This is a genomic window from Paraburkholderia bannensis NBRC 103871 (genome assembly GCF_000685015.1).
GTDB lineage: Bacteria > Pseudomonadota > Gammaproteobacteria > Burkholderiales > Burkholderiaceae > Paraburkholderia > Paraburkholderia bannensis.
The window spans coordinates 1-45,267 of sequence record NZ_BAYA01000047.1 but is presented as its reverse complement, the minus strand read 5'-3'; the positions used below and the strand labels follow the sequence as shown (position 1 = coordinate 45,267).

44 protein-coding genes and 4 pseudogenes are annotated in these 45,267 nt (G+C 60.2%); 27 read left to right on the top strand and 21 right to left on the bottom strand.

What is annotated here, in order from left to right:
* From BBA01S_RS46380 to dctA, 3 genes and pseudogenes are all read left to right on the top strand, one after another.
* Positions 1–225, top strand: a pseudogene (locus tag BBA01S_RS46380) (IS110 family transposase); the annotation flags it as partial.
* 327 nt (positions 226–552) lie between these two features.
* Entirely contained in the window at positions 553–1,521 is a 969-nt protein-coding gene (locus tag BBA01S_RS36625; RefSeq protein WP_027820755.1) for a LysR family transcriptional regulator, read from the top strand.
* Complete coding sequence (gene dctA, locus BBA01S_RS36620; RefSeq protein ID WP_027820754.1) at positions 1,518–2,819, top strand: C4-dicarboxylate transporter DctA; 1,302 nt, start codon at positions 1,518–1,520, stop codon at positions 2,817–2,819. The genes BBA01S_RS36625 and dctA overlap by 4 nt, the downstream gene beginning before the upstream one ends.
* Before the next feature lie 24 nt (positions 2,820–2,843).
* Here the strand turns inward: dctA and BBA01S_RS36615 are convergent, their stop codons facing one another.
* The 3 genes and pseudogenes from BBA01S_RS36615 to BBA01S_RS36605 form a co-directional block, all read right to left on the bottom strand.
* Positions 2,844–3,626, bottom strand: a complete 783-nt coding sequence (locus BBA01S_RS36615) for a substrate-binding domain-containing protein (protein WP_027820753.1) — start codon at positions 3,624–3,626, stop codon at positions 2,844–2,846.
* 54 nt (positions 3,627–3,680) lie between these two features.
* The gene (tcuC, locus tag BBA01S_RS36610) at positions 3,681–4,979 is read right to left on the bottom strand and encodes an MFS transporter (RefSeq protein WP_027820752.1); all 1,299 of its coding nucleotides are present in this window, start codon (positions 4,977–4,979) and stop codon (positions 3,681–3,683) included.
* Positions 4,980–5,174: 195 nt separating this feature from the next.
* Positions 5,175–5,663 (bottom strand): annotated as a pseudogene (locus BBA01S_RS36605) (CoA-binding protein); the annotation flags it as partial.
* Between BBA01S_RS36605 and BBA01S_RS47345 the strand changes: the two are divergent.
* Positions 5,592–6,257, top strand: a complete 666-nt coding sequence (locus tag BBA01S_RS47345) for a hypothetical protein (protein ID WP_156966225.1) — start codon at positions 5,592–5,594, stop codon at positions 6,255–6,257. The pseudogene BBA01S_RS36605 and the gene BBA01S_RS47345 overlap by 72 nt on opposite strands.
* Positions 6,258–6,317: 60 nt before the next feature.
* On the opposite strand, the gene BBA01S_RS44435 is transcribed toward BBA01S_RS47345, so the two are convergent.
* Positions 6,318–6,683 carry a hypothetical protein gene (locus BBA01S_RS44435; protein ID WP_052392057.1) on the bottom strand — a complete coding sequence of 122 codons (366 nt, stop codon included), beginning with the start codon at positions 6,681–6,683 and terminating at the stop codon, positions 6,318–6,320.
* A 345-nt stretch (positions 6,684–7,028) separates the two neighbouring features.
* On the opposite strand from BBA01S_RS44435, the gene BBA01S_RS36590 reads away from it, so the two are divergent.
* From BBA01S_RS36590 to BBA01S_RS44425, 6 genes are all read left to right on the top strand, one after another.
* Positions 7,029–7,997, top strand: a complete 969-nt coding sequence (locus BBA01S_RS36590; protein ID WP_027820749.1) for an ABC transporter substrate-binding protein — start codon at positions 7,029–7,031, stop codon at positions 7,995–7,997.
* Positions 7,998–8,105: 108 nt separating this feature from the next.
* The gene (locus BBA01S_RS36580; RefSeq protein WP_027820748.1) at positions 8,106–9,620 is read left to right on the top strand and encodes a sugar ABC transporter ATP-binding protein; all 1,515 of its coding nucleotides are present in this window, start codon (positions 8,106–8,108) and stop codon (positions 9,618–9,620) included.
* Positions 9,617–10,657 (top strand): ABC transporter permease, encoded by a 1,041-nt coding sequence (locus BBA01S_RS36575; protein WP_027820747.1) that lies wholly within the window; start codon positions 9,617–9,619, stop codon positions 10,655–10,657. The genes BBA01S_RS36580 and BBA01S_RS36575 overlap by 4 nt, the downstream gene beginning before the upstream one ends.
* A complete protein-coding gene (gene yjfF / locus BBA01S_RS44430; RefSeq protein ID WP_042298485.1) occupies positions 10,654–11,733 on the top strand; it encodes a galactofuranose ABC transporter, permease protein YjfF in 1,080 nt (359 codons plus the stop codon). The genes BBA01S_RS36575 and yjfF overlap by 4 nt, the downstream gene beginning before the upstream one ends.
* A gap of 621 nt (positions 11,734–12,354) precedes the next feature.
* Positions 12,355–13,077 (top strand): IS6 family transposase, encoded by a 723-nt coding sequence (locus tag BBA01S_RS36560; RefSeq protein WP_156966224.1) that lies wholly within the window; start codon positions 12,355–12,357, stop codon positions 13,075–13,077.
* A gap of 72 nt (positions 13,078–13,149) precedes the next feature.
* Positions 13,150–14,286: a sensor domain-containing diguanylate cyclase gene (locus tag BBA01S_RS44425; protein ID WP_084162765.1), complete on the top strand. Its 1,137-nt coding sequence runs from the start codon at positions 13,150–13,152 to the stop codon at positions 14,284–14,286.
* A 220-nt stretch (positions 14,287–14,506) separates the two neighbouring features.
* On the opposite strand, the gene BBA01S_RS36550 is transcribed toward BBA01S_RS44425, so the two are convergent.
* Positions 14,507–14,977, bottom strand: a complete 471-nt coding sequence (locus BBA01S_RS36550; protein WP_027820744.1) for a universal stress protein — start codon at positions 14,975–14,977, stop codon at positions 14,507–14,509.
* A gap of 68 nt (positions 14,978–15,045) precedes the next feature.
* Positions 15,046–15,891 (bottom strand): universal stress protein, encoded by an 846-nt coding sequence (locus BBA01S_RS36545; RefSeq protein ID WP_027820743.1) that lies wholly within the window; start codon positions 15,889–15,891, stop codon positions 15,046–15,048.
* A gap of 288 nt (positions 15,892–16,179) precedes the next feature.
* On the opposite strand from BBA01S_RS36545, the pseudogene BBA01S_RS44420 reads away from it, so the two are divergent.
* Positions 16,180–16,616 (top strand): annotated as a pseudogene (locus tag BBA01S_RS44420) (Hsp20/alpha crystallin family protein).
* 120 nt (positions 16,617–16,736) lie between these two features.
* Positions 16,737–17,024: a hypothetical protein gene (locus BBA01S_RS36535; RefSeq protein ID WP_027820742.1), complete on the top strand. Its 288-nt coding sequence runs from the start codon at positions 16,737–16,739 to the stop codon at positions 17,022–17,024.
* Between the two features lie 146 nt (positions 17,025–17,170).
* Here BBA01S_RS36535 and BBA01S_RS36530 read toward each other — a convergent pair whose 3' ends face one another.
* From BBA01S_RS36530 to BBA01S_RS44415, 4 genes are all read right to left on the bottom strand, one after another.
* Positions 17,171–17,959, bottom strand: coding sequence for a helix-turn-helix domain-containing protein (locus BBA01S_RS36530; protein ID WP_027820741.1), 789 nt, complete (start codon positions 17,957–17,959; stop codon positions 17,171–17,173).
* 242 nt (positions 17,960–18,201) lie between these two features.
* Positions 18,202–18,849, bottom strand: coding sequence for a response regulator (locus BBA01S_RS36525; RefSeq protein WP_027820740.1), 648 nt, complete (start codon positions 18,847–18,849; stop codon positions 18,202–18,204).
* Entirely contained in the window at positions 18,846–20,849 is a 2,004-nt protein-coding gene (locus BBA01S_RS36520; RefSeq protein WP_027820739.1) for a PAS domain-containing sensor histidine kinase, read from the bottom strand. Before BBA01S_RS36520 ends, BBA01S_RS36525 begins: the two co-directional genes overlap by 4 nt.
* A 158-nt stretch (positions 20,850–21,007) precedes the next feature.
* A complete protein-coding gene (locus BBA01S_RS44415) occupies positions 21,008–22,432 on the bottom strand; it encodes an MBL fold metallo-hydrolase RNA specificity domain-containing protein (protein ID WP_042298489.1) in 1,425 nt (474 codons plus the stop codon).
* Positions 22,433–22,730: 298 nt separating this feature from the next.
* On the opposite strand from BBA01S_RS44415, the gene BBA01S_RS36510 reads away from it, so the two are divergent.
* Positions 22,731–23,102 (top strand): hypothetical protein, encoded by a 372-nt coding sequence (locus tag BBA01S_RS36510; protein ID WP_245641707.1) that lies wholly within the window; start codon positions 22,731–22,733, stop codon positions 23,100–23,102.
* A gap of 114 nt (positions 23,103–23,216) precedes the next feature.
* Positions 23,217–24,452, top strand: coding sequence for a chromate efflux transporter (chrA, locus tag BBA01S_RS36505; RefSeq protein ID WP_027820737.1), 1,236 nt, complete (start codon positions 23,217–23,219; stop codon positions 24,450–24,452).
* Between the two features lie 45 nt (positions 24,453–24,497).
* On the opposite strand, the gene BBA01S_RS36500 is transcribed toward chrA, so the two are convergent.
* The 4 genes from BBA01S_RS36500 to BBA01S_RS36485 all read right to left on the bottom strand — a co-directional run bounded on the left by BBA01S_RS36500 (position 24,498) and on the right by BBA01S_RS36485 (position 28,062).
* Positions 24,498–25,028 carry a cytochrome b gene (locus BBA01S_RS36500; protein ID WP_027820736.1) on the bottom strand — a complete coding sequence of 177 codons (531 nt, stop codon included), beginning with the start codon at positions 25,026–25,028 and terminating at the stop codon, positions 24,498–24,500.
* Positions 25,029–25,111: 83 nt separating this feature from the next.
* A complete protein-coding gene (locus BBA01S_RS36495; protein WP_027820735.1) occupies positions 25,112–26,236 on the bottom strand; it encodes a PAS domain-containing sensor histidine kinase in 1,125 nt (374 codons plus the stop codon).
* Positions 26,237–26,378: 142 nt separating this feature from the next.
* Positions 26,379–27,185 (bottom strand): universal stress protein, encoded by an 807-nt coding sequence (locus tag BBA01S_RS36490; protein WP_027820734.1) that lies wholly within the window; start codon positions 27,183–27,185, stop codon positions 26,379–26,381.
* Positions 27,186–27,228: 43 nt separating this feature from the next.
* On the bottom strand, positions 27,229–28,062 hold the full coding sequence (locus BBA01S_RS36485) for a universal stress protein (RefSeq protein ID WP_027820733.1): 834 nt from the start codon (positions 28,060–28,062) through the stop codon (positions 27,229–27,231).
* 239 nt (positions 28,063–28,301) lie between these two features.
* Between BBA01S_RS36485 and BBA01S_RS36480 the strand changes: the two genes are divergently transcribed.
* From BBA01S_RS36480 to BBA01S_RS47335, 8 genes and pseudogenes are all read left to right on the top strand, one after another.
* Positions 28,302–28,952 carry a BON domain-containing protein gene (locus tag BBA01S_RS36480; protein WP_027820732.1) on the top strand — a complete coding sequence of 217 codons (651 nt, stop codon included), beginning with the start codon at positions 28,302–28,304 and terminating at the stop codon, positions 28,950–28,952.
* Positions 28,953–28,972: 20 nt separating this feature from the next.
* Positions 28,973–30,123: pseudogene (locus BBA01S_RS44410) on the top strand (NRAMP family divalent metal transporter).
* A gap of 101 nt (positions 30,124–30,224) precedes the next feature.
* The gene (locus BBA01S_RS36470) at positions 30,225–30,914 is read left to right on the top strand and encodes a CBS domain-containing protein (RefSeq protein ID WP_027820731.1); all 690 of its coding nucleotides are present in this window, start codon (positions 30,225–30,227) and stop codon (positions 30,912–30,914) included.
* A gap of 409 nt (positions 30,915–31,323) precedes the next feature.
* Positions 31,324–31,974 (top strand): BON domain-containing protein, encoded by a 651-nt coding sequence (locus BBA01S_RS36465; RefSeq protein ID WP_027820730.1) that lies wholly within the window; start codon positions 31,324–31,326, stop codon positions 31,972–31,974.
* Positions 31,975–31,990: 16 nt separating this feature from the next.
* Entirely contained in the window at positions 31,991–32,218 is a 228-nt protein-coding gene (locus BBA01S_RS47340) for a hypothetical protein (protein ID WP_156966223.1), read from the top strand.
* A 135-nt stretch (positions 32,219–32,353) separates the two neighbouring features.
* Complete coding sequence (locus BBA01S_RS44405) at positions 32,354–33,238, top strand: potassium channel family protein (protein WP_245641706.1); 885 nt, start codon at positions 32,354–32,356, stop codon at positions 33,236–33,238.
* A gap of 197 nt (positions 33,239–33,435) precedes the next feature.
* On the top strand, positions 33,436–34,473 hold the full coding sequence (locus BBA01S_RS36450) for a zinc-dependent alcohol dehydrogenase family protein (RefSeq protein WP_027820728.1): 1,038 nt from the start codon (positions 33,436–33,438) through the stop codon (positions 34,471–34,473).
* 43 nt (positions 34,474–34,516) lie between these two features.
* The gene (locus BBA01S_RS47335) at positions 34,517–34,756 is read left to right on the top strand and encodes a UDP-glucose 4-epimerase (RefSeq protein ID WP_156966222.1); all 240 of its coding nucleotides are present in this window, start codon (positions 34,517–34,519) and stop codon (positions 34,754–34,756) included.
* 148 nt (positions 34,757–34,904) lie between these two features.
* On the opposite strand, the gene BBA01S_RS36440 is transcribed toward BBA01S_RS47335, so the two are convergent.
* Complete coding sequence (locus tag BBA01S_RS36440; protein WP_245641705.1) at positions 34,905–35,300, bottom strand: c-type cytochrome; 396 nt, start codon at positions 35,298–35,300, stop codon at positions 34,905–34,907.
* A 303-nt stretch (positions 35,301–35,603) separates the two neighbouring features.
* The gene (locus BBA01S_RS44400) at positions 35,604–36,626 is read right to left on the bottom strand and encodes an Acg family FMN-binding oxidoreductase (RefSeq protein WP_042298482.1); all 1,023 of its coding nucleotides are present in this window, start codon (positions 36,624–36,626) and stop codon (positions 35,604–35,606) included.
* 287 nt (positions 36,627–36,913) lie between these two features.
* Between BBA01S_RS44400 and phbB the strand changes: the two genes are divergently transcribed.
* Positions 36,914–37,660 carry an acetoacetyl-CoA reductase gene (gene phbB / locus BBA01S_RS36430; RefSeq protein WP_027820726.1) on the top strand — a complete coding sequence of 249 codons (747 nt, stop codon included), beginning with the start codon at positions 36,914–36,916 and terminating at the stop codon, positions 37,658–37,660.
* 30 nt (positions 37,661–37,690) lie between these two features.
* Here the strand turns inward: phbB and BBA01S_RS44395 are convergent, their stop codons facing one another.
* Positions 37,691–37,903, bottom strand: coding sequence for a hypothetical protein (locus tag BBA01S_RS44395; protein WP_156966221.1), 213 nt, complete (start codon positions 37,901–37,903; stop codon positions 37,691–37,693).
* Between the two features lie 174 nt (positions 37,904–38,077).
* Between BBA01S_RS44395 and BBA01S_RS36420 the strand changes: the two genes are divergently transcribed.
* Both BBA01S_RS36420 and BBA01S_RS36415 read left to right on the top strand, forming a co-directional pair.
* Complete coding sequence (locus BBA01S_RS36420) at positions 38,078–39,040, top strand: 1-phosphofructokinase family hexose kinase (protein WP_027820725.1); 963 nt, start codon at positions 38,078–38,080, stop codon at positions 39,038–39,040.
* A gap of 58 nt (positions 39,041–39,098) precedes the next feature.
* Positions 39,099–39,557: a universal stress protein gene (locus BBA01S_RS36415; RefSeq protein WP_027820724.1), complete on the top strand. Its 459-nt coding sequence runs from the start codon at positions 39,099–39,101 to the stop codon at positions 39,555–39,557.
* A gap of 48 nt (positions 39,558–39,605) precedes the next feature.
* On the opposite strand, the gene BBA01S_RS44390 is transcribed toward BBA01S_RS36415, so the two are convergent.
* Positions 39,606–39,986, bottom strand: coding sequence for a hypothetical protein (locus tag BBA01S_RS44390; RefSeq protein ID WP_042298480.1), 381 nt, complete (start codon positions 39,984–39,986; stop codon positions 39,606–39,608).
* A 102-nt stretch (positions 39,987–40,088) separates the two neighbouring features.
* The gene (locus BBA01S_RS36405; RefSeq protein ID WP_027820723.1) at positions 40,089–40,529 is read right to left on the bottom strand and encodes a hypothetical protein; all 441 of its coding nucleotides are present in this window, start codon (positions 40,527–40,529) and stop codon (positions 40,089–40,091) included.
* Positions 40,530–40,817: 288 nt separating this feature from the next.
* Between BBA01S_RS36405 and BBA01S_RS36400 the strand changes: the two genes are divergently transcribed.
* Together BBA01S_RS36400 and BBA01S_RS36395 are read left to right on the top strand one after the other, a co-directional pair.
* Positions 40,818–41,273, top strand: coding sequence for a universal stress protein (locus BBA01S_RS36400; RefSeq protein ID WP_027820722.1), 456 nt, complete (start codon positions 40,818–40,820; stop codon positions 41,271–41,273).
* 30 nt (positions 41,274–41,303) lie between these two features.
* On the top strand, positions 41,304–42,290 hold the full coding sequence (locus BBA01S_RS36395) for a zinc-dependent alcohol dehydrogenase family protein (protein ID WP_027820721.1): 987 nt from the start codon (positions 41,304–41,306) through the stop codon (positions 42,288–42,290).
* A 66-nt stretch (positions 42,291–42,356) separates the two neighbouring features.
* Here the strand turns inward: BBA01S_RS36395 and BBA01S_RS36390 are convergent, their stop codons facing one another.
* Both BBA01S_RS36390 and BBA01S_RS46375 read right to left on the bottom strand, forming a co-directional pair.
* Positions 42,357–43,598: an MgtC/SapB family protein gene (locus BBA01S_RS36390; protein ID WP_027820720.1), complete on the bottom strand. Its 1,242-nt coding sequence runs from the start codon at positions 43,596–43,598 to the stop codon at positions 42,357–42,359.
* 27 nt (positions 43,599–43,625) lie between these two features.
* Positions 43,626–44,582 carry a universal stress protein gene (locus tag BBA01S_RS46375; RefSeq protein ID WP_084162764.1) on the bottom strand — a complete coding sequence of 319 codons (957 nt, stop codon included), beginning with the start codon at positions 44,580–44,582 and terminating at the stop codon, positions 43,626–43,628.
* Between the last annotated feature and the right edge of the window lie 685 nt (positions 44,583–45,267).

Here is a 45,267-nt window from a genome sequence, read left to right as displayed (position 1 = left end):
GATCAGCCTGCCACCATCGGCGCGCTGCCTGTTGCAGTTGCACGCGCTGAAGGCGTTCTGGTCGCTTATCTACCGGGTCTGGCTATGCGCCGCATCGCCGACCTGCACGCCGGTGAAGCTAAGACTGATGCTCGCGATGTCGCCATCATTGCCGAGGCCGCGCGCTCCATGCCGCATACGCTGCGCTCACTTCGGCTGGCCGACGAACCACTCGCCGAACTCACATGCTGTGCGGCTTGGGGTAGTCGTCCCTTTTGTGCTAAATCTGGTGCTTCGATTCTGAAAGCCTTTCCCGTTCAATGACTTGGGCAATCGTGATTCGCTCGACAGGCGCCGACACGCAGGGGCTTGCTGCGACCGACTTTGCGCGATGGTACCGTCAGATTCGGCACAAAAGAGATGATTACCCCGATTTCGATTTTTTCTGAAGTCTCGGCGCCGCGCAAGTAGTTATGTGCTGCCATTTGGACGCGCCGCAGAAATTTAGATCTCCTCGAAGGGCGCGGCACAGTATCGTGCAAAATACGGCATCCAGAATGCGGAGGGTGGCCCGTGGGCATCAACTTCGACTTGAACGACTTGCAAGCATTTAGAGCTGTAGTGGAACTGGGAAGCTTCCGCAAGGCCGCCGAGGCAGTAAACATTTCGCAACCAGCCTTGAGCCGCCGGATCGACAAGCTCGAAGAGGAGCTCGGCGTGCGTCTCTTCGAGCGCACCACGCGCAGTGTTACGCTCACCACCGTCGGTCGCGTCTTCGCACCGAGTGCCGAACAGCTGCTCGATGACCTCGACGTCGCATTGCTCGGCATACGAGATGTGTCTTCGAGCAGATTGGGCCATGTGACCATCGCGTGCGTACCTTCGGTTGCCTACTACTTCCTTCCAAGCGCCATCGCGAGCTATCATCGCCGCTTTCCGCGCATCAGGGTCAAGATTCTGGATTCAAGCGCCAACGAAGTCCTTGGAGCGGTCATCAGCGGAGAGGCTGACTTTGGTGTGAGCTTTATGGGTAGCCAGGAACCCGACGTCGAGTTCAAGCTGCTGTTGCAGGAGCGATTCGTCGCCGCTTGCCGCCGCGATCACCCGCTCGCACGCAAGAAACGCGTGACCTGGAACGAGCTTTACGAGCACGAATATGTTTCGGTGGACAAGACTTCCGGCAACCGGCTGCTGCTCGACCAGGCGCTCGGGGCTGTCTCGCCGCGTACGCCGAGCATCTGTGAGACGCGGCACGTCACAACTATGCTTGGTCTCGTCGAGGCGGGCCTCGGTGTCGCGGCAGTGCCGTCGATGGCCATGCCGGGACGTAATCATCACATCCTCACGAGCGTCCCGCTGGTCGAACCGGTTGTGAAGCGGCGCGTCGGAATCGTCAAGCGTCGCGGGCGCCCGCTGACACCGGCCGCCCAGGAGTTCCACAAAACAATCGTCGAGATGCGGCACGGCGTTGCCGCAAATGGTGATACATCGGACAATGATGCCTCGCTGAAAAAGCGGCCAGGCAGGAAGACTCCATCGTGAAGTTGGCAAAACCGCTTCGCATGCTCTACGTGCAGGTTGTGCTGGCCATGGTGCTCGGTATGGCGCTCGGTCACTTCTTGCCGCAAGCGGGCCCGCTGCTCAAGCTCTTGAGCGATGGGTTCATTCGTCTCGTGAGAATGATGATTGGGCCGATCGTCTTCTGCACGATCGTCTCGGGGATCGCATCGCTCGCCAGCGCAAAGGCGATCGGCCGGACGATTTTTCAGGCGCTTACGCTGTTTTGTCTTCTGACAGCCGTGGCGCTCGGGCTCGGACTCGTCACGGCCTTCGTGTTGCGACCCGGTGCGGGTATGCATATCGACGCCAGCCATCTGGACGTGACTATCCTCGCGCAATATGTGAAGGACCCGCATCCGCACGGCTTCGTCGCGTTCGCGATGAGTCTCATCCCCGAGACGATGCCTGGCGCCTTCGACAAGGGCGATGTGCTGCCAGTGTTGCTGCTCTCGTTGCTGTTCGGCTTTGCGCTAAATGCCTATCCGAAGGAGGGCAGGCCGGTGCTCGCATTCATCGACGGCATCGCGCAGATCCTGTTCCGCATCCTCGCGATGATCATGCGACTTGCTCCGCTTGGCGCATTCGGCGCGATGGCTTTCACGGTGGGTCGCTTCGGGATCCGCTCGGTCGGCTCGCTCGGAATGTTGATGGTGTCCTTCTACGTGGCATGCGCGCTGTTCATCGCGTTCATTCTCGCTCCGCTTGCGCGCCTGCACGGTTTCGCGCTTTGGCGGCTCTTGCGCTACATGCGCGAAGAGTTGCTCATCGTTCTGGCGACGTCATCGACGGAGCCGGTCCTGCCGCGCCTGATCGCAAAGCTGGAGGCGCTCGGCTGCGACAAAGGAGTAGTGGGGCTCGTGTTGCCCGCAGGCTATTCGTTCAATCTCGACGGGACTGCGATCTATCTGACGCTCGCCTCGATGTTCATTGCCCGGGCATGCGACGTGCCGCTTTCCGCGCTGCAGATCGCCACAATGCTCGCGGTCATGCTGCTTACGTCGAAGGGCGCGGCCGGCGTATCTGGCAGCGGGCTCGTCGCGCTCGTAGCGACCCTGACGGTGATTCCCGATCTCCCCGTCGCCGGGGTGACGCTGCTGGTGGGCATCGACCGCTTCATGTCCGAGGCACGCGCCCTGACGAGCGTCATCAGCAACGCCTGCGCAGTGATCTTCGTTTCGATGTGGGAAGGTGCCTGCGATCGTACGCGTCTCGCGCGGGTACTCGGGGCAGTAGCGCCGGACGGCGCGGAAGAGCCCGCGCAGAATTCCCCGGGAAGGTGACATCGAGGTTGCCCGAGGCTGTTTTCAGTGAGAGGAAACGCTATCGAGCCCTGTCGATTTCACTTCTGGCTGTACGCCGGGCGACGCGAGATAGTCGAGTAGCGCTTTCGCTTCCTTCGGATGCTGCGCGTTCACGGGAATGCCCGCGGCGAAGCGCGTCACCGATTGCAACGACTCGGGAATTTTGCCGACGAAGGTCGCGCCCTTGACAGGCAGCAATTCGCTCACTTGCTGGAAGCCGATTTCGTAGTCGCCGTTCGCCACCACGGAGGCTACGGGGATTCGCGGAATCATTTTCGCTTTCGACTTGACCTGATCCTCGATGCCGAGTTTCCGAAACAACTCACGCTCGATATAGACACCGCTCGCGCTGTCCGAGTACGCGATCGACCTGGCATGCAGCAGCGTCTGCTGGAGTCCGTCTGCCGAACTGATATCGGGTTTCGCTGCGCCTTCGCGCACGACCATGCCGATTCGCGAATCGGCCAGTTCCACCCGCGAACCGGGGATCACCTTGCCCTCCTTGATCAACTCGTCAAGTGCATAGGCAACCATGATGACTGCGTCAGCGGGCTCCCCGCGCGCGAGCCTGTTGGGGATCGCTTCAGGCGATTTGCCCATCGACGGACCCAGTGCGGTGTCGAGCGTGTTGCCCGTTTCGGACGCGAACCTGGGGCCGAGCACCTTGTACGCCGCGGTAAAACCGCCGGAGCTCATGACGTGCAGGTCAGCGGCCTGCACGTTGGCCACCGCAGCCGAGGTTGCCACGAGCGCCGTCGCGCATAGTTTCAGAAGCCGATTTTTCATGATCGAAGTCGTGTCAGATAGTAGGGAATGGATGCTCTTACAACGACATCCGCGTTAGTGCGCCGGCGTCAGCGTTACTGCGCGCCTGCGGTAGAGTGCGAACGTCGCCAGAAGCGCGCACGCTGCGGCGAAGCTCATCCAGTAGCCAGGCGCGGCCTTGTCGCCGGTCATGTGAATGAGCGCTGTCGAAATCGCTGGCGTGAATCCCCCGAACACCGCAGTCGCGAGGCTATAGGCGAGCGAGAAGCCTGCAACGCGTACCTGAACCGGCATCACCTCCGTAAGAGCGACGACCATTGCGCCGTTATAGATGCCGTACATGAACGAGAGCCACAGGAGCGCGAGCAGCATGTTCAGGAAGCTCGGTGCATGGGCGAGCAGCGATAGCGTCGGGTAGGCGGTCGCGATGGCAAGTAACGTCATGGCGACGAGAAGCGGCCGGTGGCCGATCCTGTCGGAGAGCGCTCCGCCGATCGGGAGCCAGATGAAGTTCGACACAGCGACACTCAGGGTCACGAGCAAACTGTCCGCAGTGCTCAAATGGAGAACCGTCTTGCCGAAAGTCGGCGCGTAGACAGTGATGAGATAGAAACTCGCGGTGGTCATTGCGACCAGCATCATGCCAGCGATCACGACGGGCCAGTTCTGGACCAGCGTGCTGAGCACTTCGTTCATGCTCGGGCGATGCTGGCGCGCCTTGAATTCCTGAGTTTCCTCGAGATTGCGGCGCAACATGAAGATGAACGGCACGATCATGCAGCCGACAAAGAAGGGAACTCGCCATCCCCACGCTGCAATGGCTGCGGTGTTCAGCGATTGGTTCAACGCGAAGCCGAGGGCCGCGGCCACGACGATCGCCACCTGCTGGCTCGCGGACTGCCAGCTCGTGAAGAAACCTTTACGGCCGGGTGTAGCCATTTCGGCGAGATACACCGATACGCCACCCAGTTCCGCGCCCGCCGAAAAGCCCTGCAGCAGCCGGCCAACGAGCACCAGCACCGGCGCCAGAAGGCCGATTGTCGTGTAGCCCGGTACGAACGCAATGAGGATGGTGCCGCTTGCCATGATGGAGAGCGTGACGATGAGACCCTTGCGGCGGCCGACGTCGTCGATGTACGCACCGAGCACGATGGCGCCCAGCGGGCGCATGAGAAAGCCCGCGCCGAAAACCGCGAATGTCATCATCAACGACGCAAATTCGCTTCCTGCGGGGAAAAAGACGTTGGCGATTTGTGTGGCATAGAAGCCGAACAGAAAAAAGTCGAACTGCTCCAGAAAGTTTCCGGCCGTTACCCGGAAGACCGCAGCAGCCTTTGAATGCACCGTCGAAAGGGCAGAGGGTGAGGGATGCATCGATGTGTCTCCTGAAATTCTGAATATGCGGCCATGCGCGCTTTGTCATTTCGTATATGGTGGGTCATGGCCGCCGAAACGATAAGTGCAATTTTCTGAACGATTGATGTCTTACCGTTATCAATCCGCATTCCCTCAGCGTCCGTCGTATGTCAGGCTTGAGCCAGCGCCCGGCGGCGCTTCAGATGCCAGCCATCAGGCCACGAAGCGGCACTGTGAAGCGGGTGTACGCGTGTCCATCTTGCGATCACGGTGGAGGTGATCGTCGATTTCCGCGGCACAGCCGAGCATGCGCGGGTACAGAAAGATCGTGAACGCTGCGGTTTCGAGATCCGCCTCGCTGATGTCACCGCGTCTAAGCGGCTGCCACAGCATCTTCAGAAGCAGCGCGGCGATCACAGGATCGACATTGACGCAGTAGACGGTGCGCGAGACGCCCGCGTCGAACAATGCCCGTACCAGCGCACGGTAGTACGCATGAAACGCGTTGTACTCGCTTCGCCTCTCGTAAAGCCCGGCGATGAACACCTCGCGCGGATCGTGATTGACCGGCTTGTCCTTGAACACAGGGTGATTCACACCCGGCGGTTTGGCGATGTCGAGGCTGCCCGCATGCTTCTGACGGGCCTTGTACCGTGCGTAGTACTCGACGGAACGCCGCGCGAGCGCGTGGACGTCAACGCCCGTCCGTCAGTGCGGCAGCAGGCCCGATGCGTTTGGGCAGCCGACTGGCCATACGTCGACCACACATGCATCACGCTGTGCAGCGTTTACAGGAAGATCCGAAAAAAGCGTGTGCGCAGCCTGGCGCGTTCCATCCGGCCCCTAATGCCAGAGACCGGCTCCGTTCGCCATTCGCCCGAATCCGGATTGTTGCTGTGCGAAGGCAAGACCCCTGCCCAGTCGATTGCCCTGCTGGGACGGCGCCTTTGCTGGGAGCGACGCTTCAGTATTTGGACACTCACGCGCTGTCAGGGAAATTATCCGCCTTTTGGATTGCTCGAATGGCAGGCCTTCATGCCGGCCCTTTTGCCGCCCCCAGTCGACCCGCGAGACTGGCTGCATCGCGATTTCGTTCACGCACTTGACGAGACCCGGAACGCATGGCGCACAATTGGTTCCGGCATGCAGGAAAGCGGCTGCTACGTCGTCTCACCACTGATCTTCCCAACGCGCATGCTCTGGATGGATTGCCCGGACGACGGGGAAGCCCTGGGCATAACGTATTCGCCCACTCACGTCGTCCCGCTCCGCGAGTTGCGATCACACATGCGCTGATTGCAATTCGCACCGCCCGCAGACCTCGAGATGGAGCCGGGTCGACGGGCGGATTTGCAGTCAGCGACCTGACTGGCGCATCGCGGCGTCCAGCACCTGCCTTGCCTTGCCTCGCCTTTGCCAGACCGGAAACACGGCGTCTGGTTGCGGCGTAAACTGAATACCCGAGCCGGCGCAGCTTACGCGTCCCCTGACGGCAACCCGCTGGTTCAGGTACGGCAGCAGGAGTGTGGGGGCTGGCTCGCCTCTCTCGCCAAGAAGGATGTCGGACACCAGCTTGTCGTTGCAGGGTGAGGCGGAGGGGCGATCCAGCATGATTGTCGTATAGTGGCCCGGCGCATACTTCCCGCTGCCACGCTGAACTGTCCCAGTGATCCAGGTGTTGTCTTGGAGGGGCAACGTCTGCAGCGGCGAACTGGCTGACATTGCGTTCTCTGACGCGGTGCGCCTAGGTATTTATACCAATGCCGAAAAGCATATCTGACAAGGCCAATATTTCATTAGAAGGTTATCGGACTTCTCCATAGACTCTGTCGGGCCACCATTCCCCGGAAATTCTAGCCTAACGACATGAGGGGGAAGCGGAAAACTTGCGTTTTGGCTGAAGTACCCATCCGAGCGGTGATCCGAACAGCGTCGGATCTGACAAAACGGAAGGAGCGTCGGGGAAGTTTGAATGCGATGGCAGCCGTCACTGAAATGCGGCGAGCATTGCAGGTCAAGGCTGCCGCGAAAAATCGCAACTAGAAATTCGTATATCGGAGACAGAACATGAAGCTGATAAAAAATATCGCACTACGAACGATAGTCGGGGCAGCGTTCGCGCTCGCAGCCGGGACGAGCGCATTCGCGCAGAGCAAGCCTATTACGCTTGGGTTCTCCCAGGTAGGCGCCGAGAGTGCATGGCGTACTGCAAACACCGTGTCGGTTAAAGCGGCGGCAAAGGACGCCGGCATCAACCTGAAGTTCTCGGACGCGCAGCAAAAGCAGGAGAACCAGATCAGGGCGATTCGCTCGTTCATCGCGCAGAAGGTCGACGTTATCGCATTTTCGCCTGTTGTCGAGTCGGGCTGGGAGCCGGTGCTTGAAGAGGCCAAGCGTGCGAAGATCCCTGTTGTTCTCACCGATCGCGCGATCGATGTGAAGGATCCCTCGCTGTACGTGACCATGATCGGCTCTGACTTCATGGAGGAAGGGCGCCGCGCAGGTCATTGGCTCGAGGAGCACTACAAGAACGAGCCGGGCCCCATTAACATCGCAGAACTGCAAGGCACAGTCGGGTCGGCGCCAGCCAACGATCGCCATGCGGGCCTGATGGAAGTGCTCAAGAGCGATCCAAAGTTTAAGGTCATCGCGTCGCAGAGCGGCGACTTTACGCTTGCGGGCGGCAAGCAGGTGATGGAAGCGTTTGCGAAGACGTACGGCAAGAAGATCAATGTGGTCTATGCCCACAACGACGATATGGCGCTCGGCGCAATCCAGGCCATGGAGGAAGCCGGCATCAAACCCGGCAAGGATGTCACGGTGGTGTCCTTCGATGCAACGAAGGGTGGCTTCCAGGCGATGGTAGACGGAAAGATCAACGTGGACGTCGAATGCAGCCCGCTGCTCGGACCCCAGCTGATGGCTGCGGTGAAGGATATCGCGGCTGGCAAGCAGGTCCCGAGGCGCATTGTGACCGACGAAGGCATCTTCCCGATGAACGTCGCGGCGCAAGTCATGCCGAGCCGCAAGTACTGATACGCCCGTCGTATTCAGCCGCTGAAGGGGCGGGCGGAAGCGTCATTCCTGAGCGCCGGCTCGTCCCTGACACCACTGACGAGGCCATTCGCGGATCTCGCGAACACCATGAACCCTCTACCCATTCTCGAAATGACCGGCATCGACAAGACGTTCCCGGGCGTCAAGGCGTTGCAGCAGGTCGATTTTCGGCTGTTCCCCGGCGAGATTCACACGCTGATGGGCCAGAACGGCGCGGGCAAATCAACGCTCATCAACGTGCTTACCGGTGTGTTCGCACACGATCGCGGCGAAATCAGTCTCGGTGGGAGGCCGGTTCGCTTCACCGCGCCGCTGGACGCCGAAGCTGCCGGGATCCAGACGCTCTATCAGGAAGTGAACCTCTGCCCGAACCTTTCCGTAGCCGAGAACATTTTTGCTGGCCGACATCCGAAGAAGCGCGGAGCAATCGACTGGAAGGCGATCAATATTCAGGCGCGCGATGCACTTGCGGATCTGGATCTTTTCATCGATGTCACACATTCGCTGGACTCCTATCCAATCGCAGTCCAGCAAATGGTCGCCATCGCTCGCGCCGTCTCCGTCGACGCGCGCGTGCTTATTCTCGACGAACCGACTTCGAGTCTCGACGACGGCGAAGTCGCGCGGCTTTTCGCCGTGCTGCGCCGATTGAAGGCGTCGGGCATGGCGATTCTCTTCGTGACGCATTTTCTCGAACAGACCTATGCCGTGTCGGATCGCATCACGGTCATGCGCAATGGCGCGCGAGAAGGCGAGTATTTGGCGAAGGACTTGCCCGTCGACCTGCTCGTGGCAAAGATGACTGGCCGGGAAGGCGTGGGCGAGGTAATGAATGAAGGCGCATCGGGCGGTCTGCAGCCGGATTCCGCCGCTGCGCCGTTTCTTTCGATGCAGGGCCTAGGGCGACGTGGGTTGATGAGTCCCTTCGATCTCGACGTATGTCCCGGCCAGATCGTAGGCCTTGCTGGACTGCTAGGTTCGGGCCGCACGGAAACCGCGCGGCTGGTGTTCGGCGCCGAGCGCGCGGACACCGGAACGATGCTGATCGACGGGCATAGCGCGAAGCTCACGTCGCCGCGAGACGCGGTGCGCCATGGCATCGCGTACTGCCCGGAAGATCGAAAGAAAGAAGGGATCGTGGCGGCATTGTCGATTCGCGAAAACATCATCCTGGCCTTGCAGGCACGACGTGGGTGGTGGCGCATGCTCAGTTACGCCAGTCAAAGGAAAATGGCCGAGCAATACATCGCGCAACTCGGCATCAAGGCACGCGACGCGGAACAACCCATCGGGCTACTGTCAGGAGGCAACCAGCAGAAAGTACTGCTGGCTCGCTGGCTCGCGACCGAGCCAAAACTGTTGATTATGGATGAGCCGACGCGCGGCATTGATGTTGCCGCGAAGTTCGAGATCATGGACCGTGTCCGCTCGCTTTGTGCGAAGGGCCTCGCGATTCTTTTCATCTCTTCTGAAATGAGTGAGGTGGTACGCGTCAGTCACAGGATTGCTGTCCTGCGCGACCGCCGCAAAGTCGCCGAGATTGCGGGCGATCAGCTCTCGGAGGGTCAGGTGTACCAACTCATCGCAGGAGGCCAGACTTGAAATCGATACGCACGCTGGCGCGGCATCCATTGATATGGCCTGCCATCACGCTCATCCTGCTGGTCCTCCTTGACGTTGCGTATCGGGCAAGCTTTCTCCGCGTGACAGTGCTGGACGGTCACCTTTTCGGCGCGCCGATCGATATCCTCAATCGTGCTGCGCCGCTCGTGATCGTTTCCCTCGGAATGACGCTTGTCATCGCGACGCGAGGCATCGACATCTCGGTTGGTGCGACGGTGGCGATTGCCGGCGCGACCGCAGCGATCATCCTCGAGGCGGATCCGTCGCGCGTTGGCCTGGCGCTCGGGGCAGCGGTTGCCGTCGGGCTCCTGGCGGGGATGTGGAACGGTTTGCTCGTCGCGCTCGTCGGGATGCAACCGATCATCGCCACGCTAATCCTGATGGTCGCGGGACGAGGCGTTGCGCAGCTCCTGACCGGCGGCCAGATTATCCCCATCGGGGCGCCGGGCTACCTCAGGCTCGGCGATGGATATCTGGCAATGATTCCCTGTTCGGTCTGGATCGCGGTCGTCGTGACCGTGGTGCTGGCGCTCGTGGTGAACCGGACCGCACTCGGACTTTTTGTTCGTTCGATTGGCGTCAACCCTGTCGCTACGCGGCTGGTTGGGCTGCGTTCCAGCGCGATCGTCTTCAGCGTGTACGTTATCTGCGGCTTGATGGCAGCGCTCGCCGGCATCATCGCGAGCTCGAACGTACGGAGTGCTGATGGAAACAATGCGGGTCTGCTGCTCGAACTCGACGCGATTCTGGCCGTAACGCTCGGTGGTACGTCTCTGCTTGGCGGCCGCTTCAGCCTTGGCGGCACCGTGCTGGGCGCCTTGATCATCCAGACGCTGACCTATACGACCTATTCGATCGGCGTGCCGCCGGAAGCAACACTGGTTGTGAAGGCGGTCGTCGTGGTTGTGGTGAGTGTAATACAGTCGGAAGTTGCGCGAGCACTGTTTTTCAAGCCTATGAAGCGTCTTCTTTCGCCGGCGCGCCAGCGCGCATCCACCGGAACGAGTACATCATGAGAAAGCTGATTGCCCGGCTGGCTGATCCGAGATCCCTGCCTATCATCGCGACGATCGTGCTGTTCGCAGCGCTGTTCGGATTTGGTTCCGTCATGTACACCGGCTTCTTTTCGATACAGGTTTTGACGGGACTCTTCGTCGACAACGCATTCCTGCTTGTCGTGTCGATTGGCATGACGTTCGTGATCCTGTCGGGGGGCATCGACCTGTCGGTCGGGGCCGTGGTTGCCCTGACGACGATCCTGTGCGCTGTGGGCGCGCAATGGCTGCACTGGCCCATCTGGGCCGTCGTGCCTATCGTGCTCGTATTCGGGGTGCTCTACGGCGCGGCGATGGGTGCGCTGATTCACTTCTTCCGTCTGCAGCCGTTCATTATCACGCTCGCGGGGATGTTCCTGGCGCGCGGCGCATGCTTCCTGATCACGACGGAATCCATCACGATCGACGAACCGACGTTCCATGCGGTTGCGTCGCTGAACATTCCGGTCGGCGGCGGCTCGCTGAATGCGGGGGCGTTGATCAGCATTGCGATGCTCGTCGTCGCGATCTTCGTCGCTCACTTTACGCGCTTCGGACGCAACGTCTATGCAATTGGCGGCAATGAGCGCTCCGCGTTACTGATGGGCTTGCCGGTTGCAAGAACGAAGATCGCCGTCTATGCGTTGAGCGGCTTCTGCTCAGCACTCGGCGGAGTGATCTTTACGCTCTACGTGCTGTCAGGCTACGGCCTGCAGGCGCAAGGGATGGAACTCGACGCCATCGCCGCAACGGTGATCGGCGGAACGCTACTGACCGGCGGGGTCGGCTATGTCATTGGGTCTTTGTTCGGCGTCGGCATTCTCGGCACCATCCAGACGCTGATCACTTTCGACGGCACGTTGAGCTCGTGGTGGACGCGCATCGTCATCGGCGCATTGCTGTGCGTGTTTTGTCTGCTGCAGCGGATCATCGAACGCCATGCCGGCCGCCGCCGTGCGGGCGGCACGGGGCTCGCGCCGAAATCGACGGGGACATCGCACGGAGGGAAGCGGCGGCATGGCGAACGTGAGAGTGGTGATCTGGTCACGACTACCTGATCGACTCAGGTTGAACGCCGGTCCGTCTGAATGAGGAGATGAACGTGCTCGAAACACGGAAAGCCGATTTACGAACGCCTGTCTTCGGGAATGCGGGCCGGCCTGGCGAACCAGAGCGAGGCGCGGCCGGCAGATGGCATCGGCAAACGACGCTTTCGAATGCCTGTCTGAGAGTCGACATAGAGGCAGGCAGCCACAGCGGAATTGCGCGATTCGAGTGGAATGACCGGGGAATGTGGGCGCCCGTATTTCGGTCGGCGCAGCGGCAGGGGTCTTTATCGGATCCGCGTCGGCTAGCGTGTCAGACGTCAATCTGGATTCCAGGCATCACGAATGAATTGATGGATGACTGGAAGATCGACTCAGTCGGAGAAAACGCGCTCCGCCTGGAAACGGAAGTCGCGCAACAGTACAGTGCGGCGCAGACATACGCGCTTGACGGGCCAACACTCGAAATAACGGTCGAACTCGAGAATAGGGGGCGCAAGCCGCTAGCGTGTGGAATCGAAATCGGGCCGGCACTCGTGCGGGATACGGATACACGCATAAGCGCGCCGGCCGGGGCTGTGTCGCATTAAGCGCTGCGGTAAAATTGGCAGGCTGACAGCACTGACGAACGCGATGACCAAGGCGAAGCAGACACCACGTAAGACGTTGCCCGATGGCCTTGGCAAGGTTCTGAAGCGGTTCCACTATCCACTGGACGTGATTCTGCTGTGCGTGCGCTGGTATGTGGCGTATGCGTTGAGCCTGCGAAACCTCGAGGAGATGATGCTGGAGCGAGGAATCGAGGTGGATCATTCGAGCGTGCATCGCTGGGTTATCAAACTCTTGCCATTGATCGAAAAGGCGTTTCGCAAACGCAAGCGTGCGGTAGGCAAGAGCTGGCGCGTCGATGAAACCTATGTCAAGGTCAAAGGCCAATGGAAGTATTTGTACCGAGCCGTCGACAAGGAGGGCAATACAGTCGACTTCCTGCTGCGAGCCCATCGTGACAAGGCGGCTGCGCTTCGTTATTTCAGGAAGGCGATCGACCAGAACGGCGAGCCCGAAACGATCACGGTGGACAAGAGCGGCGCCAACCTGGCCGCACTCGAAGCGATGAACGCCGAACGGCCAACGCCGATCAAGGTTCGGCAGAACAAGTATCTGAACAACATCATCGAGCAGGACCACCGAGCCGTCAAACGCATCATCAAACCGATGATGGGATTCAAGGATTTCCGGTGCGCGCGCATCATCCTGTCTGGAATCGAGATTATGCATATGATCCGAAAGGGGCAGATGCGTGACGATAGCATCGATACAACTGCTGCCGATCAATTCTACTCTCTCGTGATGTAAGTAGTCCTGCTCATTGCGGGAGTTTACTCATCCCCTCGTCGTTATCGCGACACAACCGCGAATTCTTCGCGGATGTCACCTACGCACGACGATTACAGAACAACTGGCTCACTCCTCGCCGATTTCGAACGGACCTCTGGCGGCCTGTATATTGGTCGTCCCGCGCAACTTCCTCTGGAAAAGGGAACACAGATCATTCCACTCGCGCGTGCGGTATTCAGTCCGGAAGGACAACTTCTTGGTAGTGTAGAAGGGAGCCTAAGCCTCGAATACTTCAAAGCTCTGACTTTTGGTCTATCAATTGGCGAACACGGATCAGTCGTCATTGCCGAAACAGATGGCACCTTGATTGCGCGCTTGCCGGACAGCCCAACGAATATTGGCAAGAACTTCGCGAAGACATCAGTCTTTCACGGCCTGATGGCCGGCCCTGAAGGGTACTTTGTTGACACGGCCCGTATTGATGGCGTGCGCCGCCTTTATGTCTACAGGCGCCTGGCAGGATTGCCACTGATCGTGAGCGTTGCCCCTTCTTTGAGCGTAGTCTACGCAGAATGGTGGGAAAGGGTGCGATGGTTCGGAATATTTATTCTAATTTTCACCGTAATCAAGGCCACGGGTACTTTGCTGTTTGTCCGCGAGCTTCGCCGCAGACAGCATGCAGAGGCTTTGCTGGAGCGCATGGCGCATCGCGACTCGCTCACCGGACTGGAAAACCGCGGCACATTCGATGAGGTTCTGGAAAGGGAATGGAAACGCGCCCGACGTGATGAAAAGGAGCTATGCCTCCTATTCATCGACATCGACAGGTTTAAAGCCTACAACGACCACTATGGACATCAGGCTGGTGACGTCGCGTTGAGGAGCGTGGCGAAGCAGATCTTCGCATGTGTCGACCGGCGTGGCGATCATGTCGCGCGCTATGGTGGTGAGGAGTTTGTCGTCGTCTTGCCGAATACAAATGAAGCTGGCGCTATCTTGATAGCGGAGAGAATCCGGTCCGCAATTGTCAATTTGAGTATCGCACATTCGCAAACGCCAACAGGGCTTTTAACAGTGAGCATCGGGGTATCTTCGGCAGCTGCTACGAACATTGCATGTGCCTCGGATCTTGTGAGCGCAGCAGACGCCGCGCTCTACCAGGCGAAAGGCTTGGGGCGAAACTGTATATCTATGGTGCGAGATTTCGAACCAGCGCTAAGATCTTGAAGTTCCTTCTTGCGAGTCGACAAAGAAATTCGCGGCGTCCGCACGAAATGCAGATTGTTTATATCGTTCGTTTTTAAGAGGTTCGGCAGGCGTCGAGGTATCCGCCGTAGCCTCAGAGGTCGGAGTGCGGCCGGTTCTGGTGAATCAATGCTTAGCCGTGTACTTCTGCGATTCGAAAGTCCTACGGATGCGCGGCTCGAATGAATAAATCAATTACCGTCTAAACGGCGGATTCTGGCAAGTGTTTGTGCGCAGGCACGAGCAAGATCGGGCATCGGGCGCTGCGCAGCACTCGTTCAGCAACACTGCCCAATACAAGGCGTCTGACGCCTCGTCGCCCATGGGTACCCATAACGATAAGATCAGCATTGAACTCTGCGGCAACGCGCACGATGCAATGTGCAATATCCTCCGCCATTGAATGTGCCTCAACTGAACGGGCTATGCCCTGCAGGCCTGCAGCGAGCGTCTTCGTCTGTGCATCTGCGCATAGGAGTCGCCCTTCCTCGAAGTAGGCGTCACGTACGATCGACGGATCGAAGCCCGGCACATCGTAGGCCATCACAGGCAGGTCAATCACATAGAGTGGCATCAGCACTGCCTTTGAATCCTGCGCGAGGCGGATCGCCATGTCGAGCGCTTGCGAAGATGTCTTGCTGCCGTCAATTGCAACCAGAACGCGAGAGTACATAGGATGCTCCATGACAACTCGTTAATGAGCGGGTTGACGTTGAGCCAGCAACGCCTTGTCAAAAGGCGCTAGTGCGACATCAGTACAGGTAGTGTAGATGTCAGCAGGACGGAGCGTGTCGCGCCACCCAGCACGAGCTCCTGCAATCGTGCGTGACCATATGCACCCATGACAAGAAGATCAAATCCTCCGTCAAGTGCGAAGTTGAGCAGGGCATCGCCGGTGGTCTCCGCGGCATGGCGGTCAAAGCGTGCGATGTCAACCGAGGTGGCGCCATGCCGCGCGAGCGTTGCTGCCAGTTCGCTGCACGAGGCCTGAGAGGGCGCAGGAGAAAATGTCGTCGACAAGGCTGCGATCGTGACGTGTGCGGCACCGACGATGAAGGGGGTCGCGTCATGCACTGCTCTCGCTGCCTCGCGACTGTCATTCCAGCCGATCAGCACGCGGGTGCCAACTTTTTCGAAATGCCCGGTGTTCGGAACGAGCAGTACAGGGCCTCCTGCACCCAGGACGACCGTCTCGGCAAATTGATCGGCGACAAATGTTTCTGGATCGTCGGGATCGGCTTGTCCAATTATCGTCAGATCCGCGCTGCGGCTATGACGCATGAGCGAGGCAACAGGATCGGTATCTGTATCCGCGTCGACCAGCGTGCCCACGACTTGCGCCCGTGCCAATTCGGCCCGAAACAGTCGCTCGATGGCGGCACGCTGCTCTGCACGAAGTTTGCGATGCGCGTCGTAATAGTCTGCGGTTCCGGCCATTACATAGAACTCTCGCGGATGCGGCTCGAAAGCGGCGAAGACGCCATACAGATGCGAACCGAAAGAGCGCGCGAGTTTGAGCGCAAGCGAAACGCGCGTGTTGGCACGGGTACTCGAATCCAGATGAACCATCAAGGTTTTGTAGCTCATTACGGATCTCCAGGGAGACGGAAGACGTCGCGGCCCGACACAGGGCAGACAGCGAGTTGATCTGAGTTTAAGAACGGGTCTCTGTTTACCGTTGACCTGGATCAAGCGACGACCCGTTATCCATCGACCGCTATGGGTGCCCCCGAGAGAGACAATTGAGGCAGATCAATCGCAAACCGCGATCAGTTTTTACAGTGGAACTGGGGCGTGTCAAAGCGCGCGGCTCGCAACGTGGGCCGGTTTCCTGCATAGCGCGCTGCCCGTTTTTATTCATAGGTGAGGTGAAAGATGAACAATCTGACCCGTTACGATCCATTCGCAATCGAGCCAGTTTCTGAACTGTTTCAAGGATTTTTCCGCCCGTTGCGTGGCGGTCCTGCCGCCGATGGTAGTGATCTGTCGTCCATCAAGCTCGACGTGACAGAGAGTCCGCAGGCATATCTGGTGAAGGCGGAGCTGCCTGGCGTGGACAAGAAGGAAATCGACGTAAAAGTCGATGGCAACACGGTCTCGATTCATGCGAAGGTCGAACGCAAGACCGAGCAGAAAGAGGGTGAACGGTGGATTCGAAGGGAGCGCTATAGCGGCTCATTCGCGCGCACGTTTTCTCTCGCGACCGAGATTGACGACTCGGCAGCAAGCGCCCACAGTATCAGGACGGCGTGTTGTCCCTGAACCTGCCCAAAAAGGCACCTGCTGCCCAAAAGAGCGTGCAGATCGATTAACACATGGTGATCGCTGAGAGAGGAACCGGTGCGGATTGGTTGAACGACACCGCTAAAACAGGCGGAATGCTCAGCGGTCTACACCCTGCCGGCGAGGGAGGCCTCACGATGGGACTGGGAATGCAGATGGTCTATCTGGGTTTCGCGGGAACGGCCGCGATCGAGGCGGAGGCGGGCGTGCAGCTGTTACGGCTGGAGCGTTTTGGCAAGACGTTGAAGGCCTGTCACCTGGCGATTGAAGAGGTTCATGGACTCGACGCGTCGCAGACTTACGATGTGCGTCTCGATCTTGTCACAGTATCGAGCGGCTTCAGTCCGGTTGCCCATCATTGCGGTACTGATCCGCTCGTCGTTATGCGTGAAGCTTTTGATGAAGCCGAACACGAACTCGAGGCGAAGTCAGCATGATGTGAAGCACGAGCGGGCTTCCTTTGTCGGCGAGTGGGGCCGATGGTGACAAAGAGCGCTCCATCAAGGAGCGCTGAATGTGCATGCACTAGACCCACACGACGTAACGTAACGCCTTTGTGTATAGCCTTCAGGCACTCATGGGCTTATACGCGTGCGAGGGCCTGTGCATCGACGATACGGATCTGCTTGCCTTTGGGTTCGACCAGACCATCGCGATGAAAGCGCGAGAACATGCGGCTGACTGTCTCAAGTTTCAGTCCGAGGTAGCAGCCAATCTCCTCGCGGCTCATCTTCAGATTGAACTGTGCGCTGGAATAGCCTCTTGCGCGAAAGCGCGCCGCGAGATCGAGTAGAAACGAGGCGAGCCGCTGCTCTGCGGTCATCGTACCGAGCATCATCATCAGGCTGGATTCGCGCACGATCTCGCTGCTCATCAAAAAATATAGATGGCGTTGCATGCGGCGGCTTTCGCGGCAAAGCGATTCGAACTGGGCAAACGGGATGATGCACACCGTACTATCTTCCAGCGCGATCGCTTCACAACTATGGGTGCCCGAGCAGACACCGTCGAGGCCCAGGGGTTCGCCAGGAATCTGGAAGCCGATCACCTGTTCGCGCCCGTCGCGGTGCATGACGATGGTCTTGAACGATCCCGTTCGCACTGCGTACAGACTCTGGAAAACATCGTGCGTGCGAAAGAGCGCCTCGCCACGCCGCACATGACGCGTCGTGAGCACGACGGTATCGAGTTGCCGGAGTTCGATGCCGGAAAGATCGGCTGGCATGCAGACTGCGCGCAACGAACAGGTCGAGCAGCGCGTCGGCAGGCAGCCCGAACCGCCCGTGCGATGCCCTGGATGCACCGGGATCGGCGGTCTTTGTGTGGATGACGGCTTGGGTGAAGGGGCATCGCATACGGACTCGGCATACATGATCGTCTCCAGTTTTAACGCGCGATGTACGTGCGTTAATAGCGGGGTCAATGCGCGGTTTCGACCGCGGCGGCTTGACCTGCATGAGTCCAGTATCGGCATCGCCATCCCGAAAATAAATCGGCGGTGGTGGAAACTGGTGTACGCAAGACGGAAGTTATGTAGGGCGATTCCTACATCGGTGCGACGCTCTGCCGCGTCGGGCGATGGTCGCGCATGGCAGGCGCCAGTCTGGGCGAGGACTAGACTTCGTCCTGATCGTCGATCAATTTGTGACGCAGCGCATAGCGAACCAGGGCCGCTTCGTGAGGCATCTGCATTTTTTCCAGAATGCGGACCTTGTAGGTGCTCACGGTTTTGCTGCTCACGCACAAGGCGTGGGCGATTTCGGTGATGGTCTCTCCGGACGCGATCCGGCGGAACACGTCGAACTCGCGATCGGAGAGGCGCTGGTGCGGGAGCATGTCGGCGGGCTCGTTCAGACTAAGCGCGAAGCGCTCTGCCATTGTCGTGCTGACGTAGACGCCACCGGATGCGACTTTCGTAACGGCGTTCACGAGTTCCGCGCTGGCACTTTCCTTCGTGAGATAACCTGAAGCCCCTGCCTTGAACGCGCGCACTGCGTACTGCTGCTCAGCGTGCATGGTCAGGACAAGGATGCGCAAGGCAGGTTTTTCGTCCTTGATCTGCTTGATAAGGTCCACGCCGCTGCGACCCGGCATAGACAGGTCGAGCACCAGCACCTGGGCGGCCTGATCACGCACAAGGGCAAGCGTGGTCGCCGCGTCCCAGCCTTCTCCGGCGACTTCAAAGTCGTGTGCGCTTTCGAGAATACGGCGAAGGCCGTCGCGCACGAGTGTATGGTCGTCAGCGAGCAGGACCTTGATCATGAAGTTGTCTCGTCGGATTGAAGGGCATCGAGATCGAACGTGATGGAGAGGGAAAAGCCTTCACCAGGCCCAGTATCGATTTCGACGACGCCGTTGAACATGTGGGCGCGCTCGCGAATGCCCAGTAATCCAAAGGTTTTGTCTTGTCGCGCCAGATCGGGAGCGTCGCTTCTTTCGCCCGTTGTACCGCAGCCGTTGTCGGCAATGCGCAGGATGCAATGCTGCGCATCCACTTCCAGACTGAGATCTACCCTGTTTGCCTGTGAGTGGCGCGCTACGTTGGTTAGCGCCTCCTGAACGATGCGAAACAGCGTGGAGGCCGCCGTGTTGGAGAACACCACACTACCAGTCTCCAGGCGCTTGCGCACCTTGATTCCATATCGACTTGAAAAATCATTGGCGAGCCAGTCGATGGCCGATACGAGTCCGAGGTCATCGAGCATGACGGGGCGCAGATCAGCGGCAATGCGGCGTATGCCTCGAACCATCGCGTCAATTAGCGTGCTCATGCCCGCAAGACTGGTCGCGATGTCCGGCTTCATCTTTGGGCCCAGACGCTGCCCCAGCGATGAAAGGTCGATCTTGAGCGCAGTGAGTTGCTGGCCCAGATCGTCGTGCAGCTCGCGGGCGATGCGGGTTTTTTCAGCTTCGCGTACGCTTTGTAAATTGGCTGAGAGCTCGCGCAGTTCTTCGCGCGAGCGTTTGAGCGTGTCCTCGGCTCGCAGCCGCTCGGTGATATCGCGCAACATGACCGTGTAGAGCCTGCCGGACGCCTCGCGGATCTGCGAGATCGACGCTTCGATCGGGAATTCCTCGCCATTCGCGCGCAAACCATAGAGCACGCGCTGCTGACGGCCCATCTGGCGCTCCGTCACCCCCGTAACACCGAACTGGTCGACATGTTGGGCATGCGCTGCGCGAAAGCGCTCGGGAATAAAGCGCGAAAGCGGCGCGCCTATGGCCTCCATCGCCGTTAACCCGAATACATATTCAGCGGCCGGATTGAAGATGACGATTTTTTGTGTCTCGTCGACCGTGATGATCGCCTCCATCGACGAACGGATAATCGCCATCATGCGTACTTCGTTCAGGCGTGCGTCGCTGATGCTTGCCGATGGTGTCATGCGCGCTGCCACGAGCCGCAATGCGAGCCAGGCGCACGCTGTTGCGACGAGCGCTCCTGCCAGCAGGATCGTGGCAGCGCTGCTGGCCGCACCCGTGAGCAAGGGACTGCCGTCTGCGCGTGTCTCAATCGTCAGCGCCGTGCCGCCCGCAAGCAATAGATCGCTGCGTTCAAACCGCTGGTAAGAGAGGACTTCGTCTCCTTCAATTGGCGCGCTCCGGTAAAGGTCGAAAGGCGGATGATGTGCACGCACAGCGATTTCGAGCCCCGGTTGGGCTGCCAGAAGCGGCTCGAATAGCCGCTGGACATCGAGCGCGGCGACAGCGAAGCCGACTGGATTTCGTGTATCGCTGCCTTTTGACGCCGATTCGTCGTAGACGGGAAGCCAGAGCGTTAGCGGCGCCAAGGGAGTGGGGCCGGGCTTGGCCACAGTCAGCACAACGTCGTCCGGTTGACCTGAGTAAGCATCGCCGGGGCGGGCGGGCAAATTGACCGCGCCGGCTGCGGGCCCCGTCCAGAGCGGGGCGCCAGACTCGTCGGGGGCATAACCGAGCGCAACAACCGCAGTGTGCGAACTGTCCAGATTGAGGGCGGAGACATAGTTCGCCCAGCTCGCGGCGTCAGGCAGCGGCATCCGGGCAAGATGCGCTCTCGCACCGCGCAGCACGGCTTCATTGGCGACCAGCGAGAGCTGAATGGATTCGCGCAGGGCTGCGGCGCGGCGCCCAAAGCGCTGCTCGGCGGCGCTTTGCCATTGTTGTGCAACGAACACAGCTACCGCGCCGGCGAGGGCGAATACGACGACAAACGCAGCGACCGCCGCCACTGCCGGCCGGCGGATTTGCTCCTTCAGTGGCGCGTCAGTGACCCATGTCATGGCAGCCGTCTGTAACGAAGTGCTCGTGGGCGGGCGAGTCGGGTGTGATTTGTTTGCAAACGGGCAACAAGAGTGAGACTGCCCGGCGCACGAGGACACATGCAGTCCGTCTCAATATTATGGCCTCCGGATCAGATGCGCCACGCTTCTGTGGCGGGTCAGTTTGTCGTGTCCGGGATGTGCGTTGATTCGCAGGGCGGACAAGGGTGTTCGCGAGCAGGATCTTCAGGAAGTTCCACCGTATCGCGATATTCCGGCACGCAGCAATCCCAGTGCAGCGTCTCGACGATCCGGCGACGCAGCGCGTCGGCCGCTGCCGGCTCGCCGTGCGTCACGAAGGTGCGTAAAGGCGGACAGTTCATGCCGGCGAGCCAGCGGATTGTCTCGCGATAGTCGGCGTGGGCGGACAGGGATGAAATTGAAGAAATCTCGGCACGCACGCGCACGTAATCGCCGTGCAGTTTGATCACTGGCGCATGCGATTCCAGAGCCGCGCCACGTGTGCCGGGCGCCTGATAGCCGACGAGCGCGATCGTATTGCGTGGGTCAGACGCGTACAGGTTCAGGTGATGCAGCACGCGGCCGCCCGTGGCCATGCCGCTGCCCGCTATGATGACCATAGGCCCACGGCGCGAAGCGATCGACTTCGAATCGTCGACCGTGCGGGCCATAAATGCGGCATGGTCGATCGCGTGCATCTGGGAGACAGTCAGGCGATGTTCGCCCATATGACGGCGGTAGAGGTCGGTGACACTAATCGCCATCGGGCTATCCAGATAGACGGGCACGTTTGGCATGCGGCCGCCCTCTTTCAGCCGTGCAATGTAGTAGAGAATCTCCTGCGCGCGGCCTACTGCGAAGCACGGCATCACCACGATCCCGCCGCGCGCGAAGGTACGCGCAAACATTGCGGCAAGTTCGTCCTCCGGATCGATTGCGTCGTGCAGGCGGTCGCCATAGGTTGATTCGACCACCAGATAGTCTGCATGCGCGGGGGGCGCGGGCGCGCGCATGAGCGGATCCTCAGGGCGGCCAAGATCGCCGGAAAACGCGATCACGGTGTGGCCGCAACACAGTACGACGCTGGCCGCTCCCAGAATGTGGCCAGCGGGCAAGAGGCGGAAAGACAGCCGGGAGCTCAACGCTACGGGCGAGTCGAATTCGCGCGGCCCGATCAGACGCAGCGTTCTCTCCACGTCCTCGGTGGTGTAGAGCGGCAGCGCCGGATGGTGTTTGGAGAACCCGTGACGATTGGCGAACGTTGCGTCTTCTTCCTGCAGCCGGGCGCTGTCGCGTAGCATCACATCGCACAGGTCTGCGGTGCCGGGGGTGCAGAACACAGGTCCTCGATAGCCGTTTCGCACGAGAACGGGCAGATACCCGCAATGGTCGATGTGGGCGTGTGTGAGGATGACGGCGTCGAGCGTGTCGGCCGCGACGGGCAACGGTTCCCAGTTGCGAAGACGCAGGTTTTTCGTTCCCTGGAACAGGCCACAATCGATCAGCACCCGCTTGCCATCGGCTTCCAGCAGGTAGCGCGAGCCTGTGACTGTCTGCGCCGCGCCAAGGAAGGTCAGCTTCATCATGTTCTCCTCGCATCGCGCCTTGCGGCGCTAGTGAGATCGATTGGAGCGCGCTTTGAGAAAGGGCGTTTGATCTGTGTCAGGAAGGTGTGCTTGCCGGATGAATTGAGCCAGATCAATGGCGAGCGGGCCGCCCCTCTTACATTGGAGGCACCGGCCAGATCCGACCTGGCCGTGTTCTTGTGGAAATCCGACCATGGCTCTGCGGGAGCAATCGCTGAAATTGCCGCGTGCTTCACTCGTGCTTTCCCTTGTGCTGGCGCTAACGCTTGCTGCGTGCGCCTCTGACGCTAGCCGCTTGGCGTTCCGACGCGCCGAAGCCGATCTGGAGGCCGCTCGCGAGCAGGCGCAGGTCGAATGCACCGATTACGCGGCTTGCGCACAGGCTTGGGGCCGCGCGCGTCTATTCGTGCAGCGGCATTCCGTGACACCGATCGAGCGCCTGGACGACAACACCATCGAAACCCGCATGCCTCACGAGTTTGGCGTAGCGTATTTCTGGGCGACGCGACGCACTGCGGACGATGGGACGACCGTCATCCGGCTTAAAGGACTGTGCCGCGGTATGTACAGCGTCGACGGCGGTCCGGGCTGGACGTACCGGAGCTGCGCGGCGCAATTGCGTGAGGCTCAGATCGAGTTTGCGCGTGAGGTGGGCGTCACGCGCTGAGCGTCCGGAGGCAGCGGTTACGATGACAGCCTTGCCCTGTGGGGCGCGAAACGGCATGCTCCTGGCTGTCGAACCGGTATCCTTCTTCCATTTCGCACACACTGGCGCCACTTCATGTCCCTCGACACCCCGTCTGTGCCCTCGACTCGAGAACACTCGACGATTGCGGTTCTGCTCGTTTTCCTGAAATTGGGGATATCGAGTTTTGGTGGGCCAATTGCGCACATCGGCTACTTTCGTCGCGAGTTTGTTGAGCGCCGTCGCTGGCTGGATGAGCACACCTTCAGTGATCTTGTCGGCATGTGCCAGTTTCTGCCCGGACCGGCGAGCAGTCAGGTTGGCTTTTCCATCGGGCTGCTCAAGGCCGGCTGGCGCGGGGGTCTCGCCGCGTGGCTCGGCTTTACGCTGCCCTCGGTCCTGCTGATGATCGTCTTTGCGGCCGCAGCGCCGGACCTGGGGGGCTGGGCAGGCAATGGCGCTTTGCATGGGCTCAAGCTTGTTGCGGTGGCTGTCGTGGCGCAGGCGGTCTGGGACATGGCGCGCAGGCTCTGCCCGGACGGTCGTCGCGCTGGCATCGCGCTGTTCGCAATCGTGATGCTTGCGGTACTGGCTACAGCGTATGCCTCGGTGCTGGTGATCGCCGTGGGAGCGTTGCTCGGCATTGGCTTGTGTGGCGGGACCGCCGCAAAGGCCTGTGAGCCTGGGGCAGGAGAGGTGTCTGGATGGCGAGGGTCGCGCAGCGTGTCTGGCATGGCGCTAGCGCTTTATCTGGGCCTACTCGCCGGCCTGCCGGTGCTTGGGGCTTCGGGCAGCGAGGGGTTGCGCCTTTTCGACGCCTTCTATCAGGCGGGTGCACTGGTATTCGGCGGCGGCCACGTCGTGCTGCCTTTGCTTCAGCAGCAGACGGTCGCACCGGGATGGGTGTCGCCTGCGGCGTTTCTCGCGGGATACGGTGCTGCGCAGGCGGTTCCTGGGCCCTTGTTCACGTTCGCAGCCTTTCTCGGCTGGGTCAGTCAGACGGGACCTGGTCATTGGTCCGGCGCAGCCATAGCGGTCATCGGCATTTTTTTGCCTGGCCTGCTGCTCGTCGTCGCGGCGCTGCCGTGGTGGCAGGCGATGCGTATGCGTCCACACGTAGTGGCGGCGCTTGCTGGCGTGAACGCTGCCGTGGTGGGCCTGCTGGCGTTTGCCCTGTATTCGCCGGTTTGGACGAGTGCGGTACGTTCGCCGGTTGATTTTGCGATCGCCGCCAGCGGCTTCGTGGCATTGGTGAAGTGGAAGGCCCCGCCCCTCGCGGTCGTACTCTTTTGCACGTTGGCGGGAATGGCGGGGAGCGCCTTGCTCAACTAGGCGCGCTGCGCGAGTTCACGTGCTCCCGCAGACGGGCGAGATGCCTCAAGGCAGCATGCGCTGTAACACGCCGTCGCCGAGCACAAAGCGATGATAGAGCGCGCCGGCGATGTGCAAGCCGATTAGCACCAGCAGTACCCATGCCAGCGCACTATGTACATCGCCCATTGCATGCCCGAACGACGAGCCGGACGCTGAAAGCGAAGGCAGCGCAACGAGGCCGCCCAGTTTGACGACCCACGTGCGCGACGACGCGTTGATCCAGCCAAGCAGCGGCACGACGAGCAGTAACACGTAGAGTGCGCCATGCGTGAGTGCCGAGACGGCGCGCAACGCTTTGGAGATGCTTTGCGACGGCGGCTGGTGAGTCGCGCGCCAGACGATACGACCTGCCATGACGGCGATGAGCGCGGTGCCCACGCCCAGATGCCATGCGATTTCGCCGATGGGCTTCGTATCGCGATGTACGTCGGGCATCGTCCAGCCAATCACGAACTGGGCCGCGACCAGTATGACGACGAGCCAGTGAAGCAGTCGTGCGGTCTTGTCGTAGCGCGCATCGGCGGCATTTTGCATGGCCAGTCTCTCCTGGGAAAATAAGCCGGTCGAAAGCGCGATTCTAGAAGACCTCAACTTAACCGAAGATTAAGCGCCCGAAATCAAGCGCGGGGTTCAGTCAGCCGGACACGCTGTGCGGCTGGCAAGCGAAGTTCGGCCACTATCGCCGTTCCGGCTCCAGGCGCGCTCTCGATCGAAAGCGTGCCGCCCAGTTGCAGCATGCGTTCCCGCATCCCGGTCAGGCCGAACGCGTCGGGCCGCGCAGCCGCATGCGTATCGAAACCCGTACCATCGTCGCGGATTTTTAACCTGATTATCGCACCGTGGCCCGTCAGGCCAAGCGTCACGGTGTGCGCCCTGGCGTGCCGTGCGATATTGGTCAGCGCTTCCTGCGCGACGCGAAACAGCGCGGTTGAGGCGGGTTCATCGAGCTGCGGCATATGCGGGTCCAGATCACACTGCACCGTCACGCCGTGACGATGCTCGAAGTCATGTGCCATCGATTCGAGCGCGGCTTCCAGGCCAAAGTCGTCGAGGAGCAGGGGGCGCAGGTCGGCGGCGATGCGACGCACCGAGACGGTTAGCTCGTCGATCTGCGCGGAGATTTCGCCAAGTGAGGGCAGATGTGCGCTGTGTGCCTCAGTTGATGTTTCGAGGAGTTCTGTCTGATGGCGGGCCAACGCCATCTTCAGGGCAACCAGCCGCTGTCCAAGGTCGTCATGCAGTTCGCGAGCGAGGCGTTTTTGCTCGTTTTCGCGCGCGTGCTGCACGAGTGCCGAGGTCATGTGGGCGCGCTCAAGTTCGTCGAGCCTGCGCCGTTCTGTCAGGTCGCGGGTAATCTTGGCAAAGCCAACCAGCGCGGCATGTTCGTCATAGACCGCGGTGATAATGACATTTGCCCAGAATCGGCTGCCGTCTTTCCGAACGCGCCATCCTTCGTCTTCCACTCGTCCCCGCCGCATTGCGGCATCAAGCAGTCGCGCGGGCCTGCCGTCCGCAATATCTTCCGCTGTGTAGAACAGCGAAAAGTGCTGGCCAACGATCTCGTCCGGCGTATAGCCCTTGATTCGCTGTGCGCCCTGATTCCAGCTGGCTACGCAGCCGGTCGGTTCCAGCATGAAGATCGCGTAATCATGGACGGCGTCGATAAGCAGACGATAGCGCTCCTCGATCGCAATATTGCTGTTGTTGCGCCCATACCAGGACGCCGGCTTAGCCGTTTGCATGAAGCGCTCCGGTGACTTTGGTGGCAATGCGGGAGTCGACGTAATTTGCACGTCGACAGTGCCAATAGTAGGCCAAAGTCTGGAGGAGATCGTAGATGCGCGACAGGCGATCGCTTTGCGCTTCACCCCAAAGGGCGGTGCTTCAATGCGACATCAGGACAGGCAGTGTCATGGATTCGAGCAGGGTGCGGGTGACGCCACCCAGCATCCGTTCGCGCAGATGTGAGTGTGCCCACGCTCCTGCGACCAACAGGTCGGCGTTCACATCGCTTGCGCGGCTAAGCAGGGTCACGCCGCTTTCGACACGATGCTCGCAAACGCTCTCGTGGAACGAGGCGCTAACGCCGTGGCGATCGAGCCACGCCGCCGCATCGATTGCAGCGTCCGTGGCCCGTGCGAGCTCGGCGCTGCCTGGAGGCGCAACGACCGCGATCGATACGCGCGGTGCGCGAACCAGTAGTGGCAACGCATCCGAAGTGGCGCGCGCCGCCTCGCGGCTGCCGTCCCAGGCAATCAGGATGTTTTGCGCGAATGACGAAAATGCGCCGGTATACGGGACGATGACGGCAGGGCGGGCAGACGTCATCAACAGATCCGTGACGAAATCCCCGGTGACATTAACGGACCGGCCTTGCGCGTTATGTTGACCGAGTACGAGCAGGTCGGCGTGACGTGCATGGAGCGTTGCGCACTGCAGGTCGGCCGGTTCGGGTGCGCGCCATTCGACAATACGACCGGCGCGCTCGGCTGCGCAGAGAAAGCTCGCATGGGCAGTGGCGCGGCGTTGTTCCGCGGCGCGTGCCTCATCGGCGCCGCCGATAGGCGAAAAGGGCAGATAAAGACCGGCGAGATGCGCATTGAAGCGATCGGCCAGATCGAGCGCGAGCGCGACGCGCACAGCACATCTCTCGGTGTCGTCGAGATGCACAAGCAGACTCTTGAAATCCATCGCCATTTCCCTCAAGACCTTTGCGCCGTTCTGGCGGATACGCTCAATGCGACATCAGAACAGGAACAGGCATCGCTCCCATCACCGCGTGCGTGACGCCGCCAAGCAGAATCTCCCTCCACCGGGCGTGACCGTACGCGCCCATCACGAGCAGATCACAGCCCTTGTCTTTCACGCGCGACAGCAAGGCGGCTTCAACGGAAGCCGTCGGAGGCGGACGCAAGGCCGCCACTTCAACTGCAATGCCATGACGGGCCAGCACGAGTCCAATGTCGGCGCCAGGAATACGGTCGCGTTCCTTGTTCTCAAGTGTGAATGTGACGAGTGAGGTCTGTTGTGCAAGCCGCATGAAGGGCAAGGCATCGTAGAGCGCACGCGTGGCCGACTGGCCTCCATCCCATGCAACGACGATTTGACTCCCCACGCCCGGAAACTTGCCGGTGAATGGCACCCATAGAACTGGCCTGCCCGCCGCTAAGGTGATGCGGGTCTGAAAGCGGTTGCCTAGGGATGCATTCGGATCCTCCGGATCGCTCTGACGCAACACTATTAGGTCGGCCAGCCGGGAGCGCGCGATCATTTCGCGCTCCGCCGCTTGCTGAGCTGTGTGCCAGTTTCCTGTGAGCTTTACGTCTGCGAGCCGCGACAGGAAATAGTGTTCCAGGGCACGTCGTCGATCATCTTCTTCACGAATTTGCCGATCCCAATATTCGGTTCCGAACGTGAACACGTAGTCCAGCCGGTGTTCGATCAATGCCGGTGCGTATAGGGCGCTCACGTGCGCCCGATGCTGCTGTGCCACGTGCAGCGCGACATCGACGCAGGCTCGTGCGCGTTCGCTGTTATCGAGGTGAACAAGAATGCTGCGGTACTCCATGATCGACACTCCCAGCGAAAGAAAGACCCGCGGCGTACTTAGCGATTCACTCTAGGCGTCCATGCGCGACTGCAATTGACCTGCATCAACCCGGCGCGAGCCTTTCGCGTTGAGTGACCCATGGTGGCGAAGCGGGCCAGTGTGATGACGCAGATTGACGTAGATCAGTCGAAAGAAGCCAGGCCATGCCACGCTTCGGCACGTAAAACCGATATCTGTCGGACCTGATGGAGGCAATGATGAAATCCGATCTTCAGATCAAGCAGGACGTTGAAGCAGAACTGGACTGGGAACCCGGCGTGGCAGCATCCACCATCAGCGTAGAGGTCGAGAATGGTGTCGTGACGCTCAAGGGCCATCCCGCGAGCCTGGCCGAGAAGATTGCCGCTGAGCAGGCTGCGCAGCGCGTAGGAGGTGTCCGGGCGCTCACGATCGAGCTGCTGGTGCGCCTGCCGGAAGAGGAAATTCGAGGCGACGGTGAAATCGCGAACTTCGCGCACAGCATGCTGCGCTGGACAACAGGCTTGAGCGAGGGCGCGGTGCGCGTGCTGGTCGAGCATGGCCATGTCGTGCTCAAAGGCACGGTCGATTATGCCTGGCAGAGTCGGGCGGCCGCGCGGGCGATCGCCCAGATGCGCGGCGTAACCGGTGTTTCGAACCAGATCGAAGTCAGGCATCTCGCCGAGCCGGAAAAAATCAGCAAAGACATTCTCGACGCCATGCACCGTCATGCAGACCGCGAAGCACGGCACATCCGGGTGTCGGTTCGCGAGGGTACGGTGACGTTATCGGGAACCGTTCATTCGTATGCGGAGCGCGCCGTGGCGCGCGGGGCGGCGTGGGCCGCGCCGGGTGTAGGTGCAGTGGTTGACGAGTTGACTGTGGAGTGAACCGTCCGGGAGGAAAGCCGATGGATGTGAGGGACGATCGCCGAACCGGCATCCTGAAAGCCTGTCTTGACCGGCTGAAGTCGCATCCACTTGCGAAAGTCGGCCCAGGACTGATCACGGGTGTCGCTGACGATGATCCCAGCGGAATCGCTACGTACGCTCAGGCAGGCGCGCAGTACGGTCTTGCGATGTTGTGGACGATGCCGCTGGCGTTTCCGCTGATGGCTGCTATCCAGTCGATGTGCGCCGATCTTGGCCGTGTCACGGGCAGGGGGCTGGCTGCCAATATCAAGGCCGCATTTCCGCCGTTCGTGCTCTATGGCGTAGTGGGGCTCCTGCTCACCGGTACGTGCACTTTTTGAAGTGGCTCACGCTTTCGCTGCTCGCTTAGGCGGCGGTGCTGTTCACCGTACACGTGCCGTGGCACCAGGTCGCACTGCGTACGTTCTGGCCGAACTTCACGCCCGATGCGTCCTCGGCAGTGGTCATCGTGGGTGTGTTCGGGACGACCATCAGCCCTTATCTGTTCTTCTGGCAGGCCGCAGAAGAAATCGAGGATATGGAAAGCGCGCCGCTCGTGCGCGATCCCGGTGCCGCGCCGACCGAATTGCGACGCATTCGTTGGGACACATGGAGCGGCATGTTTTATTCCGATCTCGCGGCGTGGTTCATCATGCTCGCGACCGCCGTGACTTTGCATGTCGCCGGCGTGACGAGGATCGATACGGCAGCGCAGGCCGCAAGCGCGTTGCGCCCGCTTGTCGGGGACTTCGCCTATGCGCTGTTTGCGGCTGGCATATTCGGTGTCGGCATGATTGGGGTGCCTGTTCTGGCGGGCTCCGGAGCCTATGCGCTGTCTGAGGCGCTGGACTGGAAGGAAGGTCTGGAGCGACGCGTAGCGGATGCCCGCGGTTTCTACGCAATCATCGCGGTAAGCGTACTGCTCGGGCTCGTATTGCAGTATTCGCCGGTCAGTCCCATGCGAGCCCTGTTCATCAGCGCGGTGATCAACGGCGTCGTTGCTGTGCCGCTCATGGCGGTAGTCATCCTGCTGGTATCGAAACCGTCAGTTATGGGCGATTTCACGGCGGGATGGGCGGTTCGGGCGTTGGGCTGGCTGGGCACAGTGGTGATGGGTGTTGGCGCAATGGCGATGCTTGCCGCGCATTGATGACGCTACTGCGCAGTTCGGTTGATTGAGGTCAATTGCAAAGGGGCATTGATCGCTACATTGGGAGCGTCACAAACCCATTCGACCCTGGGAGAATGCACATGCAAGCCTCGGACATCATGACAACGGAAGTTGTTTCCGTGCCTATTTCGGCAAGCGTTTTCGACGCAGCCAACCTGATGGCGACACATCACATCAGTGGTCTGCCGGTGATTGGAGAAGATGGAAAGATCGCCGGCATGGTTAGCGAGGGTGACCTGCTGCACCGTGTTGAAACGGGCACAGGCAAGCCGCAACGTTCCTGGCTCGCGGAGTTTCTCCATTCAACGCGCCGGCTCGCGACGGAGTATCTGAAGGAGCACGCGCTGAAAATCAGCGATGTCATGACGGAGAACGTTGTGAGTGTCCTGCCGGCAACGCCACTCGCGGAAGTGGCGGATCTTTTGCAACGGCATCACATCAAGCGGGTGCCTGTCGTCGTCGACGGCAAGGTGCTTGGGATCGTGAGCCGTTCCAATCTCGTGCAGGCGCTTGCGCATGCTGCGCACGGCCCTTCAGACGCGCTGGCTTCCGACGAGGCGCTGCGCCAGCACGTCCTGCAGGTGCTCGATGGTCATCGCTGGGCGATGGCTGCGGAAAATGTGGTGGTTAAAGATGGTGTCGTTCACCTCTGGGGGACTGTTACGTCGGAGGAAGAACGCAGGGCAATCTGCGTTAGCGCCGAACGCGTAATGGGCGTCAAGGGCGTGGAAGACCATCTCGGCTATCCCACCTATTTCACGCCGATGTAACGGCCAGCATCATCTGGACAGACGCTGTGCCCGCATGCCGCCTTCATGGCTGGACAAGCTGACGAACAACGAACCGTGAGGAATCACTGGATGCGCTCTTTTTGTGAGCTTGAACGTGACCTGTCGCATATCAGGGCGGCAATCACCTTACTGGAGCAGACAAGGGCTCATCTATCCATACGGGGACCGGCCAACGATCCCGCGTATTGGCAGGCGAGAATCAGGCAACTCATGTCTGAATGGCGGTGTGACCGGATTCTTGAGCGCCAGGCAGCCAATTTGATGGGGCGTCTCGAAAGGCTCGCGACGCTTCCCTCGTCGGGCAAGCCATGACGGGAAAATCGTGCGTGGACATTTTGCCTGCGTACCGGTGATGTGATGATGGTGTCGCAAGCAGGAGTGGACTCTCATGAAATCTGACCTTGAACTGAAACGTGACATCGAGGCCGAACTGGCCAGCGATCGGTCGATTCAGCCCGCTGCTGTCGGGGTGGAGGTGTCAAACGGCGTAGTTACGTTATCGGGCCATCTAGCGAGCTATGCGGCAAAACTCGCCATCCAGCGAGCAACGGAGCGCGTGGCCGGAGTGCGCGGCATTGCCGTCGAGCTGGAGGTGCGCATCCCTCGGGATGAAGCGCGCAGCGACGAAGATATTGCGAATACGGTGCGTGCGATCCTTGAATGGACGGTTGGCGTCAACAATCAGAATATCCAGGTTGAAGTGGAAAAAGGCCGCGTGACCTTGCTGGGCGAGTGCGACTGGGGATATCAGAGCCATGCTGCGCAGCAGGCGATCGGACATTTGCTTGGCGTGACGGCAGTGAGCAATAACATCCGCATTCGAGGCGCGACTTCCGCTGAAGACATCGCGCGTGCGATTCGTGCCGCGATAGGGCGACACAGCGAACGCGAAGCGAGGCATGTCGAGATCAGTATTGACGGTGGGACGGTTACGCTAACCGGCAACGTTGCCTCCAACGCCGAGCGTCAGCTCGTCCACGGCGCTGCCAGGTCGACGCAGGGTGTTCATACGATTGTGAATCTCCTGAGGGTCGTCTGACGCAGCGAGACGTTTCGTGTATCGCTTCTTTTGTCGTTTCGAACGGTTGGCGTTCAGGATCGTCACCGCTTCGGCGATTGTTTGTGCCGGCGTGCTGCTCATCCATCGCTACGGAGATTTACTGCTCCCGGACACCCTGGCCCGGAATGCCGCGCTCGGCATTCCGATTGGACTGGTGTGTGGCGCTGTGAACCGGACTGTTTCATGCGAATACCTGATCTCCAGCCGAAAATTGGTGACGTAAAGCGCACTATATATGGGCGTCCTGTCACGATAGCGGCGGAATGCTTCGAGAGCAGTTTTGCACGGCGGTCTCACTGGGAGAGACGGAACAACGTTCTCGTCCCACCGTTCGTAGCCCGCTAAGTTTCGCTTAACGATGAACACGCAAATGAATAGCGGTGTACACGCGACGGCAACGAAGGCCGGCCATTCATCGGACAGAAGGAGTGGCACGGCTGTACCGTCATTTGCGCATTGGGCGTTCCTCACGGGTTGCCTGATCGCCATTCCCGCGTTCTATATCGAGCTGCTCGCGCCATCGCAGTCCACGCTGCTTGTCGCCCGCTCGCTCTACGCGGTGATGGCGTCGGCTTGCGCAGCAGCCCTTGTCAAATCTGCGCGGGGAGGTCTCACGCACGAGCGCCTACGTGGCCGATATGGGTTTGATCTCGCCATCGCCTGCGGGGCCTTCCTCAGCCTGATCGGTGGCGCGACACCGTGGTCTTCGTTCGAATGGATATTCAGGCTCGCGTTCATGGCAATGATTGCATTGCGTATTGTTATTGCCTTGCGCATCTACGTCGAACCGACCAGGCTCGCATGGCTGCCGGTAGCGGGGACGATGGTTCTTCTGCTTGGCGGCGCGGGCTTTTACGCATTGGAACCTCGTGTGCACAGCTATGCCGAGGGACTGTGGCTCGCATTCGAAAGCAGCGCCACGGTAGGGTATGGCGATATCGCGCCCACGACGCCAGCGTCACGCATCTTCGCCGTTTTCGTCGTATTGCTTGGCTACGGTATGTTTTCGCTGGTCTTTGCCGGACTTGCAGCATGGCTCATTGGCAAGGAGGAGCGGCTGCTCAGGCACGAGATGCATCGGGATATCAAGACACTCCATGAGGACATTCAGGCACTGCGCAGGGAGTTCAAAAGCGTGCGTGCAGCCGTCACCTCGAAGTCGGCCAGAGCGATGTCTCGCGATGGCGCCGAAGTTGTGCCAGACGCGTGTGCGAGGCGAAAGGGGATTGAGCGAGCCGACTAACGTGCGCAAAGGAGTGCTGGCCGCGCGGACTGCCATTTGATCGTCGATTGTCGCGCTTCTTCGAATACCCGGGTGCTTGACCGAGATCAACTGGGCAGCTTCGTCGCCGATCATCATTGGTCAGGTGTCGCGCTGGTGATGCGCGCGCAGGTGGCTGCCGTCGCGGCGGCTGGGTTCCAGAATTCTGTGGAGGGAACATGAGAGCACTGGTCTACAACGGTACGGGGAAGTTCGCGCTTCAGGAGCGCCCGGTTCCAGCCTTGCAGGAACCGGGTGACGCGATCGTCAAGATGTCGAAGACGACAATCTGCGGAACCGACCTGCATATCCTCAAAGGCGATGTGCCGACTTGCGAGCCGGGTCGCATCCTGGGTCATGAAGGCGTTGGCGTCGTGCACGAAATCGGTAGTGGCGTATCGACGCTGAAGGTGGGCGATCACGTCCTTGTATCGTGCATTTCGAGCTGCGGCCAGTGTGAATATTGCCGCCGCGGCATGTACTCGCACTGCAAAACGGGCGGCTGGATTCTGGGCAATCGCATCGACGGAACGCAGGCGGAATATGTGCGCACGCCGCACGCGCAGACGAGCCTGTACCGGATACCCTCAGGTATAGATGAGGCGGCGCTCGTCATGCTGTCGGACATCCTGCCCACAGGCTTCGAATGCGGCGTGCTCAATGGGAGGGTAGAGCCGGGCGGCACGGTAGCCATTGTCGGCGCCGGTCCGATCGGACTGGCCGCGCTGCTGACTGCGCAATTCTATTCGCCATCGCAGATCATCATGATCGACATGGATCCCAATCGACTGGCGTGCGCGAAGCGATTTGGCGCTACAGACTGCATCGATCCGCGTGCGGGCGATGTGGCGGCTGCCGTGATGAAACTCACGGCCGGTGTGGGCGTGGACTGCGCGATCGAGGCCGTTGGCGTGCCAGCGACGTTCGAGCTTTGCGAGCAACTTGTGGCTCCCGGCGGGGTCGTTGCTAACGTGGGGGTGCACGGCGTACCGGCATCCATTTTTCTCGACAAACTCTGGGATCGTAACGTCACCATTACCACGAGGCTCGTCGATACGGTCAGCACGCCGATGCTGCTCAAGACGGTGTGCGCCGGACGCATCGATCCAGGGCGGCTGATTACCCATCGATTTGCATTCGAAGACGCGGCAAAGGCCTACGAGACTTTCTCTCGCGCTGCCGATACGCATGCGCTGAAAGTGATTATCGAGATGTGATGCGCGAGTTGGTGTTCGCGCGCACAGCAAGGAGATTGGTATCGTGACACTCAATGGACATATTGACGCTACGGGCTGGAGCGTTGATGCCCGTACGTCACCCGCACCCGAAGGCGGTTTTTCGTGCGAAATCGTCGTTGCTCATGAGGCGGCTCAGCAGCGGGCCACGCATACATTCGTCCATCATCTTACTTTCAAAACCGAGCACGAGGCCTTGCTGGAAGGGCTGCGTGAAGGCATGGTGTGGGTCGATCTGAGACATCGACATGCGTTCGAAACCTAGCAGGAGATAAGTCGGCACATGAAGCAAGACCGCTGGCGTGCCGGCATCGATCCGCAGCGTAGGGCAGACACAGGGAGGCAGCCGCTGAAGCACGCACGATAGCAGTGCGTGACGGTCGCGGCTGGCACGCCGGTGAAGCAAGCTGCGACTACTGGCTCAATACCCAGCGAATCAGCGTATGTGCATCTTCGGCGGAAAGCGGGCCACCGCGATCCGCCGGTAACGGCATGGCCATATCTCCCCAGTGCGCTTTGCCGCCGTGCCGAAGCTTGTCCTCGAGCATGAGCCGCGCGTCGGGCTTGTCGCGGTAGCGTTGCGCGATCTGGTGAAACGACGGCGCAAGAAAAGGCGCGTCCGATGTGTGGCAAAACATGCAGTGCTGCTGATCGACGAGTTCGGTCGGTTCGGGAAGCTGTGCGTGCACGGTGCTTCCATGAAACGCTATCGCGCATGTCGCGATGGCGTGAATGAGGATCAAGGTGGAACGTGACGGCAATGGTAGTGTTGCCGGCCCAGTTGCGACAGTAAGCGAGGTGGGTGACATCGATCATCTCCCTGGGGATGGATAGCGAGACTAGCGCGACGAGTCGTCAGTTCATGGTGTCAGGCATGGATTCAGCGCCATTGATATGTGTCAAATGGGCATGGCCCGGATGCCGCAGGTTCGCAAAAAAAGACGGCGCCGTACCTGGCGCCGTAAATCCACGCATACCTCAGGGCCGAGGTACACCGTACCAACACCTTATAAGCAGCGGCAACGTCGCTGCCATGAAGCTAATTCTCGTCTGGTGCCACAGCTCTCGCCGGAATGAGGCGTAGAAGCCTTGGCCGTCAGTTTTCCCACGCTTTACGTCACGACTTCGTTTAACGGGCGGCGTGGCGATGCGGCATCAGGCGTACCGTGACCAATGCGCAGCAGGATTTGTGGAAAGGCGGACTTCGGCAAGTCGAGCAGTGCGTTCAACTGCGTGCGCAGTTCAGTCGCTTCAATCGGCTGGTTCAGATAAGAAGCGCACAATCCATGCGAGGTGAGCATCAGTAGCACGCGTTCCAGAGCCTCGCCGGCTGCGAGCCATGCGTGTGCGTCGTCAATGCCTGTCGCAATGCACAGCAAAAGAGGAGATCCGGCCGCCAGGCTGCGATGGGTCGCAGCGACGCCGTTGCCAACATCGAACGTGCGGATCGCCGACGCGACCAGCGGTGTGGCGAAGTCGAGCATGGAACCCAGGCCAGCGGCATACGAAGGCATGCCGTCGCCAGTGCGGCGCGGATGGATCCAGTTCGCCAGTTCGCGTCTAAACCCTGGGCTGGCGAACTGGCGTTTGTCGCCTTCGGCGACGAGGTCTGCGAGTGCCTCGCGCGTTTGCGCATCGCTCGCGCAGGCAACGTCAACGCCTTCCGCGAGCGCCGCTTCGATCAGCGCGTTCTCCACCTCTTTGGGGACAGGCTGCGCGGAAAACGGATGGCGCGTAGTGACCCGAAGCGCGATCGCGCTGGCAAGCGGAGCTAGTTCAGCACCGACGCTTCGATCCCTTATCAGACGCACGTCGGCAAGCAGATCTGGATCGAGGCTCGAGGGAAAAAGGGTGATCGCATAGCCGATGCCGAGGCTCGCGAGAGCCACGCGTATGTTGAAAAGCGCAGCTCCACAACTGATGGTCAGCTCGCGATCGAACGGATCCACGACTGGCAGCGCACGCAGTCTGTCGGCGCACAGCAGGATCCGGTTGTGATCGGTCACGAAGCGCCACGGCTGGCTGTTGTGGTTCGACGGGGCGAGTGTTGCCTGATGCAAGACGTAACGCAGACAGTCGTCGCCGAGCTTGCCGGGTACACGGTCGGTTGCACACGCTTGCGTAGTATCGAGCATGATGTCTGGAGCCTGTGTGATGACGCGGGGCGCACGACTTGAATTCGCTGTGAAATAGAGCGCCCTGAATCGTCAATCGGGAAGCGCCTTCTGCGTGCGAGTCAGTGTAGGGTCGATTGCCCCACCAGATTTGATCTACGTCAATTCAATTCGGCACACACACGCGGGTTGATGCGCACGATATCAGTTGATGCACATCAAGCGCTGGAGAGGAACGGTTCTTATAGTGAACCGATATCTCGCTCGAGCCGACGCGCGGCCGGGCTACCGTCCGAAAGGAGCGTGCGATGCGAAAGGAGCGGATTGCTTTTATCAGCGGTGGTATGGGAGGGCTCGGGGAGGCCATCAGCCGCAGGCTATACGACGCGGGTTTCACCGTTGTCGTGTCGCATTCGCAGCAAAACGATCATGTCGCGACATGGCTGCATCACGAACGGGAAGCGGGGCGCACGTTCCATGCATTCGAACTCGATGTATCGAGCTACGACTCATGCATCGCGTGTGCGCGCAAGGTCGCGGCGCAGTTCGATGGCGTCGATGACCTCATCAATAACGCTGGCATCACATGCGACGCGAGTTTTTTGAAGCTAACGAAACCTGACTGGGACACGGTGCTGCGTACGAATCTAGACAGTCTTTTCAATCTTACGAAGCCATTTCTACCTGGGATGGTTGAGCGGGGCTTTGGCCGAATCGTCAATATTGGTTCCGTGAATGGATCGCGTGGCGCGTTCGGACAGACGAACTACGCTGCCGCAAAAGCGGGGATGCACGGTTTCACGACGTCGCTCGCACTTGAGGTCGCGAAATGCGGTGTGACAGTCAATACTGTCTCGCCTGGTTACCTCGCGACCGCAATGGTAGCCGCCGTGCCGCAGGACATCATGAATACGCGCATCCTGCCTCAGATTCCGGTAGGGCGCATTGGGCGGCCGGAAGAAGTCGCTTCGCTGATTGCCTACCTCTGTTCAGACGACGGAGCGTTCGTGACGGGGGCCAATTTTCCTGTCAACGGCGGTATGCATATGCAATAGCCGTCTGTGCGACGGTATGAGCGACGCGTGTCACTCAACGGCTGAACGCGCGCACGGTATCTCAAGAGCGTCGCGCAGTGCAGCGGCGAAGCGCTGGAATGCCAGCAGTGACGCTGCGACACTCTGGTACTTTTCGCGCCCGATCTGGCCGTCCAGCGTGACGAGCATGCCGGCGCTGCAGGCAAGCGCGAGCCGGGTTTCGGAATCGTCAGCGGCGATGGCGGGTAGCGCGGCAGCGTTCATCTGATGCATCGGGACGGAGGACACGTCAACACTCCTTTAGGTGGGCGGCTTAGACCGGGTGGGGCGACGATTCCAGTATGGGAAGCGTTAGCGTGCCTTACCATGAGCCGTGGCTGAAACTGGAGTAAGGCCAATTCATGGCGTGTAGGGGAATGCCTACACAAAGGAGGCAAGGTGACCGGGATCGTGACGCTCACATTGAACCCTGCCGTTGACGTCTGGACGGCGGTAGATCGGATTGTCGATACCCATAAGCTGCGCTGCGAGCCCGCGCGTTGCTATCCCGGAGGCGGGGGCATCAACGTGGCGCGCGTGGTGAGACGCCTCGACGGTGCGCAGGCGCGTTGCCTCGCGCTCTACCTTGCCGGTGGAGCTGCGGGCGCAAGGCTTGAGCAGATGCTATCGAACGAACGCATACAAAGCCGGCGCTTGCGCATTGCAGGCGAAACGCGCGAGAACTTCTCGGTAACTGAGCGTGCGACCGGCCGCGAATTCCGCTTTGTTTTGCCGGGCCCACATGTCAGCGAAGAGGAATGGCAGGCCGCCCTCATGGTGCTTGACGCGCTCGAAGCCGCGCACGGATCGTCTGGCTCGGAAAGCTATTTGGTGATGAGCGGCAGTCTGCCACCAGGATTGCCGTCAGGGGCCTATGCCGAGCTGGCCCGCAGCGCGAGGCAGCGAGGCTTGCGCGTGGTGCTGGACAGTTCGGGGCCGGCGCTCTCCCTCGCGCTTGATGCGGGCGTCTTTCTGGTGAAACCGAGTCTTGCCGAGTTGGCGAGCCTGATCGGGAGTCCATTGCCCACCGAATCCGACTGGCTTAAGGCCGCCCGGCAGATCGTTCACGACGGCCGGGCGCAGATTGTCGCTTTGACCCTGGGGGACCGCGGCGCGCTGCTCGTTTCGTCAGATGAGACGCTCCGTCTTCAGGCGCTTCCGGTGTCGGTAGCCGGTGCGACCGGTGCGGGCGACAGCTTTCTTGCGGGCTTGCTGGTCGCGTTGCGGCGCGGCGATTCGCTCCTGGATGCAGCGCGTCTTGCGCAGGCCGCTGCCTCCGCAACGTTGTTGTCGAGTGGCACCGCGCTATGCGACCCTGACGAAGTGGCGCGCTTATTAGCCCTCACGCAGAGCGCTAGTTGACGCGACGACGGCGGTACAGAACCTGGTGTGCGGGGCCAAGTCCCGCGAGGAGTCCAATATGTACGGGAAGATCGAATTGGCGTACGACGGCAGCGAAACGTCGAAGCTGGCTTTGGCCGAAGCGTTGAAAATCGCGCGCCTGTGTGGTGCGCACCTGCAGATCGTGCACGTGCTCGATATCGTGTCACTGATGAGCATAGGCACGGGACTGACTTATGTGCCGGCGGAGGTGATCGACGCGTATCAAGTGGACGCCCTGAAGATGCTTGAAACGGCCAGCAGCGAAGCGAAGGCAGCAGGCGTGCCCTGCGAGACAAGACTGCTTGAAGTGCAGAACATGAGCGACGGCGTGGCGCAAAGTCTGGAACGCGACGCTTCGAGCTATGGCGCGCAACTCGTCGTGCTGGGCACGCACGGCCGGCGTGGAGTCAAACGCGCTTTGCTCGGCAGCGTCGCCGAGCAGTTCGTGCGCATCGCTCAATGCCCGGTGTTGCTCGTACGCGATGTGACCCGGTGACCAGTGCCGCCGGGGCCAGGACACCGATGAATGAGATCCGTTGTGCTTTCACATCGTCGCATCGGCTGCGGCCTCTGCGAACCACGGTACATCGGCCGCCAGGGCCGCGCAATAGAACTCCCACCCGGCGTCATAATCGTCGAAGAGCCATTGCCTGACCGGGGAAGCCAGCGCACTGCGATCGAGTCTGTCTTCGAGCAGGAGCGCCGGCCAGCGACAAAACGCATGCAGTGCGCGCTGTTCGAGTTCGCGCAGCGACGTCGTCTGGGCGACATGGTCGAGCAGTGCCATCTGTGCGAGCGATGGATACTTGCGGATCAGTTCCCCGACAAGCTGTACTTCATACTCATGTTCCTTCGCGTTGGTCAGCATTTCCAGTACGCTGCCGAGCTGCTGCAGCAGCGCCCGGCGCTCAAAGGCATCGTTCATGATCGATTACTCCACGGCAATCTCATTTCGCCCGACGGAAGTGCTCGCGCCCGTGCCGGCGCGCGATTCGTGACTTCGGGCTATCGGTCACGGGATAAGGGTTCAACTGGTCGTATCCAACGTGAGGTGTAACGTTGGCAACTGGCCCCAGCCGAGCGGCGCGTAGACCATTCCGCCGGCGAGTTCAACCAGTTCCGTAAATCGCTGTAAGCTCACGCCAGCCATGATGCGAATAGGGAAGCCACCAAAATAATTTTCGGTGTGAAGCCACGCGGTCTTCTTCGCATTGATGTCCTGCACGCTGTAAGTGTCGGCGTGCGCGCCTTCCTCCGGGCTCAGTAGGGAACCGTCAAAGCCGAGTTTAAGGATCTGATCCGGTTCGTCAGCATAGGGCAGGCCTGACTCGCTCATATACGGGCCGCGTTCCCAGCGCTCACCCCATTGCTGATCGAGCGCGATGCGCGTGAACCAGGCCCAGGGCGTGCGGATGTAACACAGTCGATAGATGTCCTGTACTGCGCTCAAATCAACACGGGCTGACATATTTCATCCTTACCTGGTTGAGGTTGGCCGACCTTGTTTCGAGGCCGGCAGGTTGCGTCTCCATCATGCACCTCCCCAGGCAGTCAGTCGCTGCGTGCCCTTATCAGTCTCGCGACTCACGGGCCTGAGCTGTTGATTTAGATCAACCAGTTTTGGGGGCGCGCAGAGCAGCTTGCTAAAACGGGATCCGTTTGGCGGCCAGTTGACCAAGGTCAGTTGCCTTCAGGACTGCACCTGTATTGTGGGCGTGCGCGTCATGTTGCGCCGTGCACTGCGGAGTGCTAGGCGATGACATCGTCTGTTTATCAAAGCATTTTGCTGGCGGTCGACGGCGGCGGATCGGCGCGCTGCGCCGCACGGGAAGCCATCGCACTGGCAGCGCTCGCGCACGCACACGTGCATACTGTGTATGTCGTGCAGAAATGGGGCGTTGCTCCCTATTCAGGCTATTACGACCCGGATGCGCTCGGCCGTGTGCTTTACGGGGACGGCCGTCTGGCGCTGGAAGACGTAAGGCGTGCGGCAATCGAACAGGACGTTTCGGTTTCTGTCGAGATCAGCGAGACGCTTGGGAAATCCGATTCAATCGCTCGTTGCCTGAAGCGTTGCGCGCAAACGCGGGAATCTGATCTGGCTGTCATGGGAACCCATGGCAAGCACGGGGTGAGCAGGGCGGTTCTGGGAAGTGTTGCCGAGGAGTTTCTTCGCATTTCGCCGTGTCCAGTCTTGATTGTGCGTTGCTAAACCTCGTGACGCTGCGCTCAGGAGTGAATCATGAGAGCGATGGTCTTTGATGGCGAGAGTCCTGTCCTTTGTGAAACCCAGTTGCCGGATCCCTCACCACGCGAGGGGCAACTATTGATCGACGTGGCTGCGTGCGGTGTATGCCGCACCGATCTTCATGTCATCGAAGCAGACCTGGAGAGCCCGAAGCGACCTTTGATTCCCGGCCACGAAATCGTCGGTCGGGTCGCAGCACTCGGACGTGGCGTAACGGGTTTCGCTATTGGCGATTGCGTGGGCGTACCGTGGCTCGGCCATACATGCGGTCATTGCCGGTTCTGTGTACATGGTCGAGAAAACCTTTGCGACGCGCCGGGGTTCACTGGATATACGATTGACGGCGGCTACGCGACACGTACTGTCGCGGATGCGCGTTATTGCCTTCACTTGCCGCGTCAATACAGCCATGCTGAGGCCGCGCCATTGTTGTGTGCCGGGTTGATTGGCTTTCGTTCGCTCGTGATGGCGGGTGACGCTGAGCGTATCGGCATTTACGGTTTCGGTGCCGCAGGCCACATCGTGGCGCAGGTAGCGCAGCATCAGGGCCGGGACGTCTATGCTTTCACGAGTCCCGGCGACGTCGCGGCGCAGGAATTCGCACGTCGGCTCGGCGTAGTCTGGGCAGGCGGCAGCGATCAGCGCGCGCCCGTCGAACTCGATGCCGCGCTGCTGTTTGCCCCGGTCGGTGACCTTGTGCCAGTAGCATTGCGCGCGCTCGCAAAAGGCGGAACGGTAGTCTGCGGGGGCATTCATATGAGCGACATTCCGTCGTTCCCTTATGCGTGGCTATGGGGGGAGCGACGCATCGTTTCTGTTGCCAACCTCACACGCGAAGATGGCATTCGATTCATGAACATCGCCGGAAAACACAAGCTCTCGTTACAGGTAACGGAATACCCGCTCTCCAGTGCCAATCAGGCGCTTGCTGATCTGCGCGAAGGCAGGCTGACCGGCGCGGCGGTACTGACGATGGATTGAGCGTGCTGCGTTTAGCAGTTGAATGCCTATGTTGTGTGTGCCTTGCGCAGGTGGCCGGAAGTCAGGTTAGTGCTCGATGGCCCACGCTGCCCAGACAGCTGCGACGATGAATATTTGACTGGATATCACGATCACCGCGAAATTGCGGGTGCCCAGAAAAATCGCTACCGCACATTTCGTCAATGCATTCGACGTTACCGTAATGAGAACGGGGAGAACCGCCTCTTTTGGTGTAATCAGCGATTGAGCCGCCAGAGATGCAACGGTGGCTGCCGTGGAATGGGCATCTGCCAGGCCGCCGACAGCTGCGGTGAGAGCAATCCCCGTGTTACCAAGCCAACGCGTTAGCAGCACGCTGGCCAGCGTAAGCATCATGAGCGTTGTAGCGAGGATCAGGGCGGCCTTGATATCGACTGCGCGTCCAACGACCATTGCCTCCTGGGTCGGACTTCGGGACGCGAACCATGTCACGGCAAGACCGAAGACGAGCGACGCAATGGTGCCGGCAGCGAGCGACGGACCGAGTGGGAGCAGCAGGGGTTTGAATACGACGCCGACGACCGCGCATAGCTGGGTGAGTGTTGCTACGGAGGACAAAGCGGCTGCAGCAGCCATTGGCAATGGGGTGGCAGGAGACGCTTTGGCTCGACGTGCCATTGCGGCGATTGTCGCAACGCTGGAAACAAAACCACCCAGAAGCCCGGCGAACGCGAGACCTATGCGTGGCCCCAGGGCAACCTGGGAAATGTGACCCATGGTGCTGATCAACATTACCAGCACAGCGAATCGCCATACGGTCTGCGGGTTGATGGCGCCGAAGATGTCGACGGCGCGATCGGGCAGCATCGGAAGGATAACCAGGGCAGACGCGGCGAGCGTTAGCAGATCGAAGACTTCTTCACGTCCCAGTCTGGACGTTACAAAATCATGCAGTTGTGAGCGGGCGGCGAGCACGATTGTCAGAGTCACTCCCAACGCCGCCGCCAGTGTGGCGTCGACAACGGCGAGCCCGCCCAGCAACAACGTGGCAATCATCGCTGATTCAGTTGTGAGTCCCGGATCGTCGCTTGGTCGCAGGTACGCCGCTGTACTGAGTGCGCTCAACGCCAGGGTTGACGCGACCGTGAGCAGCGTGCCGCCCAGGCGCATGCTGATCGCACCCACTACGGCAATCACAACGAACGTGCGGATGCCTGCAGCCGCTCGCGTTGCCCCGGTTCCCTTTCGACGTTCCCGCTCAGCGCCTACGAGAAGACCGATGCCGAGCGCAACTGCAAAAGGCATGTATTCGGCGTTCAGCGAGTTCATGGCATTGCTTTCACTAGTCGCATGCGACTACGTTTCTGGCGGTACAAGCAACATCGGAGTGGAAGTTAGCCTTGTCATGCGCTCCGCGACACTGCCGAGTAACCAGCGCGTCAAACCACGGCGCCCGTGTGTCCCGACAACGAGTAGCTGTGCATTCCATCGCAGTGCTTCACGATTAAGTGCGTGCGGGATGTCGTCAAATGAACTGTTAGTTCGGAGTACGGCAGTTTCGATGTGCCATCCGCCCTGTTGATAGGTGGCAAGCTTGGCGTGCGCGTTTGCGATGGCCACATTTCCGACCTCTCTGAGCGTTTCCTCAAGACGGGTTTCAAGGCTGCCTGTGCCAAAGGCCAGGAGTCGGTCGACCACGTAGATCACCCGCCAGTTTGCTTGCCGTGTAGCAAGTCGAGCCGCAATTGGGAGAGCAGCGAGCGACTCGTTGCTTCCATCGGTGGCGAACAGAATGCGTGAGGGTCGCTCATCGGCATTTGGTTCGTACCCTGCTGGGATCATTAACACGGGCCAGCGCAGCAAATGCGTGAATGGTGCGCAAACTTCCCCGAGCACCCAGCGTATCAGGCGTCGATGCTGGTGACTGCCGAGAACGACCAGGTCGACCGCGTAGCGCTTGGCGACTTCATCGAGTACCTCGACGATGTTGCCGCCTTCCTTGCAGAGATTGATGACTTCTCCTTCGACGCGCGCGCCGCACTGATCCAGCGATGAGCGCGCCGCGTTGACAGATTCTTCAGCATCCCGCCGCAGTTCGCTCCTCGCAGCGTCTAAAGTCTGACCCGTCCATGATCCAAATGGTGCGAACGAGCGTGGGTCTTCCGCCACGCTCACGATATGCACGGTCATATTTGTTCGCAACAGCGAACGGAGATATTGCACGGCGGCAACTGATGCTGGCGAGGCGTCGACCGCCACCAGGATGTTTGAAATCACTGGTAGCGACATGGAGTCATTCGTATGGGCGGTCATCGCTGTCTCGATCGGTAGACAAGTCGTACGTCTACATTGAAACGCAGATGCCTCACCACGATTGACAGAGGTCAACTGAACGCTTTTTGAGTGGTCGATTGCTCGGTCGACGGATATAGGGCGAGTTCTTGAGCGCGGCTGACTCTAAGCATGGCGTCAAAATGATTCGCTCGGCACAGGGACAGATGTGCTTTGGGGGGCAACGGGAATCAAGGTTGTCCGGGACATGCCTCGTCGGCTGTGTTAGGGGCGTCGGCGAGTTATGGCCGAAGATGCGCTAAAGTGAGCTTCCTCTGGGCGACTGGCCGCAATCTGCGGCAGATCGGCCCCTCGTTGTGCCGACGCGACTGACCCTTCGTGGCCGAGGCTGTGTCAAAACTCGAAATTACCCGGTTTTCGGGTGTCGCTTCACCCTTCCCGAAGTGCCGCGAAGCCGATAAGCAGCGTTCTGGTGGGTCGATTTTCGTGCTCGGCGTCGAAATCGCACGTTTTGACACAGCCTCGGCCGAGGCTGTGTCAAAACCCGCGCGATCGCCTAGACTGAATCAACCTGTTAGCGCGAGAGGCGGAGATGGGGCGATTCGTCGAAGGTGCAAGCCGCAATCAGGCCACGTTGCTGCCGGAGTGTCTCGAAGACTTTGTCGCTGAAGACAATCCCGTGCGGATCGTCGACGCATTCGTAGAC

Coding starts and splice junctions, on each gene's coding strand:
- BBA01S_RS36615 (WP_027820753.1), bottom strand. CDS start 3,626: ATGAAAAATCGGCTTCTGAAACTATGCGCGACGGCGCTCGTGGCAACC.
- tcuC (WP_027820752.1), bottom strand. CDS start 4,979: ATGCATCCCTCACCCTCTGCCCTTTCGACGGTGCATTCAAAGGCTGCT.
- BBA01S_RS47345 (WP_156966225.1), top strand. CDS start 5,592: ATGCTTCTGACGGGCCTTGTACCGTGCGTAGTACTCGACGGAACGCCG.
- BBA01S_RS44435 (WP_052392057.1), bottom strand. CDS start 6,683: ATGTCAGCCAGTTCGCCGCTGCAGACGTTGCCCCTCCAAGACAACACC.
- BBA01S_RS36590 (WP_027820749.1), top strand. CDS start 7,029: ATGAAGCTGATAAAAAATATCGCACTACGAACGATAGTCGGGGCAGCG.
- BBA01S_RS36580 (WP_027820748.1), top strand. CDS start 8,106: ATGAACCCTCTACCCATTCTCGAAATGACCGGCATCGACAAGACGTTC.
- yjfF (WP_042298485.1), top strand. CDS start 10,654: ATGAGAAAGCTGATTGCCCGGCTGGCTGATCCGAGATCCCTGCCTATC.
- BBA01S_RS36560 (WP_156966224.1), top strand. CDS start 12,355: ATGACCAAGGCGAAGCAGACACCACGTAAGACGTTGCCCGATGGCCTT.
- BBA01S_RS44425 (WP_084162765.1), top strand. CDS start 13,150: ATGTCACCTACGCACGACGATTACAGAACAACTGGCTCACTCCTCGCC.
- BBA01S_RS36550 (WP_027820744.1), bottom strand. CDS start 14,977: ATGTACTCTCGCGTTCTGGTTGCAATTGACGGCAGCAAGACATCTTCG.
- BBA01S_RS36545 (WP_027820743.1), bottom strand. CDS start 15,891: ATGAGCTACAAAACCTTGATGGTTCATCTGGATTCGAGTACCCGTGCC.
- BBA01S_RS36535 (WP_027820742.1), top strand. CDS start 16,737: ATGCAGATGGTCTATCTGGGTTTCGCGGGAACGGCCGCGATCGAGGCG.
- BBA01S_RS36530 (WP_027820741.1), bottom strand. CDS start 17,959: ATGTATGCCGAGTCCGTATGCGATGCCCCTTCACCCAAGCCGTCATCC.
- BBA01S_RS36525 (WP_027820740.1), bottom strand. CDS start 18,849: ATGATCAAGGTCCTGCTCGCTGACGACCATACACTCGTGCGCGACGGC.
- BBA01S_RS36520 (WP_027820739.1), bottom strand. CDS start 20,849: ATGACATGGGTCACTGACGCGCCACTGAAGGAGCAAATCCGCCGGCCG.
- BBA01S_RS44415 (WP_042298489.1), bottom strand. CDS start 22,432: ATGAAGCTGACCTTCCTTGGCGCGGCGCAGACAGTCACAGGCTCGCGC.
- chrA (WP_027820737.1), top strand. CDS start 23,217: ATGTCCCTCGACACCCCGTCTGTGCCCTCGACTCGAGAACACTCGACG.
- BBA01S_RS36500 (WP_027820736.1), bottom strand. CDS start 25,028: ATGCAAAATGCCGCCGATGCGCGCTACGACAAGACCGCACGACTGCTT.
- BBA01S_RS36495 (WP_027820735.1), bottom strand. CDS start 26,236: ATGCAAACGGCTAAGCCGGCGTCCTGGTATGGGCGCAACAACAGCAAT.
- BBA01S_RS36490 (WP_027820734.1), bottom strand. CDS start 27,185: ATGGATTTCAAGAGTCTGCTTGTGCATCTCGACGACACCGAGAGATGT.
- BBA01S_RS36485 (WP_027820733.1), bottom strand. CDS start 28,062: ATGGAGTACCGCAGCATTCTTGTTCACCTCGATAACAGCGAACGCGCA.
- BBA01S_RS36480 (WP_027820732.1), top strand. CDS start 28,302: ATGAAATCCGATCTTCAGATCAAGCAGGACGTTGAAGCAGAACTGGAC.
- BBA01S_RS36470 (WP_027820731.1), top strand. CDS start 30,225: ATGCAAGCCTCGGACATCATGACAACGGAAGTTGTTTCCGTGCCTATT.
- BBA01S_RS36465 (WP_027820730.1), top strand. CDS start 31,324: ATGAAATCTGACCTTGAACTGAAACGTGACATCGAGGCCGAACTGGCC.
- BBA01S_RS44405 (WP_245641706.1), top strand. CDS start 32,354: ATGAACACGCAAATGAATAGCGGTGTACACGCGACGGCAACGAAGGCC.
- BBA01S_RS36450 (WP_027820728.1), top strand. CDS start 33,436: ATGAGAGCACTGGTCTACAACGGTACGGGGAAGTTCGCGCTTCAGGAG.
- BBA01S_RS36440 (WP_245641705.1), bottom strand. CDS start 35,300: ATGTCACCCACCTCGCTTACTGTCGCAACTGGGCCGGCAACACTACCA.
- BBA01S_RS44400 (WP_042298482.1), bottom strand. CDS start 36,626: ATGCTCGATACTACGCAAGCGTGTGCAACCGACCGTGTACCCGGCAAG.
- phbB (WP_027820726.1), top strand. CDS start 36,914: ATGCGAAAGGAGCGGATTGCTTTTATCAGCGGTGGTATGGGAGGGCTC.
- BBA01S_RS44395 (WP_156966221.1), bottom strand. CDS start 37,903: ATGAACGCTGCCGCGCTACCCGCCATCGCCGCTGACGATTCCGAAACC.
- BBA01S_RS36415 (WP_027820724.1), top strand. CDS start 39,099: ATGTACGGGAAGATCGAATTGGCGTACGACGGCAGCGAAACGTCGAAG.
- BBA01S_RS44390 (WP_042298480.1), bottom strand. CDS start 39,986: ATGAACGATGCCTTTGAGCGCCGGGCGCTGCTGCAGCAGCTCGGCAGC.
- BBA01S_RS36405 (WP_027820723.1), bottom strand. CDS start 40,529: ATGTCAGCCCGTGTTGATTTGAGCGCAGTACAGGACATCTATCGACTG.
- BBA01S_RS36400 (WP_027820722.1), top strand. CDS start 40,818: ATGACATCGTCTGTTTATCAAAGCATTTTGCTGGCGGTCGACGGCGGC.
- BBA01S_RS36395 (WP_027820721.1), top strand. CDS start 41,304: ATGAGAGCGATGGTCTTTGATGGCGAGAGTCCTGTCCTTTGTGAAACC.
- BBA01S_RS36390 (WP_027820720.1), bottom strand. CDS start 43,598: ATGAACTCGCTGAACGCCGAATACATGCCTTTTGCAGTTGCGCTCGGC.
- BBA01S_RS46375 (WP_084162764.1), bottom strand. CDS start 44,582: ATGACCGCCCATACGAATGACTCCATGTCGCTACCAGTGATTTCAAAC.